Here is a 55,269-nt window from a genome sequence, read left to right as displayed (position 1 = left end):
TCTCTCCGGCCGCCGTGCAGATCTTCAAAGACCGCGGCGTCGAGGTCGACTTCCAGCCCAACCTCGGCAAGGACAAGGACAAGCTCGCCGAGATCATCGGCAATTACGACGGCCTCGCGATCCGCTCCGCGACCAAGGCGACCGCGAAGATCCTCGAGAAGGCGACCAATCTCAAGGTGATCGGCCGCGCCGGCATCGGCGTCGACAACGTCGAGATTCCCGCCGCCACGGCCAAGGGCATCATCGTCATGAACACGCCGTTCGGCAATTCGATCACGACCGCGGAGCACGCCATCACCCTGATGCTGGCGCTGGCGCGCGAGATTCCGCAGGCGGACGCTTCGACCCAGGCCGGCAAATGGGAGAAGAACCGCTTCATGGGCGTCGAGATCACCGGCAAGGTGCTCGGCGTCGTCGGCTGCGGCAACATCGGCTCGATCGTCGCCGACCGCGCGCTCGGCCTGCGCATGAAGGTGATCGCGTTCGATCCGTTCCTGTCGCCGGAGCGCGCCAGGGACATCGGCGTCGAGAAGGTCGAGCTCGACGACCTGCTCAAGCGCGCCGACTTCATCACGCTGCACACCCCGCTGACCGAGAAGACCAAGAACATCATCGACGCAGCCGCGATCGCCAAGATGAAGAAGGGCGTGCGCCTGATCAACTGCGCCCGCGGCGGCCTCGTCGACGAGCAGGCCGTGGTCGACGCCTTGAATTCCAAGCACATCGCAGGCGCCGCCTTCGACGTCTTCGTCGAGGAGCCCGCCACCGCGAACGTGCTGTTCGGTCATCCCAACGTGATCTGCACGCCGCATCTCGGCGCGTCCACCACCGAAGCGCAGGAGAACGTCGCGCTGCAGGTCGCCGAGCAGATGTCGGATTACCTGCTCACCGGCGCGATCTCGAATGCCGTCAACTTCCCCTCGATCACGGCGGAAGAGGCGCCGAAGCTGAAGCCGTTCATCGCGCTCGCCGAAAAGCTCGGCTCGTTCGCGGGACAGCTCACCGAGAGCGGCATCCTCAAGGTGGAGATCACCTATGAAGGCCACGTCGCCGAGATGAAGATCAAGGCGATCACCTCCGCCGTGCTGTCGGGCCTGCTGCGGCCAATGCTGGGCGAGGTCAACGTCGTCTCCGCGCCCGTCGTCGCCAAGGAGCGCGGCATGGTGGTGGACGAGATCGTCCGCGCTGCCCAGAGCGACTATGAAAGCCTGATCACCGTCACCGTCACCACCGAGCGGCAGGAGCGGTCGGTCTCGGGCACGGTCTATGCCGACGGCAAGCCGCGCCTGGTCGACATCAAGGGCATCCGCGTCGACGCTGAATTTGGCAAGTCGATGATCTACGTGACCAACGAGGACAAGCCGGGTTTCATCGGCAAGTTCGCGAGCCTGCTCGGCGATGCCAAGATCAACATCGCGACCTTCCATCTCGGCCGCGTCGCGCCGGGCTCCGATGCCATCGCGCTGATCGAGGTCGACGGCGCGGTGCCGGCCGATCTGCTCGCCAAGGTGCAGGCCCTGCCGCAGGTCAAGCAGGTCAAGGCGCTGACGTTCTGATCCGTCGGCATATTCCGACCCGCGGAACAACGCCGCCCTCTCGCGAGGGCGGCGTTTTTATTTCTCCCGCGACCGCCGGACATTGTGTACCAATGGCGCCGAGAAGACCTGGACCGACGCTCCGGTCAAATCGTTCGAAAAGGGAGAAAACAATGCGTGAAGCCGTCATCGTTTCCTATGCACGCACGGGCCTCGCGAAATCCGGCCGCGGCGGGTTCAACATCACCCCGCCGATGTCGCTCGCGGCCCACGCCATCCAGCACGCGGTCGAGCGCGCCGGCGTCGAGAAGGACTATGTCGAGGATTGCTATCTCGGCAATTGCGCCCATGGCGCCCCGAACATCGGCCGCCAGGCCGCGCTGCTGGCGGGAATGCCGAAATCGACCGGGGGCGTCTCGGTGAACCGGTTCTGCTCGTCCGGTCTCCAGACCATCGCGATGGCCGCCAACTCGATCCGCTCGGACGGTTCCGACTGCATCGTCGCAGGCGGCGTCGAGAGCATCTCGATGCCGGGCGGCGGCACGCCGAAGGAATCGATCGATCCCGAGCTGCTCAAGACGGCGCCGGCGATCTTCATGGCGATGATCGACACCGCCGATATCGTCGCCGAGCGCTACAATCTCAGCCGTGAATATCAGGACGAATATTCGCTGGAGTCGCAGCGCCGCATGGCCGCCGCGCAGCAGGCGGGCAAGTTCAAGGACGAGATCGTCCCGATGAAGACCAAGATGAAAGTGGTCGACAAGGCGACCAAGGCCGAGTCGATTGTCGATTACGTCGTCGACCGCGACGAGTGCAACCGGCCCGAGACCACGCTGGAAGGTCTCGCCAAGCTCGAGCCCGTCAGGGGCCCCGGCAAGTTCGTCACCGCCGGCAACGCCAGCCAATTGTCGGACGGCGCCGCGGCCGTGGTGCTGATGGAAGCCAAGGACGCCGAGAAGCGCGGCCTCAATCCGATGGGCCGCTTCGTCGCCTGGGCGGCGGCGGGCTGCGAGCCGGACGAGATGGGCATCGGCCCGATCTTTGCCGTGCCGAAGCTGTTGAAGCGTCATGGCCTGAAGATCGACGACATCGATCTCTGGGAGCTCAACGAAGCCTTCGCCAGCCAGTGCCTCTATTCGCGCGACAAGCTCGGCATCGATCCCGCCAAGTACAACGTCAATGGCGGCTCGATCGCGATCGGTCATCCCTTCGGCATGACCGGCGCGCGGCTCACCGGCCACATCCTCCAGGAAGGCAAGCGCCGCAAGGCCAAGTGGGGCGTCGTGACGATGTGCATCGGCGGCGGCCAGGGCGGCGCGGGACTGTTCGAGATTTATAGCTGAGACAGACTGCAGGACTGCAAAGGGCACGGCGCCGCAAGCGCCGTGCCCTTTGTTCGAGCAGCAGGTCAGGCGTGCACTCTTTGGGTCACCGGTTTTGTGGGATGAAGCGGCTGAAGGAAGGTAGTCTAAGACAAAGCTTGATGATGAGGGGAAGCGCGAGGACCGGGATAACGCACGCAGCGACATAACCTTCCGCCAGCGACGGCAGACCGAAGCTCGCCGCTGCCCACACGAGCGTGACGTTGCGGTTTCCGCTCACGAGACCGATGGTACCGGCGGTTTGCCACCCCAGTCTCGCGAACGTCATGGCAGCGAGGACGCACAGACCGAAATTGAACACGATCGCCGCGGCGAGCATCACGTCGAAACGCAGGGCGTTGCTGGTCCATTGCGCCCGTATGCCTTGCGAGGTGGCAAGCCCCACGATCATCAGCCCGACAACGGCGATCCCGGTAGCGGCGCTTTGATCGGGCAGAACGGGAATCACATGACGACGAAACCTCATGGCTAAGAAGGCCACCAGGCCTGCAGCGCCGATAATGCTGAAGAGCCGGATCGCCAGCCCGCCCATGTCGAATGCAATTCCAAGTCCGAGCACCGTGGCAAAACTCGGAATCGAGATCGGCGTGAGCAAGGTCAGTGCGATGGAAACGAGCAGTGCGAGACGTGGTCGCAAACCGAGCATTCCGGCGATCGCAGCGGCGCTTCCGACCGGCGGCGCCAGCAGTGAAAGCAGAACGCCGGCCCGCAGCGCAGGATCAAGCGGAGCAAAGGACAGCAGAATCGCAGCAGCGAATGGCAGCACCAGGCCAACCCAGGCAAGCACCACGCCCATCAGGAGCGGACGAATGCTGGCTTCAGAGGGGGCAAGACCCGCCGTAAGAAACGAGCCCAGCGTCAGAAGAAATGCCGAAAAAGGCAAAAGATCGTAGCCGAGACGAGCGAAGGGAGTGATCACCAGCCCTGCGCAAAGCGAGATCACCAGGAGCATGGGTCCTTGTCCGCCAAGCGTGGACAATATCCGGCCAACGTACATATCAGCTCCTCAGGACTTGCGCATCGACGACGATGCGTCTTCAGATTTCAGTCATGTCGGCCGCCATTGCGAACGTCAGAAGAATCCGGCGCTCAAATCCAGGCCGTAGGTTCGTGAGAGCACGAACACAAAGGCGCACGCTGCGCAGAACAAGAGGGCGTGCTTCGCCAATTCGGCACCGATGACCGAGAGGACCGTGCGGGAAATCGTGCGCATGATTGCTGGCATGTTACCTCTTGGTTTTTCAGATCCATGAACCGGCTGCATGTGGCGGCCGTCAGTCGGTGTGCGAAGCGAGGATCAGGGGCGGATCACCTCGCTCGGTCGACGCGCGCTGAATGAGGATCGCGCCGATCACGTGAACGAGGCCGAATCCCAGCAGAACGAGGATCATCAGGCGCGTCTCGCCGCCTGCTCGCTTTCTGTCATGCGATGCCGGAGATCTGGCCCGAATTGGAGACGCAGCACGGTTGTGATTGTTCACGATTGTCCTCATATGCTTTGCTGTCGCTCGTCCCGATCGCCTACGGCGCCGGCGGGTTCGAAATGTAGTGGGTAACGAAATCGTCGGAGGCGAAGTTGGCTTGGCGCTCTCGGGGCGCCTTGCTCATTGCCGCGAAGGCAATCACCAGCGCCAGGAGCGAGCCATAGAAGGCGACCACTCCAAGTCTCCACATCGAAACCAATCGCTGTTCTTGGTCGGACGCGAGAAACCTCTGCGATTGTCTTCCCTGCTGTGCGATGTCGGTCAATGCGACCTCCTGTTTGATGGCTGTTGTGATGCCGGCGTGCGATCAGTCGTCTCCGAAAAGGAGCGGTGCGACGGGCGGCGCCGACTGCGAAGCGGCCCTGAGTGTCGGGTGTGCAAAGGTCGTCAACGCTGCGTCGAATCCGGCGAGGACCACGAACAAGCCAACGACGATCATGATGAGGTGCGCGCGCACGCTGACTTCCGGATGAAATTGCTCCGCGTCGATCAACCAACCGGCATCTCGTCGCGATACGATCTGAACCCACTGTCGTCGTCGCCGGCGTCACTCGGCCGTCACTGCAGCGTTAATATTGTTCGCTAAGGCGGCAATTCGTGTAGGATGTATATCCGTGAGCGCATCTGCTTATTTTCGAGGCGGAATGACCGAAACTGCACCCGCGCCCAGCCCAAATTTTACTCTCGCACTTCTTGGACGTTTTGAACTGATCGGGCCGGACGGCGCCGTCAGCTTGCCGAACAAGAAGCTCGCGGGATTGCTGGCCTATCTGGCCTGCACGGCACCTCAGCCTCAGCACCGCGAAAAACTCTCGACCTTGCTGTGGGGATCGCACTTCGAAGCGCAGGCGAAGCAAAACCTGCGACAGGCGCTGTTCAAGCTACGTCAAGTTCTTGGTCAGAGTGCTCTCAGGAGTGACGGCGAATTCATTTCGTTGAATGCCGTTGTGATCACCTGCGATGTGCCGCAATTCGAGCGGCTTGTCAGAAAGGGCAGCCGTGACGCGCTGACCGCGGCGGCAGATCTCTATCGCGGGCGCCTCGTCGATGACATCGCGGTCAACGCGGAGGGCTGGAGCGAGTGGCTGGCCGGCGAACGCGAGCGGTTATCGGAGCTGGCTGTCGGCGCGATGGTGGCGCTCGGCGAGCATGAACTGTCCGAGCGACGTGCCGGCGATGCTCTGCTCGCCGGCCAGCGTGCCAATGCACTCAACAGCATGCGCGAGGATGCGCACCGCCTGATCATGCGCGCGTTGTCCGCGGCCGGCCGCAACGCCGAGGCACTCAAATATTATCAGGCCGTCGTTGCCTTGCTGAAGCAAGAGCTCGGCACCGTGCCCGATGCGGCCACCACCGCCCTGGCTGCGGAATTGCGCAAGGTCCAGGAGCAGAAGATCGTTCTGCCGGCAGCGGGGGCGACGGCAGACCTTTCGCACCAGGCGGAGCACGTGATCGGCAACGACAGGCCCTCCGTGGCGGTGCTTCCGTTCCGCAATATGGGTGGTGACGCCGAACAGGACTACTTCGCCGATGGCGTCACTGCAGACATCATCACCGCTCTATCGCGCTTTCGTGAGCTGGTGGTGATCGCGGCTGGATCGAGCTTTGCCCTTCGGGACAAGGGAATGACCAGCCGGCAGATTGCGCAGCAACTCGGTGCGCAATACGTCCTGAGCGGTCATATTCGCAAGGCGGGCAACCGCATTCGCGTCTCGGCCGAGCTCACTCATACCGGAAGCGAGGCCCAGGTCTGGTCCAATCGCTACGACCGCCCCCTGGTCGACATCTTCGATCTGCAGGACGACGTCAGCAGCAGTGTTGCCGCGGTCGTCGATCCCGCCGTTCGTAGCGCCGAGATCGAACGCGCACGCCGCAAGCCGCCAACTGATCTTTCGGCCTATGATCTGTATTTGCGCGGCCTTCACCATTTATGGGGCGGCACCCGCGAAGGTATCGTCAAGGCCATCGATCTGCTTCGGCGGTCTCTGAGCCTCGATCAGGAGCGAACGGCGACGCTGGCGGCGCTGGCTTGGGGACTCGTGATGGCTCCGCCGCTCGGCGCCAACATGTCTGCGGATGCAGCGTCCGAGGCGGTCGGTCTGGCGCGCCGCGCCGTCGAGCAGGATAGTGGGGACGCTTTCGCCCACGCTGTCTATGGCTTCACGCTGTTTGGGCCCGCCGGCGACAACGATCAGGGGCGCATTCACGCCAGCGAAGCCGCAAGGCTCAATCCGAGTTCGGCTTTCGCATGGGGTGTACTCGGAATGATCGACAGCATGGGAGGCGATTATGCCAACGCACTCGCATGCCTGCATCGGTCTCTCGTCCTCAGCCCCGAGGACAGCATGCTCCATATGTGGATGACGGGATTGACCGCGTCCTACTTTGCCCTCGGGCAGTACGAGGAGGGCGTTGCCTGGGCGCGCAAGTCGGTTCGGCACAATCCGAGCAACGGCACCGGGCATCGCATGCTCGCGGCAAACCTGGTCGGGGTCGGCCGGCTGGAGGAAGCCCGCGAGGTCACCCGGGTTCGCGATGCGGCACAAAAAACGACGATCCGCGATCTGCGCGCCATGCGCTTTTTCAAGCAGCACGAGGCGCTTGAACGCTACCTTTCGGCCCAGCAGATCGCCGGCGTGGCCGACTGAGCCTCAAGCGCCGAGTGCAACGAGCAGCGTGCGCACGGTCATGAAGACCAGGATGACCGAGCCTATGGTCCACAGCATTGCGCGAATGTCGTGAATTTGCCCGGTGAGATAGGCGAGAAAATGCAGCAGGCGTGAGGCAACGTAGCCGTAGAGCAGGCATTGCGCGAGAAGCAGCGACGGCTTTGTGAGAACATAAAGAAAGCCCGCGACCAGGAAATACGGCAGGCTCTCGAGATCGTTCATCTGGATCCGGCGGATCCGCTCCACATCTTCGTTGGGAAGAAGCTGCGCCGGATCGGGGGCGGGATTCAGTGGTGTCTTCTTGATGTCCTCCGGCGAACGGTAGCCGCCTTGGGCCCTCACCATCCGGACTACGGTGAGCCACGACATCGCCACGGCCTTGAGGATGATCAAGCTGGCGGCAACGACATAGGTGGCGAAGAGGGGATCGTGAAGATTGATTCCGTCCAATTTGGTACCCCGCTCCGGCAGGGCCATACTACATGTCCGAGCGGGTTGCGCCACTACGTAAAGGCAGCCGCCAGTCCAGTCCCAGCCTGATCTTGCCTCTACGCCTTCGCCAGCGCCGTGCCTTTTGCTTTCGGCGCGTGCTTACGTGATGAGTCAACCGTTCTTCTCGATCGCGACAGGTCGAAACACCCACTCGCGCCAGACCACCAGCAACGCCGACATGATCACGGGACCCAAAAACAAGCCCAGAAGGCCGAAGGCAGCCAGGCCCCCGAAGATTCCGACGAACGCGAACAGAAACGGCAGCCGCGCCGAGTCGCCGACCAGGGTCGGCCATACGAAATGATCGCCGGCCAACATGACGATCGCGCCCCAGAAGAAGACGCCCGCGGCTGCGAAGCCGCTGCCTCCGCCAGAAACCAGGACCACCGCCGCGGCGGTGAAAGCCAGCCAGGCGCCGAAGGGAAGCATGGCGAAGGCCGTCGTCAATATCGTGAATACGATGGCGTGCGGCACGCCCGCGACGAAATAGGCCACGCCGATCAATAATCCCTCGCCCGCGGCGACCAGCACCGTGCCGTTCACGGTGCCGCGGATCGCATCGACCATTTGCTCGGCGAGACCCTCTCCCGCCTCACCGAAAAGCCGATCGCAGGTTTCCAGCACGCGGCCCGAGATCGACCGGCCGTTGCGCAGCAGGACGAACAAGGCCACTAGCGAAAAGAACAGAAGAAACAGGCGATGAAGCAGCTGTCCGCCGAACGTTCGAAACAGTTCCGATGCGTTGTCTGCATTGACGCTTTTCAGCCATGCGGTCGCGGCTTTGGGATCGGAAAGATTGCTGCGCCACCACTGCTCGATGCTCTCTGCGGCGATCGGAAGGCGAGCGAGCCAATCGGGCACTTCGATCCCGCTCTCTCCGGCCTGTTTCATCCAGCCCACGAGCAGATCGCCTTGTTGCGCGATCTGATAGACGGCGAGCGACATCGGCGTAAACAGGATGAGGGCGACGACGAGCGTGAAGACCAGTGGGGCCAGGTTGGACCGGCCGGAGCTCACGCGTGCCGCAAACTTGGTGTAGAGCGGCCACAGGCTGGTTGCGAGAATCGCGGCCCAGATCAAGGCGGGGAGAAATCCCGCCGCCGTCCACAACGCCAGTGCGACGAGCGCGAGGGCAAGCACGACCCGTGCGTTCATGCGCGCGCCCGCGCCCGTGGGCAGCGGCTTTCGCTCAGTCGTGTTCGGGCCGCCCTCGCTCCGCACCGCGTCGCTCCGCTTGGGCGGACGCTGCTTCGATGCCACGGATTTCGCTCGTTCGGCCATTTGAAGTCACTGGGTGCGGGAGCTGCAGTGTCGAACTGTCAGCAGGAGAAACGCCGGGTCCAGGCTTCAAGCCGCAACGAGGGCTTCGGTTCCGCTCGGGAAGAAGTCGCAATGAGGTGGCGCCCTTCGTCGGACGCCCCCGTGCACCGCCGGCAGGAAATCGAGGTCGCCGCCTACGCCTGCGCCAGCGCCGGTGCGAACACCACTTCGATCAGCGTGCCGGAATTCGCCGCGCTCTTGATGTTGAACCGGGCGCGGTTGGCTTCGACCAGGGCCTTGGTCAGCGACAGGCTCAGCGCCGAACTGTCTTCGGCATCGCCGGGCGGCGGGGTGCGGAACGGCTCCATCGCGGCGGCGACTTCGCGCTCGCTGAGGCCATGGCCGGTGTCGCGGATGCGAAGGGCGACCTCGCCGCGGTCGGACAACGCGGTCGAGACGATGACCTGGCCGCCGGCGCTGGCAAGCCGGATCGAGTTCGAGATCAGATTGATGGAGATCTGCCGCATCGCGCGCGCATCCACGCTTACCTGCGGCAGCGCATGGCCGAGCGAGGTGCGGATGATGATGCGCTCGCGATTGGCTTGCGGCTGCATCACCACCACGCAGGCCTCGACCAGATCGTTGAGGTTGAGGTTGGCGAAGTTGAGGTCGAGCTTGCCGGTCTCGATCCGCGACAGCTCGAGCAGATCGTCGATGATGGCGATGACGCGCTCGCCGGAGGCGCGGATGTCCTTGATGTACTCGCCGTAGCGCTCGTTGCCGAGCGTGCCGAAGCGCTCCGAGATCATCACCTCCGAGAAGCCGATGATGGCGTTGAGAGGCGTGCGGATCTCGTGGCTGATCCGCGCCAGCATGTCGGCCTTGGCGTTCGCCGTCCCTTCGACGAGGCGTCGCGCCTGCGTCAGCTCGCTCTCGCCCTGCTTGCTGTGCGAGAGGTCGCGGAACACGGCGAAGAAGTTCGGGCCGTCGGGCCGGGTGCGGCCCATGATCATCGCGAGCGGAATGACGCCGCCCTTCTTCTCGCGTCCCAGCACCTCGCGGCCGTGGTCGAGCAGGCTCGCGATGTCCTGGCTCTTGAGGTTTTCCAGATAGTCGATGACGACATGCTGGCTCTCCGGCGCGAACAGCGTCACCAGATTCTGCTGCATCAGCGCCTCGCCGTCATAGCCGAACAGCGCCTCGGCGCTGCGGTTGCAGGCGTGGATGTTGCCTTCGGCGTCGAACATGACGATGCCCTCGGCCGTGGTGTCGAGGATCGCGGCGAGATCTTCCGCGGCCGCCTCGCCGGCGTCGGGCTCGGGCGGGAAGGTCTCGCGGACCATGGTCTCGGCGACGACGGTCTCCGCGATGACGGTCTCCGCGATGACGGCCGCAACGGGCGCTGCCTGCGGCAGCGCGCAGATCAGTGCATGCGCGCTCTCGCCGTCCCAGTCGATCGCGTGCAGATGCGCCTCGGTGGTCGGCAGCGGCGCTTCGCCATTGGCGAGCGTCGCGCTGATCGTGACAGGCGTGCCGGCTTGCGACGTGCTGCTGGCCGCCGACACGCCCGGCTCGACATAGAGCGCGTCCAGCCCGCCGGCATTCTCCAGTGCGCTCAGGCTGGCATAACCCATGCGCGCGAGAAACGCGGGGTTGGCGTAGAGCAGGCGGTCGAGCCGGTAGATCAGGATGCCTGTTGGCAGCAGGTCGAGCAGCGCGCGATCGCGCGGGCTGTGGCCGTGCGCGGGCGGCGCGGGCGCGGACAGCCATTCGGCCGGCGCGTGCGGCGTCTCAGACTTGGGCTCGGGCTCGGGCGTCGGCGCCTCGGGCGTGATCTCGGCATCCGCCGGCTCCGCCGATGCCGCGATGGTTTCCTTGTCGCGTTCGAGGCGCTCGGACAATTGCCGCGCGAGCTCGTTGAACGCGCTGTTCTCGACCGGCGTCAGCGTCGGCGATCGCGTGTCGCCGGGCGCTCGGAACGGCAGGACATTGGGAGGCGTTTCCACTGGCGTTTCCGGATCGGTTGGATGTGAATTCGCGTCGGTTGTGGGTTCGGGCAGTTCAGGCTCAGGCGTGGGCTCAGGTGCGGGCGGCTCGATCGGCGGAGGCGGCGCCTCTAACACTGGCTCGGGTTCAGGCTCCGGCTCGACCACATCGGCCGACAGGCTTTGCGGCGCCGCCGGTTCGGCCAACAGCTCAAAACGCCTGAGCGCATCGAGCCGGTTGAGGCCGTCGAGATCGCGGCAGACGCCAAAGCCCCTGAAGCCCGCGAAATTGCGTTCGCCGTCATAAACCGGAAGTCCGGCAAGCTCGACCGGCAGATGCTCGCCGCCGTCGGCCGGCCAGTTCACGGTGATCCCGGCCCAGGTGTCCTTGCTGGCAAGTGCCTGCGCCACGCGGCTGTCAGGGTCGAGCGCGAAGGCGTCGGCGATCTCGCGCCAGGGGCGGTCGAAGCCGGCGGCCGTGCGCGGACCGATCAGGTGGATGAACTCGTCGGACAGAAGCGCAAAGCGGCCCTCTGCATCCACCTTCCAGAGGAAGCGCAGCGGATGCTGACGCGGTGCGGGCGGCTCTTCATGGCCCGACGGCGGCTCGACCATGCCTGTTACGGTCGGCGCGGCCTGCGGCGACACCATGGCTTCGGCCGAGTTTTCAACCGGAGTTTCTGGCGCGGCTTCGGCCGCTTGCTGGACGGCTTGCTGGATCGTCACGATCTCTGTCGCCGGCGCGTCGACCGGCTCGGCAAAGGCGTCGAACAGCGCGATTTCGGATGGCGCCTCGTGCGGCGGCGCTGCTTGAACATGCTCCGGCACCGCGGCTGGAGCAGCGGCCGGCGCAGCCTCAGGCTGAACGATGTCTTCGCGCGCGACCTCTTCAGCGGCCTCGGCTTTAACGTCATCACTCGCCGGCGCCGCCTGCCGCACGGCAGGCTCGATCAGTGCGACCAGGCCGACATCGGCCCCGGTGCCGACCCGCTGCAGCACCATCTGGCCGATGCCGATCGGCGTCTCGGCGCGGCCCTGGCGAAGCGCATCGCTGCGCGCCTGTTCGAGGCCGGCCTCAGTGAGGTCACGGAAGCCGAGCAGGGTGCGGGCCGTTTCGCTGGCGCCGACGAACAGGCCGTCGGGCGCGAACGCCGCCATCGGCGTCTTGGCGCCGTCGACCAGACGAAGCAGGCGTTCGACCAGCGGCATGGTTCGCAAGCCCGGGTCCATCGCGGTGACGAGCACGGCGCGGCCACCATCGGCGAAGTCGAGCCGGGCACAGGCGCAGGTCATCAGCGTGCCGAGCCGCGCCCCGAAGCCGCGCAGCCGTTCGAGCCGGATGGCGCCGTTCGGAGGCAGCCGGCCGGCCAGCCGGATGATCTGGCGGCGGTGGCTGTCGGCCGGACCGAAGGTCTTCTCCGCCAACGCCGTGGCATTGGCCGCGCCGAACAACCTTGCGCCGACCGGATTGGCCCAGAGCACGCGCGTGCCGTCGATCGACCAGAGCCAGGCTGGCAGCGGCGAGGTCGCGTGCACGGCCAGCCGGGGATCGCCCACGCCTCGCAACTGGAAATCCGAACTCGTCATCCGACCGGCTTCGCGTCTCGCTTGTCAGCAAAGGCTGCCGGGAATGACAGCCTTAAGAAAGGGTTAGTATCGCCCGCAGCCGCGGGCAGGTCCACGTCCGAAGCCTAGGTGGCAAGGCCTAAAGCCGCGATAACCTTAATGTCCCCGACCCCGCAAGGCGGGCCGACACTGCATCCGCAGGATTCGCGTGTGGCGGATCGTCATTCCGCATCAACCCGAACTCGCGCCCCACCCAAGCTGCGTTCCCTCCCCCCTTGTGGGGGAGGGTGAGGGAGAGGGAGAGGGGTAAGCCCAGCAAAAGGTGTGAGCCGTTGCCCTGAGGTTTGAGCGCGACGGAGAGAATCCCCGTGCGGCACCCCCTCCCTGACCCTCCCCACAAGGGGGGAGGGAACGGAAAGCGCGCGGCCAGCGGCCTCAAAACACCTCAACCACCGGTTCCCTAGCCCCGGAACCTCATCCTCCCCGAGATTAAATTTGCGCAACGCACCCCAAAACCCGTTGCGGTGCACAATGTTGACATTTTAGGCAGGCATGGTCTCGGCGCTGGGCGAGCCATCATTCGTTTTGTGTTTCCAGTCTTCGCACCCGTCACCCGGTTGGCCGGCGGGCGCGCCTGAAGGCTCACTCCGTTTTTTCATTAGTGTGAGGGATACCCATGACAGGTGCGACTGATCCGTTTTCTGCCTCGATCATTCCGTTCGAGGTCCCCGAGCAGGTGCGTGCGTTCGCCGAAAAGGGCGTGTCGCAGGCCCGCGAGAACTACGCCAAGTTCAAGGATGCCGCCGAGACCCACAATGGCACCGTCGAGGCCGTGTTCTCGTCCGCCCACAAGGGCGTGAGCGAATACACCGCCAAGCTGATGGAGTTCGCGAAGGCCAACACCAAGGCCCATCTCGACTTCACCCAGGAGCTGTTCAGCGTGAAGGCGCCGCAGGATGCGTTCGCGCTGTGGACCAACCATTCCAAGGCGCAGCTCGAGACCTTCCAGGCCCAGGCCCGGGAGCTCGCCGAGCTGACCCAGCGCGTCGCCACCGCGACCGTCGAGCCGATCAAGGCCTCCGCCGCGAAGCTCTACCCCGCCGCCTGATCCGGCGCGGCCGTCTTAATTAAGAAACCCGGGCCTAGAGCCCGGGTTTTGCTTTGGAAATAACCTAGTTTGCGGGACGTTTTGAGGGTGTTGCGGCCTTGCCAAAAACGCCCGTTGCACCTAGTTTCCGCCCCGTCCAGCCCCCCTCGGTGACCGGCCCTTTCCAGGGCGCCCCTCGGGCGGCTCGCAAGGATGCAGTTGTAGCTCAGTTGGTTAGAGCGCCTGTCTGTGGAACAGGAGGTCGGTGGTTCGAGCCCACCCAACTGTACCAGCGCCGGCAATGACTTAGCCCGACATCGTAGAACGGATTTGTGGCCTTCCACCTTGGGCGGTCGCATTATCCTATTTTCGCGAACTGCGGATAACCGCTTCGGGCGAGCGGAGATCTGTTACTCGGCGATCCCGTTTTGCGTATTCTTCGACGTTAGTGACGCAGATCGGATCAGCAGATATTGGAAGAAAATCCACCAAGACCGGCGGGGGGCTCAAGAAGGGCCATTCAGCATTAGCGCCAACAGGCTTGCCGAACACGACGCAGAAAATTTCATCTCAGTCCTGAGTGATCGGCGAATGCAGGCCGGCAAATCTCCTCTCGGGTACACTAGTTGGCTTTTGACGTTGGATAGCGCGGCGAGGAAGTTGATGCAGGGTTTGGATTGGGAGATAAGAGAAAAAGTAAAACACCTCCCGATCATCTCCGTTGACTTCTTGCTTAAGTACTTAGCGTTTGGTCCGAGCCGAGATCGAGTTCCGCAGGCTGCTCAGCGGATGCCGTACGTGTTCATCGATCCTATCATGGAGATCCCAACCGAGCTTATTGAGGCCGCCTCCGCAACCAGAAAGGAAAGCCTGAACGTTCCCGAGCGAATCATCCAGCGCCGAATCAGGGATGCTATGGATCGGGAAAAAATGAAACTTGGGCCGATTCAGCTTGGTGGCCTCGATGACGCGCCACAGGCCATTGGATCGATGTTCTGACACTGCATTGTGGCCGTGGGTCTCAGTGGTAACGCCTGCTAGCGGCGACTAAAGCGGCAAAGCTGATCGTCGCCACTACCTCACCCCGGCACCCCGCCACCCCGATCACCATCCCCGCCGCCAGCAGCGTCCCCAGCGCCCGACACGGGTTCACCAGCCGCTTGTACTACGCCGCGAAGATGCGGGCGTTGGCGCCGGTCGGCATCGCCGCGAACCAATTACAGTGACAGTGCACGAAACTCTCGACGCGGGGAGTGCCCATCCGCAACGCTCCTCAAAGCCAGTTTTGTCCGTGGTCACCGTAGCTCCCCGGTTCGCAATGCGCTATCGGTAGCGAACCAAAAGGCGTTCATGGACAAGCACCCCAGGCAAAAAACATCGTGAGTTTCTTCGAGCGTCTCAAGACAGCAGCATCCGTTGAGTGGCGGGCTTACACCGAGCATCCCTTCACGAACGGATTGGCGGACGGCTCGCTCCCCGAAGCGGCGTTTCGTCACTACCTCGTTCAGGACTATTTGTTCCTCATCGAGTTTGCTCGCGCCTACGCGCTCGCGGTCTACAAGTCGCCCAAGCTCGCCGACATGCGTGAAGCAGCGGCCGGCCTTTCGGCCATCCTCGATGTCGAGATGAACCTGCATGTGAAGCTCTGTGCCGATTGGGGCCTGTCCCCGACCGACCTTGAACAGGCCCCTCCAGCGGCCGAGATGCTGGCCTATACACGCTATGTGCTCGACGCGGGAATGCGCGGCGACCTGCTGGCTCTCAAGGTGGCGCTTGCCCCCTGCGTGATCGGGTACGCGGAGATCGCGACGCGGCTCGCCTCGCTGCCCCTCGCGGACGCTGCGACGAACGCCTACCGCGTCTGGATCGCGGAGTACGCCGGCGCTCCGTACCAGGAGGTCGCTGCCAGAGCGCGGGCGCACATGGAGCATCTCGCCGATCTCTACGCCACGCCGGCGCGCGAGGCGGAGCTGATTGCGATCTTCAAGGAAGCCACCCGACTTGAGGCGGACTTCTGGGAGATGGCCTGGCGCGAGGGCCAGCGCGTCCAATAGTTCTTTCGGCAGTCGGGGTGGGGCGAGGGCTCAGCACGCCACGACGCAGGATCGGTCGCTTTCGTTCCCCCATTTCAGGAGAAATCGGCGTCGGGCAACGCCGAACCTTTTCACGACCTTGGGTGTTTGTCTTGCGGCAGGGCTGACAACGCTGAGGAGCGAAGACATGAACGGACTTATCTATCTGGTCGGACTCGTGGTCGTGGTTGGTGTGGTGCTCTCGTTCCTGGGCCTGCGCTGATTTGATATTTGGGGAGGTGGTGCGGCGCACCTTCCAGGCGTCCCACACCTCACCTCGCCACCACCCACACCACCACCGGCAACGTCACCGCCGCCAGCAGCGTGCCCAGCGCGACCGCACCCGACACCGGGTTCACCAGCCGCTGATACTGAACCGCGAAGATGTACGCATTCGCGCCCGTCGGCATCGCCGCGAACAGCACGACCACGCCGGCTGCGAGCGGCGGCAGGTCGAGCAGTTTTGCCAGCACGAAGGCGGCCGCCGGCATCGCCAGCAGTTTTAGCGCGCTCATCACGACGACGCTCAGCATCTCGCCCTTGACCTCGAACCGGAAGAGATTGATGCCGAGCGCGATCAGCGCCGCCGGCGATCCCGCCTGCGCCAGCAGCTCGACGGTCCTGTCGACGACCGGATGAAGGCCGAGGCCGGTGAGGCGCCAGACGAGGCCGAAGCCGATCGCGAGCATGATCGGGTTGCGGGCGAGATCCATCAGCACCGGAACGATCAGCGAGGCGGCCGAAGCTTTCTGCTTGCGGTCGACCAGCTCCATCTGCAGCGTGCCGCAGAGCCAGAGCAGCGGCGTGTTCACCGACAGGATCAGCGCCATCGGGCCCGCCGCCTCATTGCCCAGCGCCGAGAGCGTCAGGGGAATACCCAGCATCACGATGTTGCCGTAGACCGAGCCGATCGCGAACACGACGCCGTCCTCGCGGTCCTCGCGCCGTTGCCGCAGCAGCGCTGACAGCGCCAACGCCGCGGTCCAGGTGAGCGCGAGCGCGCCGTAATAGGCGCCCCACATCCGCCACGGGCTGACGCCGGAAAATTCCGACACGACGATGGTGCGGAACAGCAGCGCGGGAATGGCGATGCTGAAGGCGAATTCGGAGATGCCCTTGTGCGCGGTTTCGGAGACGAAGCGAAACAGCACCGCGGCATAGCCGGCCGCGATCAGCGCAAACACCGGCGCGACGATCAGCACTGTAGACATGCGCCGCTACGACCCCATCTCGATGATCCTGCGCGCCATGCGGACATTGGCATAGTCGATCATCTTGCCGTCGAGCGTCACCGCGCCCTGGCCCTGCGCCTCGGCCTGCTCCATGGCTTCGACCACCCGCCGCGCGTGCGCCAGTTCAATGTCGGACGGGACGAACGCCCGCAGCGTCGGTTCGATCTGGTCGGGATGGATCACCTGCTTGCCGTCAAAACCCATCGCAGCCGCCTTGAGCGCGCTGCTTTCCGTCAGTTGGGCATCCCGGAACGCGCCGCACGGTCCGTCGATGGCGCGCAGGCCGAACGCGCGCGCGGCCACCAGCAGGCGCATCATCGGATAGGCGAACAGATCGAGCGGCGCGGAGGCATAGCCGCTCTGGGCGGAGCCCACATGCCGGTAGCCGTCCGGCGAGGCGCCGATTTCCGAGGAGCGGGCGCCGATCGACGCCGCGAAATCGCCGACACCGAGATGAAGGGCGGCGACGCTGTCGTGCGCGGCGGCGAGCGCGTCGACATTGACGAGACCCAGCGCGGTCTCGATCAGCAGTTCGAGCGGCACGGGGGAAGGGCGACCGGGCGCGGCCGCGCGCAGCTGATCGGCAATGGCGGCGATGTCGCTCGCCCGCTCCGCCTTCGGCACGATCATCGAATCCAGCCGGGGCAGCGCGGCGAGCTTGCGGATTTCCTGCGCGATGAAAGGGCTGTCGACGGCGTTGAGCCTGACCGCGACGACCTTGCTGCCCCAATCCAGCGAGGACAGCGCCTGCGCAGCTTCCTCCAGCGCCGCGCCCTTCTCGGACGGCGGCACGGCGTCCTCGAGGTCCATGAACACCGCATCCGCGGCCGAGGCAGCCGCCTTGGCGACGAGACGGGAGCGATGCGCGGGAACGGCCAGATAGACCCGCGTCGGCCGCTGAGCGGACATCGTCATGTCTCCTTTGCGAGACCGAGCTCGCTGAGGATGGATTGGTTGTGCTGCCCGACGTCAGGCACCGGATCCATCCGGGGCGACAGGCCGGGAATGGTGAGGGCCGGCAGGAAGCTCATCACCGGTCCGCTCGGAGATCCCACCGTTTGCACTCTTGAGCGGGCGCGGAGCTGCTCGTGCTCCAGGAACGCCTCGACCGAATTCAGATGCGCATTGGCGATCGAGGCCTCGTCGAGCAGCCGCAGCACCTCGTCACTGGTCATCGCCGCAAAACGCTGCTCGATATGGACCTGCAGATCGTCCCTGTTCTGCATCCGCAGCGGATTGGTGCGGAAGCGGGGATGATCGGCGAATGCGGCATCGCCAAGCACGATGACGCACAGCGACCGCCATTCCCGGTCGTTCTGGATGCCGAAGAAGATCGTGTTGCCGTCGCCGACGCGGAACGGGCCATACGGCGCTATCGTTGCGTGCCTTGCCCCGGTTCGCGGCAGCGGCCGGCCCGTACTCTGCGTGTAGAAGGCGGGATAGCTCATCCAATCCGTGATGGAATCGAACAGCGAGGCCTGGAAGGCGGTGCCCTTGCCGGTCCGCTCGCGGCGATACAGCGCCATCAGCACGCCGTTGAGGATGTACATGCCGGTGGCGATATCGACCACGGAAAGTCCGACCTTGGCGGGCTCCGCCTCGGTGCCGTTGATGGCGAGGACACCGGCCTCGCATTGCACCAGGAGATCGTAGGCCTTCTTGTTGCTGTAGGCGCCGCCCGCGCCATAGCCCGAAACGTCGCAGGCGATGATCCGGGGAAATTTTCGCAGCAGCGAAGCGGCATCGAGGCCCAGCCGCTCCGCCGCACCGGGCGCCAGGTTCTGGATGAAGACGTCGGCCTGCGGCAGCAAGGCCTCGAGCACCTCCTGGCCTTCCGGGCTCTTGATGTCGATGGCGAGGCTTTCCTTCGACCTGTTGGTCCAGACGAACTGGCTCGACATCCCGTTCATCACGTGATCGTAGTCGCGGCAGAAATCGCCATCCCCCGGCCGCTCGATCTTGATGACGCGCGCGCCCCAGTCCGCAAGATGCCGGCTGGCCAGAGGAGCCGCGATCGCCTGCTCGAGCGAGACCACCGTCACGCCCGACAGCGGCAGCTCCGCCTCATGTCGCTCCATGCAATCGTCTCCGCTCCCGCTCACGCTTTTGTCCAGCGCAGGAGACAAGCCGACCACCCCACGCACGTTCTGTGACGATGGCATCATGCCCCTGTTTTGCCCGACGAGTCAAACTTCATTTCGTAAAATCCGCAAATCGAGATCGGCAAAGTTCAATCGGTACATGGACTTGGCTACTGTGCATGGGGTTGTTTTCGCGTTTTTTGTTTTAGGGGGCCCTGTTGCCGAGACCGCACACGTCCCGGCTTTCGCATCTCGCCTCGGTTGCCAACGAACGCCCGTTCACCCACTATCCGCTCCGACTCGACATTTGGGGGGATCGATGCCGGCGTTCCATTTCAAGAAATCTTTCGCTGCTGCGATCATGGGGATGGCCTTGGCCGTCCTGATCCACCCGAGTGAAGGCTTTGCCTACTCCCAGGAGGAGCAGCAGGCCTGCACCCCCGATGCGATGCGGCTGTGCGGCGAGTTCGTTCCGAACGTCGACGCCATCACCGCCTGCATGATCCAGAAGAAATCGCAGCTCTCGCCGCAGTGCCGGGCCTTCTTCCGGCCGGGACCGGAGCCGGGCATGGCGGCCGCGCCCCGCGCCGGCAAGCCGACCAGCATCGCGCCCAAGAGCTCGGCCCGGACGGCGAAGAAGAGCACCAAGCCGGCCAAGAAGAAGAAAGCCAGCGAAGGCTGAGCGCGGGCACCGCGTTCCCTTTTTGAAACTCGACCATGCCCGGGCCACGGCGCGCAGTGCGTTTGAAGTCCCGGGCATTTGCGTGTCCGGCCCTCGTTCGCTGGTTTTGAGTCAAACCGACCCAGGCATCAGCCCCACACCAGCCACCGGACTCCTTTTGTTCGCCTCCGTGTGCGGACGCTTGCGACAATTGCGATCATGTGGGGATGGAAACGAGTCGCGAAACGGATTGCGCGGCGAGGTTGCATCCCATTTTTTCCCGCCGGACTGCTCAATAAATGCACGATTGCCGGCGTGAAGCCGTCGTCGCACGCAGCAGTGTGACTCAAAAGCCAACGCGCTTTGTTATTTCATGGCGCCAGCATAACTTATGATAAATTTTTCTTTCCCGAATCACCGCGGTGATTCATTTTCGCCGCCTGGGGTCAATCTGGAGGCAGAGGTATGAACGTTATTGTTTTTGCATCGCGTAAAGGTGGCTCAGGCAAGAGTACGCTGGCCGCGCATCTCGCCGCGCAGATCAAGGCGACCAAGCCGATCCTGCTCGTCGATGCGGATCCGCAAGGCTCGCTCACGCTGTGGCACAAGCTGCGTGGCACCAACGAGCCGCCGATCAAGTCCGCGGTGAACTCGGTCAGCGGCATCGTCTCCGCTGCCAAGCGCGACGGTTATGAATGGGTGTTGATCGACACGCCGCCGAACCTGTCGGCCGTCGTCGACGACGCCATCCGCAATGCCACCATGGTGGTGATCCCCGCCCGTCCCGGCGTGTTCGACGTCAACGCGGTGCAGGAAACCATCCAGATGTGCCGTGCGGCGCGCAAGCCCTACGCGGTCGTGCTCAACGGTGCGCCGGCGCGCCGCGATGAGTCCGAAAGCCCGATCGTCACCATCGCTCGCGAAGCGCTGGCGAAGTTCCGTGCTCCGGTGTGGGGCGGCCAGATCACCAACCGTTCGGATCTGCTGATGGCGCTGAGCCACGGCGAGGGCGCGCGGGAATATCAGGCCGAGAGTCGTGCGGCTCAGGAAATCGCAAGGCTGTGGGCGGCGATCGAACGTTCGGTGAAGGCTATTCGCGGCACGGCGTCGGCTTCCGGCGCAATGCACAAGCAGGCGGCGTAATTTTTCATAAATCATTCCCCGGACGAAAAACGCGCGGACCTCCGCGCGTTTTGCGTTTTTGGGAAGATGACTTTGCCGCTAGGCCACCATCAGCATGTAGAACACGATCACCGGCGACAAAGTGAGGATCACCGACCAGATGCCGGCGGCCCAGAGAATGTCCTCGGTGGTGAAGCCCTGCTGTCCAGCGTCGTAATGCGACGCCATCTCGTTATGACTATTCACAAACGCCCCCGCGATTTCTTCGCTTATGGGCATGAACGCTACGTGAGATATTTTAAAATTCCGGGTCGCAGTTTCGCGCGCTTTTGAACACAGCTGCTACCACGGATTAACCATCCGGACCTGCGCTTCCATCACGCCAGCCAGACCCGAAACACCAGCACCGGCATCAGGCCGAGCATCACCGCCCAGAACCCGAACGACGACACCACCACAATTCCCCGCAAGAAATCGGCCGACGCGAACATGTCTGCCGCCGTTGGGCGGATGCGCTGCCCCATGATCATTCCCCCATTTGAAAAGACTTTGAATGAAGACGATAGGCGCGATTGCGTAAACGAGCCGTGGATGCGCCATGCGGCAGCCGCGAAGGTCGTTGGGGTGCGGTTAACCACGGCACGCTCTCTCACTCCCTCTCCCCGTTCTTACGGGGAGAGGGAGGGGTGAGGGGCGCTATCAGCTACGCCGCGGCTTGCATCCGTCGCTCGATCTCGCGGTCGAGCTGGACGGCGAGTTCGCTGCCGATCTCGACCATCGGCAGCCGCACTTCGGGGCTGTCGATCAGACCCGTGCGCCACAGCCAGTATTTTGCCGGCGCGGGACTGGGCTCGGTGAACAACAGGCGCGTCAGGTCCGCGACCTCCTGCCAGCGCGCCAGCGCCGCATCATGGTTGCCGCGCTTCAGCTCGGCATGAACAGCCGCAAACGTCGCGGTCTCGAGATGGGCCGACAGCACGATGCCGCCGTCGGCGCCGTCGCTGAGCGCCTCGAAATAATTCGCATCCTCGCCGGTCAGCACGCGAAAGTCCGCAGGCCTGTCGCGCAGCAGCGCGATGGATTGCTCGCGGCTCGCGCCGCAATCCTTCAGGCCGATGATGTTCGGATGCCCGGCAAGCCGCAGCAGCGTCTGGTTGGTGATGTTGACCGAGGTGCGATAGGGAATGTTGTAGAGCGCGAGTGGCCAGGCGGCGTGATCGGCGAGCGCCTCGAAATGCGCCAGCAGGCCGCGCTGCGACGGCCGCACATAATACGGGCTCGCGATCAGATAACCGTCGATCGGCCAGTCCGCGGTCGCGTCGAGACGCTCCTTCAGCCGCGAAGTGTCCGCGCCTGACAGTCCGAGGCAGATCGGAATCTTGCTGTGGCCGGTGGCCAGCTCGTCGCGCACGATGGCGACGAGGCGTTCGAGCTCGGCGCCGCGCAGCGTCATGCCTTCGCCGGAGGTCGCCCCCAGGATGAAGCCGTCGACGGCCTGTCCGCTGTAATGTCGTGTCAGCCGGCGCAGCGACCTCTCGTCGAGGGCGCCGTCGCGAAACGGCGTTATCAGCGGCAGCCAGAGCCCGTGCAATTGTTCCTGTAGTCCGGTCATGTTCCATCTCCTTCTCGGGAAAAATCCTGAGACGGGGCACATGAAAAAACCCCGTCCATGCGGCGGGGTTTTCGAAGTTTCGGCTCGCGATGACGAAGGCTGTTAGCGCGCGCAAAAATCCGAGGTCCCCAGATGGGGGCCTTTTTTCGAGGCGACTGCCTGCGACGAGATTGCGCACGACTTCGTGATCATTCGCAAATGATGCGGGGTAAGCATGGAACTGTCAATACACGTGGAGGGCGAGGCCCGAATCCGCCAAAAAAAAGCCGGGCTCGATCGAGCCCGGCTTAAGGTATTGGCCACGTGAGGCCGACACAATCACCTTCCAAGAGGGATTACTGAACTCCCGCGCCACTGGAGGAGGGGGACAAATGCGCAACGCGAAGGCTCAGCGTGAAGAGATTATGGGCTAGCTTCGCGCCATGCATCAAGCGTCCAAGCCGCATGTCAGACATGCGGAAATCAGGACGGCCAGCGCTGCGCCTTGCTCACCACGAAGTCGCGGAACACTTGCACGCGCGCGACCGTCTTCAGCTCTTCCGGATAAACAAAATACGTATCGAGCTGGATCGAATCCGATTCGCCGAACAGCTGCACGAGGCGGCTCTGCTCTTCGATCAGATAGTCCGGCAACGCGGCGATGCCGAGGCCCTGCTGACAGGCGCGAACGAGGCCGAGAATGTTGTTGACCCTGAAATAGGCTTCGCGCGGACCCGAGCCGTTGCGCCCCGCTTCGACCAGCCAGTTGCGGTTCTGAAGATGCGGCGCGAAGTTGCCGTCGGAGAGCGTGATGATGCGGTGGGAGTCCAACTCCTCCAGCGTGCGCGGCGTGCCGAAGCGCTTGATGTAATCGGGCGAGCAATAGGCGTGGAAGCCCATCGCGAACAGCTTGCGCTGGATGAGATCCGGCTGCGTCGGCTTGCGGGTGCGGATCGCGACGTCGGCCTCGCGCATCGACAGATCGAGCTCCTCGTCGGTGACGATCAGCGAGATCCGGATTTCCGGATAGAGCGCGGTGAATTCGCCGAGCCGGGGGATCAGCCAGTTGATGCCGACGCCGGGCGTGGTGGTGATCTTGAGATCGCCGCTCGGCCGCTCGCGGCTGTCGGTCAGTTTCGCGCGCGCCGCCTGCAGCTGCATGAACACGTCATGGGCGGTGCGGAACAAGAGGTCGCCCTGTTCGGTGAGGATCAGGCCACGGGCGTGGCGGTGGAACAGCGAGACCGAGAGCTCCTGCTCCAGTGCCGAGACCTGGCGTGACACCGCCGATTGCGACAGGCCGAGCTGCTCGCCCGCGTGCGTGAAGCTGCCCGCTTCCGCCGCGGCGTGAAACACCTTCAGCTTGTCCCAGTCCATATCCGTAAATCCGTCGCGTGTTCTTGCCATGATGTCTATTCCGCTGCCGCGCGCTCGCTGGCGCGCAGGGCCAAAAATCGTTCCGCCTCGAGCGCTGCCATACAGCCGAGACCGGCCGCCGTCACCGCTTGACGATAGGTCTCGTCGGCGACGTCGCCGGCGGCGAACAGTCCGGGGACCGAGGTGGCGGTCGAGTTCGGGGCGACCTCGACATAGCCCGACGGTTTCAGCTTGATCTGCCCGGCCACGAGCTCGGTCGCCGGGGCGTGCCCGATGGCGACGAAGACGCCGTCGGTCCGCACATCGGTCAAGGCGCCGGTCTTGACGTTCTTCAGCCGCACATGGGTGACCTTGTTCGGGTTCTCGGTGCCGCAGATCTCGTCGACGGCTGAGTCCCAGATCACCTTGATCTTCGGGTGCTTGAACAGGCGCTCCTGCAGGATGCGTTCGGCGCGGAAGTGATCGCGACGATGCACGATGGTGACCTGCGAGGCATGGTTGGTGAGGTACAGCGCTTCCTCGACCGCGGTATTGCCGCCGCCGACCACCACGACTTGCTTGTTGCGGTAGAAGAAGCCGTCACAGGTGGCACAGGCCGAGACGCCGCCGCCCTGGAATTTCGCTTCGGACGGCAGCCCGAGCCAACGCGCCTGGGCGCCGGTGGCGAGGATGACGGTGTCGGCGAGATAGACGTCACCGCTATCGCAGGTCAGGCGAAAGGGTCGCTGCGAGGTGTCGAGCTTGGTCACCAGATCGGTCTTGATCTGGGTGCCCACATGCAGCGCCTGCTTCTCCATCTGCTCCATCAGCCAGGGGCCTTGGATCACGTCGGCGAAGCCCGGATAGTTCTCGACGTCGGTGGTGATGGTGAGCTGGCCGCCCGCCTGGATGCCCTGGATCAGGATCGGCTCGAGCATCGCACGCGCGGCGTAGATCGCCGCCGTGTAGCCGGCGGGGCCGGAGCCGATGATGACGACCTTTGCATGGACAGCGGCGGACATTTTGACAGATGCCTTTCACGGGGAACTGCAGCGCGGGCGCGGAACGTGCCGGGAGGCCTCGCGGAGGCGCTGAAATATCAGAGGTAATCTAAGCCTTCTGGTGAGCTATGCAAGAATTGCATTCCCTGTCGGCGGATTTTTCCAACAGGGAACAAAAGTCGATTGCGCTGCACGCGCAATAAAATTGCGCCGAGTGCGCGGTCTGGGCTATGAGGATTGCGACAGAGCCACCAATACCGCCGTAAAGGCCAGGAGTTCCAATCACGTGTCGCGGAACCTAGACGAGATCGACCTGAAAATTCTCACCGAGATTCAGGCCGACGGTCGAATCACGAATGTCGAGCTGGCCAAGCGCGTCGGCATTTCGCCACCGCCCTGCCTGCGCCGCGTCCGGGCGCTGGAGGAGGAGGGGTATATCCATGGCTATCGCGGGCTCTTGGACGCGCGCAAGCTCGGCTTCGACGTCACGGTGTTTGCCGCAGTGCACCTCTCCAGCCAGGCCGAGGCCGATTTGCGCGCCTTCGAGGAGTTCGTCCGCGCCGAGCCGCTGGTGCGCGAGTGTTGGATGCTGTCGGGTGAAGTCGATTTCATCCTGAAATGCGTCGCACCCGACATGGCCACCTTCCAAGATTTCGTCACCCATTTGACCGCCGCCCCGCACGTCCGCAATGTGCGGACCTCGCTGGTGCTGCACAATTCGAAATACGAGGCGGCCGTGCCGCTCGACGTGAGGGGAAGAAGGTAGCGTCTCCTCCGTCATTGCGAGCAACACGCAGATATAGAAAAGGCCGCGCAGTGCGCGGCCTTTTTCAAATCACACGCAACGGCAAATCGTTACCGCCACTCCACCTTGGTGATCTCATAAGCCTTGGCGCCGCCTGGTGCGTTGACCTCGACGGTTGAGCCCTTCTTCTTGCCGATCAGCGCGCGCGCGAGCGGCGAGGTGATGGAGATGCGGCCCTTCTTGGCGTCGGCCTCGACCTCGCCGACGATCTGCCACACCGTCTTCTTTTCGGTGTCCTCGTCGACCAGTGTCACGGTGGCGCCGAACTTGATGGTGTCGCCGGACAGCTTCGAGATGTCGATGATGTCGGCGCGCGCGAGCTTGTCCTCGAGCTCGGCGATGCGGCCTTCATTGTGGGACTGCTCTTCCTTCGCGGCGTGGTATTCCGCGTTCTCCGACAGGTCTCCGTGCGAGCGCGCCTCGGCGATATGCTCGATGATCCGCGGACGGTCCTCCGACTGGCGCTTCTTCAGTTCTTCCCCGAGCGCGGCAAAGCCGCCCGCAGTCATCGGTACCTTTTCCATCTCTTCTCTCGTCCTTCGGTCGCGCGCGCCCTGACATGTCAACGCGCACGCAACTTGATTCGTCAGTCTGTCCGGGGGCTCAACGCGCGTGCCGCCGAACGTTCATATGGGCTTGGCGCCGGAACAGAACAACCATATGGCCGGACAGTTCCTCCGGCCATAGTGGCTTCATCGCCAATCACTTAGCGGAAGGTTGGGCCTCCCGCTCGCGATCAGGTTTCCGAAAAGTAGCTCTGCAGGGTCCGAACCTCAAGGTCCCCGCCCAGATAGGCGCGGATGCCCTGCGCGGCCGCCACGGCCCCGGAAAGAGTGGTGTAATACGGCACTTTATGCAAGAGGGCCGCGCGCCGCAACGAACGGCTGTCGGCGAGCGCCTGCGGGCCTTCGGTGGTGTTGAAGACGAGCTGGACGTCGCCATTGGTGATGGCGTCGACGATGTGCGGCCGGCCCTCCAGCACCTTGTTCACCTTCTCGGTCGGGATGCCCTGGTCGGTCAGGAAGCGGGCCGTGCCCGACGTCGCCAGCACCTTGAAGCCGAGCGAATGCAGCTCGCGAACGGCCTCGGCGATGCGCGTCTTGTCGCTCTCGCGAACGGAGACGAACACCGTGCCCTTGCGCGGCACCCGCGTGCCGCCGCCGAGCTGGCTCTTGGCGAACGCCACCGCGAAGGAACGGTCGATGCCCATGACCTCGCCGGTCGAGCGCATCTCCGGACCCAACACGGTGTCGACGCCGGGGAAGCGGGCGAATGGAAACACCGATTCCTTCACTCCGACATGCTTGAGCTCCGCCTTCTTCAGCTTGAAGTCGGCGAGCTTCTCGCCGGCCATGACGCGCGCGGCGATCTTCGCGACCGGCGTGCCGACCACCTTGGCGACGAAGGGCACCGTGCGCGAGGCGCGCGGATTGACTTCGAGCACGTAGATATCGCCGTCTTTGATCGCGTATTGCACATTCATGAGGCCGACGACGTCGAGGCCGAGCGCCAGCTCGCGCGTCTGCCGCTCCAGCTCGTCGATCATCTTGGCATCGAGCGAGTGCGGCGGCAGCGAGCAGGCGCTGTCGCCGGAATGGATGCCGGCTTCCTCGATGTGCTCCATGATGCCGACGATGAAGGTGTCCTTGCCGTCACAGAGGCAATCGACGTCGATCTCGGTCGCATCTGACAGATAGCGGTCGAACAGCAGCGGGTTTTTGCCGAGCACGGTGTTGATCTGGCCGGTCTTGTCGTTCGGGTAGCGCGCCTTGACGTCAGACGGCACCAGTTCCGGCAGCGTGCCGAGCAGGTAATCGTTGAGCTGGTTCTCCTCGCGGATGATTTGCATCGCGCGGCCGCCAAGCACGTAGGACGGGCGCACCACCAGCGGTAGTCCGAGATCCGAGCAGACGAGCCTCGCCTGCTCGACCGAATAGGCGATGCCGTTCTTGGGCTGCTTCAGCCGCAGCTTGTCGAGCACGCGCTTGAAGCGGTCGCGGTCTTCCGCAAGGTCGATGGCGTCGGGCGAGGTGCCGAGGATCGGCACTTCGGCGGCTTCCAGCGCGCGCGCGAGCTTGAGCGGGGTCTGGCCGCCGAACTGCACAATCACGCCGTGCAGCGTGCCGTTGGTGCGTTCCTTCGCGATGATCTCCAGCACGTCCTCGGCGGTGAGCGGCTCGAAATAGAGCCGGTCGGCAGTGTCGTAGTCGGTCGACACCGTCTCCGGGTTGCAGTTGACCATGATGGATTCGTAGCCGGCGTCGTGCAGCGCGAAGCAGGCGTGACAGCAGCAATAGTCGAATTCAATGCCCTGGCCGATGCGGTTCGGGCCGCCGCCGAGGATGATGACCTTCTTCTTGTCGGACGGCGAGCTCTCGTCCGCAGGCGCGCCCGCGAACGGCGCCTCATAGGTCGAGTACATGTAGGCGGTGGGCGAAGCGAACTCGGCCGCGCACGTGTCGATGCGCTTGTAGACCGGACGAACGCCGAGCGCGTGGCGCTTCGCCGTGACCTCCGCCTCCGTCGTCTCCGCGATCACCGCGAGCCGGGCATCGGAGAAGCCCATGGCCTTGAGCGTGCGCATGCCGAAGGCGTTGCCCGGCAGGCCGTTCTTGCGGACCTTCGCTTCCATCTCGACGATGCCGCGCATCTCGCTGAGGAACCACGGATCGATCTTGCAGGAATTGAAGATCTCCTGGTCCGACCAGCCGAGCCGCATCGCCTGCGCGACCTGGAGCAGCCGGTTCGGCGTCGGCGTGCCCAGCGCAGCGCGGATCGCATTCTTGTCGTCGTCGCGGCCGAGACCTTCGATCTCGATCTCGTCGAGGCCGGTGAGGCCGGTCTCGAGCCCGCGCAAGGCCTTCTGAAGGCTTTCCTGGAAGGTGCGGCCGATCGCCATGACTTCGCCGACCGATTTCATCGACGTGGTCAGCGTGGTGGAGGCACCGGGGAACTTCTCGAAGGCGAAACGCGGCACCTTGGTGACGACATAGTCGATCGTCGGCTCGAACGAGGCCGGCGTGGCGCCGCCGGTGATGTCGTTGGCGATTTCGTCGAGCGTGTAGCCGACCGCGAGCTTGGCGGCGACCTTTGCGATTGGAAAGCCAGTGGCTTTCGAAGCCAGGGCGGAAGAGCGCGACACGCGCGGATTCATCTCGATGACGACCATGCGGCCGTCTTCGGGATTGACGCCGAACTGCACGTTGGAGCCGCCGGTCTCGACGCCGATCTCGCGCAGCACCGCCAGCGAGGCGTCGCGCATGATCTGGTATTCCTTGTCGGTCAGCGTCAACGCCGGTGCCACCGTGATGGAATCACCGGTGTGCACGCCCATCGGATCGAGGTTCTCGATCGAGCAGACGATGATGCAATTGTCTTTCTTGTCGCGCACCACCTCCATCTCGTACTCTTTCCAGCCGAGCACGGATTCTTCGATCAGCACTTCGTTGGTGGGAGACGCATCCAGGCCGCGCTCGATGATGTCGAGGAACTCTTCCTTGTTGTAGGCAATGCCGCCGCCGGTGCCGCCCATGGTGAAGGAGGGGCGGATGATCGCGGGCAGGCCGATCTCGGAGAGCGCCATCAGCGCCTGGCCGAGCGCATATTCCTGGTAGCGCTTGCGGCGGTCGCTCTCGCCGAGCGTCCACTGCCGCTCGAGTTCTGCGAGTTCCGCGCCCGATGCCTTTGCGCGATCGGCCTGGTACTTGTCGCGGAAGGACTTCTTCAGGGCGGAGGCGTTGGCGAGCCGCGACTTCGGCGTCTCAAGCCCGATCTTGGTCATGGCCTCGCGGAACAGCTGGCGGTCCTCGGCCTTGTCGATCGCGTCCGCGGTGGCGCCGATCATCTCGACGTCGAACTTGTCGAGCGTGCCTTGCTGGCGCAGCGACAGCGCGCAGTTCAGCGCGGTCTGTCCGCCCATGGTCGGCAGCAGCGCGAAGCCGCCGGGAATGACGTGACGTTCCTTCTCGATGATTTTCGCGACGATCTCGGGCGTGATCGGCTCGATATAGGTCGCATCGGCCAATTCCGGATCGGTCATGATGGTGGCCGGATTGGAATTGACGAGGACGATGCGATAGCCCTCTTCCTTCAGCGTCTTCACCGCCTGGGTGCCCGAATAGTCGAACTCGCAGGCCTGGCCGATCACGATGGGACCGGCGCCGATGATCAGGATGGTGGTGATGTCTGTACGTTTGGGCATCAACTCTCGCCGAAGTGGAATTTGGGCACAAAAAAAGGGCGCGCCTGCTGCGCGTCCCTTTGGCCGAGAGCGCGGTGGTCCCCCTCGCGCGCGGGGTGGGTCTTAGACCAGTTTTCGGGGCGGCGAAACCCCGAAAAACGCCCATCAACCGGCAATTTTGACCGGTTTTGGCCGGGCCTGCCAGCCGCGGGCGAGATGGACCAGAAGAGCCGCCGAAACGCTCAATCCGCCGACCCAGCCCAGATCGGCCGGGCTCCACGCCGCAAGCACGGCGCCGCCCACGGCTCCGCCGATCGCAAAGCCGAGATACATGGCCGAGGCGTTGAGCGAGAGCGCGATCATCGAGGCCTGCGGCTCGATCCGGATGATGCTGGCGACCTGAGCCGGGTAGAACGCCCATCCCGAGATGCCCCAGAGGAAGATCGCGCCCAGCACCGCATAATGCGCCTGTCCCGGCATCAGCTTCAGGACCAGCGAATGCAGGATCAGCGCGCTGACCATGCCGGCAAGCCCGAGACCTGCCGTGGCGAGCGTGCCGAGCCGGTCGGCCAGGACGCCGCCGAGCATGTTACCGATCGCGGCGGCGCCGCCGAACACCAGCAGCGCGAGGCTGATCTGCGAGGCGTCGAATCCAAGGCCACGCAGCGGGACCGCGAAATAGGTGAACACGGTGAAGCCGCCGAGCGCCCATAAAATCGTGATCACAAGCGCCGTCAGGACATTGCGGTGACGCGCCACCGCCAGCCGATCGCTGAGCGAGGCCGTGTTGCGCGGCAGGCCGCGGGGCAGGCCGAGCAGGAGGCCGGCGAGCGCAACGGCGCCGATCAGGGCGACCATGGCAAAGGTCGCGCGCCAGCCGAGCAGGCTGCCGACGAGATTGCCGAGGGGAACGCCGATGACGGTCGCAACCGTGAGGCCCGAGGTGACGAGCGCCACCGCACGGCCGCGTCGCTCCGGCGCGGCGACGGCCACGGATACGGCCAGCGCGGTCGGCATGCACAGCCCGGAGCCCAGCGCCATCAGCATGCGCGAGGCCAGCAACAGGGCGTAATTCGACGCCGCCATCGCCGCGAGGTTTCCGGCAATGAAAGTCGATAGCGCCAGGGCCAGCACCGTGCGGCGGTCGATATTGTTCAGCGTCACCGCCAGGATCGGCGAGCCGACCGCGTAGGTGAGGGCGTAGGCCGTGACCAATTGCCCAGCGGCGGGCACGGAAATCGCCAGGTCGGTTGCGATCGACGGCAAAAGCCCAGCAATGACAAAGCCTTCCGTGCCGATCGCAAAGGCCGCCAGAGCCAACCAGAATACGCTCATCCGAGAATTCCCTATGTTCAATGTTTATTGAACTATCGAGGGGGCCGGGTCAGGAGTCAATTGGTTCAAGAACTATTGAACATCGAGGCCATTTCGCTATGATGCTCAGACCATGAGCCGCACCCCACCTCACCCCACCCGCGAGCAAATCGAACTGCCGATGATTCTGGATTGCCTGAGCGATCCGATCAGATTGGCGATCGTGTACCAGCTCGCGCAGCAGGACCATGTCAGCGGCGAGCTGTGCTGCGGCGATTTCAACGCGCTCAGCGGCAAGTCGAATCTCGCCTATCACTTCGCCAAGCTACGCGAATGCGGCCTGATGCAGACCCGCGTCGCCGGCACCAACCGCTTCGTGCGGCTGCGCCGCGATGATCTGGACGCACGCTTTCCGGGTCTACTCGATGCAGTGATCAGCTCGGCCGCCAAGGAGGCGGACCGGCTGCAGCTGCTGTCGCAGCGCGATGTGGTTGAGGCAGATTGAAGTTGAGAGATTGTGCGCCAATCGCGCGGCTTCGCCCTTCGGCTTCGCCGCGGCAGCCTTCGCCACGATAGGGCTCGCCGAGCCGAAGCTGGCGGAGCCAGCGAAGGCTGGAGACCCGGCCTGGATTTGAACCAGGATAAAGAGCGATGCATCGCCCTCGCGTAGACACTTCCGCCACCGGGCCGCGACGATCATTACTGATCGGGGTGCGACAAGCCACCTCAGGCAGGCGTTATGCTTAACGGATTCACGAAGCTCAACGGACCAACGGCGGCCGCGCGACGAACGTCATGCGCCAGCTATTGTGGCCGATATTGCGGTGAGCGCGCTGGACCGTGAAGCCGGCTGCCTTGAGCTTGGCGGTGATCTCCTCCTCACTGTAGCGCTGCAGCCCGATGCGCGTGCGCAGCTGACGGTAATCCGACAATGCGGTGCTGATCAGCCCGATCAGCGCATCTTTCAAAAAGCCGTGACGAAGGCCGAAGCTGAGTAGCGCTGTGACGTCCCTGAACATGCCCACATTGGGCTGGAGGATGTCGCCCAGCACGAGCTTGCCCGCGGGCTTCAGGATACGGCGGAAGTTGAAGAGCGTGGCGTCGAGCTCGTCCGGCGTCATGTATTGCGCGACCGAGTTCATCACGACGAGATCGATCGACTGCTCCTGCATGTTGTGGACGTCGTCGAGCGACCGGACGCGGATTTTCGTGTTCGGGGCAAACCGCGCGATGAGACGCCCGCGCACGCCGGGCGCGGGCTCGGCGAGGATCAGCTTGCCACAGGCGGCTGCGACCTGGCTCGCCGACAGCGCCTCGCCGCAGGCATAGTCGAGCACGGTCGCCTCGGGCGAAGAAATGTAGCCGATGATGTCCCGCGCGATGATCTGGAAGTGCAAGTCGCGATGCAGCTTGCTGACATAGATCGTGTGCGTCGAGTCGTAGTAATCGATCCAATCGTCCATGGTCGTCGAGGGCCCCGGCCAAACGGTTCCGCTGAAGGAACCGGCGCTGCCCGCCTGCGTTAGGGGTGCGGCGGCGCGCCGTCAATGTCTGCGTCCTAACAGGAAGGTTTCCCGTGAGCAAAGCCCCACAAAAGGTCTCGCCCGACCTCGATACACCCACCGATCTGTCGTCCCAGGCGGTCAACAAGGTTTCGGAGGCGCTCAACGTGCTTCTGGCCGACGCGTTCGCGCTGTATCTGAAGACCAAGAATTTCCACTGGCATATCAGCGGCCGGCATTTCCGCGACTATCATCTGCTGCTTGACGAGCAGTCCGACCAGATCTTCGCCACCACCGACCAGCTCGCCGAGCGCGTCCGCAAGATCGGCGGCGTCACGCTGAAATCGATCGGGCAGATCGCCAAGCTCCAGACCATCAAGGACAACAACGAAGACTATGTCCCGCCGCGCGAGATGCTGCGCGAGCTGATGCAGGACAACAAGCAGGTCGCCGCGGCAATGCGCAAGGCGCACGACGTGTGCGACGACGCCGGTGACGTCGCCAGCGCCAGCATCCTCGAAAACTTTATCGACGAGACCGAGCGCCGCACCTGGTTCCTGTTCGAAGCCACGAGACAGGAGGGCGCGAACGAGGCGTAGGGGCGCACTGTCGTAGGGTGGGCAAAGGCGCGCTCTTCGCGCGCCGTGCCCACCATCTATCCGCAGTTCAAACTGTTTGGTGGGCACGCTTCGCTTTGCCCACCCTACTGCACCGTCTTTGTAGCTACCGCCACAACCGCATCAACGCCCCGTTCTTCCCCGTCACCGGATCGGCCGGCGGCAGCGCGACGTTTGGAATCGTCTTCAGCGCCTTGGCGTGGTTGTCAGGCGTTGCGCGGGTGACCTCCATCTTCGCACCCGGCGGATAGGCGCCGATCACGCAGAAATCCGCGCTGGCCTTGATGCGTTGGTGACCTGTGCCGGCGGGCAGGATCGCGACGTCGCCGGCCTTGATCTCCAGCTCCTGGCCGTGGTCGCCGCCGAAGCGGACGCGCGCGCTGCCACGCGCAACGCCGAGCACCTCGTGCACCGTTGCGTGATAATGCAGATAATCGAAGACGCCATTGCGCCACGTGCCGCCCCAGCCGTTCGCTTCGAACAAGCGTTCGATGGTCTCTTCCGGCTGTCTGGAATCGAGCTTCACCGCGGCCTGGTAGACCAGGAAGGGGAGGATATTGTTCGGCACGAGCCCGTCATCCTCAAACACGATGGCGAGCGGCTCGGCATTGTCGCGGACGACGGACATAAGAGGCTCCTGCGTGAGCGTAGCAGGGATCAACGAAGGGAGCTGAGCGGTGTTCCTTTGACGAAAAAAGCCCAGGACCAGGCCCGGGCTTTTTGTCATGACGTTAGTTGCGAAAGAGCGCGCGCCTTACGCGCTTTTGTTCTGTCGCATCAGGTCCGCAAAACGCTGGAACAGATAGTGCGAGTCGCGCGGACCCGGTGAGGCCTCGGGGTGGTACTGCACCGAGAACACCGGCTTGCCATCGAGCTGGATGCCGCAATTGGAGCCGTCGAACAGCGAGATGTGGGTCTGCGTCGCGCCGGTCGGCAGGGTGCTCTCGTCCACGGCAAAGCCGTGGTTCATCGAAGTGATCTCGACCTTGCCGGTGGTCTCGTCCTTGACGGGATGATTGGCGCCGTGATGGCCCTGATGCATCTTCTTGGTCTTGGCGCCGACGGCGAGGCCGAGCATCTGATGGCCGAGGCAAATTCCGAAAGTCGGCGTGCCCGACTTGATCACGTCCTGGATCACGGGCACGGCATATTTGCCGGTCGCGGCCGGATCGCCGGGACCGTTCGAGAGGAACACACCGTCCGGCTTCATCGCCAGGATGTCCTCGGATGACGTCGTTGCCGGCACCACCGTCACCTTGCAGCCGACGCCGGCGAGCAGGCGCAGAATGTTGCGCTTGATGCCGTAGTCGATGGCGACGACGTTGAACTCAGGCTTGTCTTGGCGGCCAAAGCCCTTGTCCCAGAGCCAGGGCGTCTCGTCCCAGGTGAAGCGCTGGCCGGAGGTGACCATCGGCACCAGGTCCATGCCCTCGAGGCCCGGCCATTCGCGCGCTTCTTCCTTCAGGCCGTGCAGGTCGAACTCGCCGTCTTTGGCGTGCGCGATCACGGCGTTGGGCATGCCCTTGTTGCGGATCAGCGCGGTCAGTGCGCGGGTATCGATGCCGGAGAGGCCGATGATGCCGCGGGCCTTCAGCCACTGGTCGAGGTGCTTGGTGGCGCGGTAGTTCGAGGGATCGGTGATCGCGGTGCGCAGGATCACACCGCGCGCGCCGGGCGTCGCGGCCATGTTCACCGTCTCGATGTCGTCGTCATTGGTGCCGACATTGCCGATATGGGGGAACGTGAAGGTGATGAGCTGGCCGGCATAGGAGGGATCGGTGAGGATCTCCTCATAGCCGGTCATGGCGGTGTTGAAGCAGACCTCGCCGACGGCTTGGCCTTCGGCGCCAAGGCCAAAGCCTTCCAGCACCGTGCCATCGGCAAGCACCAACAGCGCGGTCGGTTTGTGGTCCGGCCAGGCGGGATCGTTATCATGTTGTGTCATGAGCCCGGTTCATAGTCTCCGCGGGCGCCGACGTCAAAGCGGAGATGCGCCGATTCACATGCGTTTTTGCATATTTGACAGGTCGCCTTGGGCCCCTAAGCTCGGCGGCATAATTTCCGGCAAATTCCGGGGCTTGGGAGGCAATAATGGACCAGACGACGCCGATTCTGCTGGTTCCGGGATTAGCCTCCTCGGCCCGGATCTATGCGCCGGTCATCCCGTCGCTGTGGCGGTTCGGCCCGGTGATGGTCGCCAACCATATCCGCGACGACAACATGGCGGCGATCGCCCGGCGGGTGCTGAGCGAGGCGCCGCCGCGCTTCGCGCTCGCCGGCCATTCCATGGGCGGCTACATCGCGCTCGAGATCATGCGCCAGGCGCCCGAGCGGGTAGCAAAGCTGGCGCTGATCAACACTCAGGCGCGGCCCGACACGGAGGAGGCGACCGCGCGCCGGCGCGGCCTGATGGAGCGGGCCAGGCGCGGCGAGCTGCGTGCCGCGCGCGAGGAGATGTTTCCCGAACTGGTGCATCCGTCGCGCCGCGACGATGCCGGTATTCGCCAGCTCGTGCATGAGCAGGGCGAGGACGTCGGCGTCGAAGGCTATCTGCGACAGCAGACCGCGATCATCGCGCGGGTGGATTCACGGCCGACGCTTGCGACGATCAAATGCCCGACATTGGTGCTGACGGGCGATGCGGACAACACGATTCCCAACGCATTCTCGAAGGAGATGGCGGAGGGCATTGCCGGTGCAAGGCTCGTCGTTTTGGAGAATTGCGGACATCTGCCGCAGCCGGAGCAGCCCGCGGCGACGGTGCGCGCGCTGGTCGAATGGCTGGGACCCCCGGTTGTCTCAGGGCCGCGAACGGCCTAGATCAGGCCTCGGATATGCGAAGGGATCACGATCATGCTGCGCGACGACATCAACAATGCGGTCAAGGAGGCCATGAAGGCCAAGGAAGAGCGCAAGCTGTCCACGCTGCGCATGGTCAATTCGACCATCAAGAACGCCGACATCGAGGCGCGCGGCAGCGGCAAGCCGCCGCTGTCGGACGCGGATCTGCTCGGCGTGTTTCAGAAGATGATCAAGCAACGCCAGGAATCGGTCGAGCTCTACGAAAAGGGCGGCCGTGCCGAGCTCGCGGCGCAGGAGCGCGAGGAGATCGCGGTGATCTCGGCGTATCTGCCGAAGCAGATGTCGGACGACGACGTCAAGAAGGCGATCTCGGATGCCATCGCCGAGACCGGCGCCGCCGGCATGAAGGACATGGGCAAGGTGATCGCCGTGCTGAAGACGAAGTACGCCGGCCAGATGGATTTCGGCAAGGCGTCCGGTTTGGTGAAGTCTGCTCTGACGGGCTAGTTCTTGCCCTCTCCCCTTGTGGGAGAGGGTGGATCGGCGCGTAAGCGGCGAGACGGGTGAGGGGTCTCTCTCCGCGTGTACCACTCTCAGGACAAGAATTTGCCGATAGAAACCCCTCATCCGGCGCTTCGCGCCACCTTCTCCCACAAGGGGAGAAGGTGCACCTTTGATGCGGCGCCCGTTCGGTCTACTCTCCCCGATAGACAAATCGGGAGCAACCGATGACAGGCACCATCAAGCCGTTTCGCATCGCCATCAGCGACGACATTCTCACCGACCTCAAATCGCGCCTCGCCCGCACGCGCTGGCCGGAGGCGGAGCTGGTCGACGACTGGAGCCAGGGTGCGCCGCTGAAATGGATCCAGGAGATCTGCGCCTATTGGGGTGATGGCTACGACTGGCGCGCGCGCGAGGCAAAACTCAACCGCTTCGAGCAGTTCACCACCGAGATCGACGGGCTCGACATCCACTTCCTGCATGTGCGCTCGAAGGAGCCGTCGGCGCTGCCGCTGATCATCACCCATGGCTGGCCCGGCTCGATCGTCGAATTCCAGAAGGTGATCGCGCCGCTGGTCGATCCTGTCGCGCATGGCGGCAATCCCGCCGATGCTTTCCATGTCGTCTGTCCGTCGCTGCCGGGCTTTGGGTTCTCCGGCAAACCGAACACCACCGGCTGGGGCGTCGATCGTATCGCCGCGACCTGGGCCAAGCTGATGGATCGGCTCGGCTATATCAGTTATGGCGCGCAGGGCGGCGACTGGGGCTCGGCGGTGACGACCTCGCTTGGCATGCAGGACGGCGAGCATTGCGCCGGCATCCACGTCACGCTCGCCTTCAACGCCGCGCCGAAAGTCGAGGGCGAACCGACGCCGGAAGAGCAGCGCGCGCTCGCCGGCCTCAAGCATTATGTCGACCTCGACTCCGGCTATTCGAAGCAGCAATCGACGCGGCCGCAGACACTCGGCTACGGTCTGACGGATTCGCCGAGCGGACAGGCGGCCTGGATTCTGGAAAAATTCTGGGCCTGGACCGACTGCGACGGTCATCCCGAGAACATCTTCACCAAGGACGAGCTGCTCGACAACGTCATGCTCTACTGGGCGACGGAGACCGCGACCTCGTCGGCGCGGCTCTATTGGGAAAGCTTCGGCAAGCGCCGGACCTCGCCGGTCGTCAAGGTGCCGACGGGCGTGGCTGTCTTCCCCAAGGAGATCATCACGCCAGTGCGGCGCTGGATGGAGCCGAACTTCCGCAACATCACGCATTGGAGCGAGATGAAGAAGGGAGGCCATTTCGCCGCATTCGAGCAGCCAGAGCTGTATGTCGGCGAGGTCAGGAAGTTCTTCCGGACGGTGCGCTGAGACGCATTCTCCGTCAGGCCCGGGCTTGTCCCGGGCATCCACGTCCTTACACTCAGGTCAAACAAGAACGTGGATGGCCGGGACAAGCCCGGCCAAGACGACGCTGCCGGGAAACGACCATGCTCACCGAAGCCAGCACCTACGACGAACTCTACGGCAATTTCCGCTGGGAGATCCCGGCGCGCTTCAATATGGCGGAGGCCTGCTGCGATCGCCACGCCGACGGCACCGGCCGGCTCGCGTTGGTCTATGTCGACGAGAACGGCGCCATCACGCGCACATCCTTTGATGAAGTTGCGGAGATGTCACGCCGCTTCGCCAATGTGCTGAAGGCGGATGGTCTTGCCCGCGGCGACCGCGTCGCGGTGTTCCTGTCGCAGTCGCTGGAGCTGCCGATCGTGCATATGGCCGCGTTCCGATCGGCGATGATATCCATTCCGCTGTTCGCGCTGTTCGGCGAAGACGCGCTGGAATTCCGCCTGTCGAACTCGCAGGCCAAGGCGATCGTCACCGACAAGGCGGGCTGGGAGAAGCTTTCGAAGATTCGCGACCGTCTGCCGGAGCTGAAGAATGTCTACATCGTTGGCGAACGAACGCCGACAGGGGCGACATCGTTCTGGAATTCGGTCAAGGCTGCATCGCCCGACTTTACGCTGGTGGACACGTCTGCGGACGATCCCGCGCTGATCATCTACACCTCGGGCACGACGGGCAATCCGAAGGGCGCGCTGCACGCACACCGCGTCGTGCTCGGACATCTCCCCAATGTCGAGATGTGCCACAACTTCCTGCCGCGCCCCGGCGATCTGATGTGGACGCCGGCAGACTGGGCCTGGATCGGCGGCCTCATCAACGGCCTGTTCGCGTTCTGGTATCACGGCATTCCCCTGGTCGGCCACCGCGCGCGAAAGTTCGAGCCGCAAGCCGCGATGCAGATGATGGCCGATCTCGGCGTGCGCAATGTCTTCCTGCCGCCGACCGCGCTGAAGCTGATGCGGCAGGCCGGCGTGACGCATCCGGGCGTCAGGCTGCGCAGCATCTTTACCGGCGGCGAGTCCCTCGGCGGCGAGCTGCTCGGATGGGTGCGCGAGACTTTCGGCATCGACGCGCATGAGGTGTTTGGCCAGACCGAATGCAATCTCGTGATCGGCTGCAACGCGAATCTGTTTCCGATCCGCCCCGGTTCGATGGGCAAGGCGACGCCGGGTTTCGATGTCCGCATCGTCAACGACAGAGGCGAGGAGCAGCCACGTGGCCAGCGCGGCATCATCGGCGTGCGCCAACCCTGTCCTTGCACGATGCTGGAATACTGGCGCAATCCGGAGGCGACGGCGAAGAAATATGCCGGCGCGTTCCTGCTCACCGGCGATCTCGGCGTGCAGGACGAGGACGGTTACTTCTGGTACGTGAGCCGCGAGGACGACGTCATCACCACGGCCGGCTATCGCGTCGGCCCGTCCGAGATCGAGCACACGCTGATGAAGCATCCGGCGGTGGCGATGGCGGCGGTGGTCGGCATTCCCGATCCGATCCGCACCGAATCGATCAAGGCCTGGATCGTGCTGCGCCCGGGCTTTGCCGCCGGCGACGCACTCGCGCGCGAGATCCAGGAGTTCGTCAAGGTGCAACTCGCCGCCCACGAATACCCGCGCTTCGTGGAGTTCGCGGAGACACTGCCGATGACCGCCACCGGAAAGGTGCTGCGGCGCGAGCTGCGAGCGCTCGGGTAGAGCACATCGTCATCTCACCGCTGCGGCGTCGACAGCGTGGACCGCAGCATTGCGGCGAGGTCTCGCCGCCGGAACGGCTTGGTCAGGATGCGAGCATCGCCGACCCCGTCGGGCGCCTTGACCGGATTTTGGCTGTAGCCGGAGGTGAAGAGCACCTTGAGCCCGGGCCGCAACTGGATTGCTTGCCTGGCAAGCTCCGGCCCGAACATGCCGCCGGGCATCACGACGTCGGTGAACAGCAGGTCGATGTCGCCGGACTGGCGCAACACGTCGAGCGCCGCCGGGCCGCTTGCGGCCGTGATGACGCGGTAGCCGAGCGTCTTCAGCTCGCTTTCGACATAAGTCCGAACCATGTCGTCGTCCTCGACGACGAGAATGGTCTCGCTTCCTTCGCGCGTGACGATCCCTTCGGCGGGTGAGGCGTCCTCGTTTGGCGGTGTCGCCAGGCGGGGAAAGAACAGCCTGACGGTGCTGCCTTGTCTCGGTGCGGACTGCATCTGCACCAGCCCGCCGGACTGCCGAACAAACCCGTAGACCATGCTCAGGCCGAGCCCGGTCCCCTTGCCGACCTCCTTGGTGGTGAAGAACGGCTCGAACGCCCGGCTCGCCACCTCGGCGGTCATGCCGCTGCCGGTGTCGGTTACGGCCACCATGACATAGTCGCCGGGTCGCGGTTCGCCATTGATGTCCAAGTCGGATTCACCGAGCGAGACATTGCGCGCCTCGATCGTCAGCCTGCCGCCCAACTGCATGACATCGCGCGCGTTGAGCACGAGATTGAGCAGCGCAGTCGTTAGCTGGCCGGGATCGATGCTGATCAACCACAGGTCCGGTGCGAGCGCGAAGGTGCATTCGATGTGCTCGCCCAAGGGGCGGCGCAACAAGTGCTCCATCTCCCTAAGCTTCTCGCCGATGTCGATCTCTCGCGGCCTCAGAGGCTGCTTGCGCGCGAAGGCGAGCAGGCTCCGCGTCAGGTCGGAGCCGCGTTCGGCGGCTGTCGCGATGTCGCCGGCGATCCGGTGCAACTCCTTGTTTCCCGCCAGCCTGTCGGCAAGGTGCTCCGAATTGCCGAGAATGACGGTGAGGAGGTTGTTGAAGTCATGCGCTACGCCGCCGGTGAGCTGGCCCATGGCCTCCATTTTCTGGGATTGGCTGAGCTTCTGGTTGAGGTCCGCGATGGCCGCGCGTTGCTGCTCGAGCGACTCGGCGGTGCCGTTGAGCAGGGTCATCAATCCACCCAGCTCGCCGCGCGGATGGGGAGGGGGAATTCGCGCGCTGAGATCGCCGAGCCCGAGTCTCTTCGCCATGTTGGCGAGCCGCCCGACCTGGCGCCCGACGCTCACGGTCGCGAGGATCCATACACCGGCGAGCAGCAGCAGCAAGGCCACCGCGAGGATCGCCATGTCCTCGTAGAGCCGGCGATTCGCCGCCGCGACCAATCCGTCCTTGGACCGTCCGACCAGGATGTAGAGGCCGGCATCACGGATCGAAGGCGCGTGGGCGACGGCCCAGACCTGCGTGCGGCCGTCGCGATCGGTCACTTCCTGAAATGCATTTTGATCGGGAGCCGTCGCGAAGCGGAGCAGGTCGGATCCTGCAAGCGACGCGCCCACGGGCGCGGTCCAGCCGGCTGTCGAGGGGGCGACGAGAACGGTGCCCTTGGCGTCGATGAGCAGGACATCCTTCTCGGCGAGCAGCCGCTTGTGGTGATACTCGGCGAATTTGCGCAGGTTGAACGAGGCGAGCAGCACCAGCTTCAGCGCGCCCGCCTCCGATCGCACCGGATATGCGATCTGGAGCACCGATATTCCGGTCAGCCGGCCGAATACCGGCTCAACCACGACGCTGCGCGAGACCAGGGCCTGCTTGAAATAGGCGCGATCCCTCAGATCGAGGGTGCGGTTGGTCCGCAGCGAGTCGCAGAACAGGCTGCCGTCCGGGTCGATGGTCAGGATTCCCGTGAACTGAGGGTATTCCTCGCGCACGTCCGATAGAAACGCCGAGCATGCCGCCTTGTCGCGGGTGTCGAGGTCGCGCGCGCGGGCCAGACCGTAGTGAAGCTGCGCTGTCCCTTGAATCTTCTCGCTCAGATCACTGGCAATGTCGTCGGCCGAGGCCGCCAGATTGGCCAGGGCGGCGTTGATTTCGCTGCTCCGGTTCTGCACGAAACGCAGCCCGACGAGGCTCGCCGGCACCAGCATGGCCGCGATGACGAGTATCAATAGCCGGGTACGCAAGCTCATCGGTCGGACGGTCCAATCTGGTCATCGCAGGTGCTCGTTCAAGGACCCAATTTGCGGCACCACCCTCCGCTCAGTCCATAGGCAACGGGCCGAAAAAGTCCTCGACGGGGAAAGATTTCGAGGTACGTGCAGCACCGATGAGCTTCTCGAAGGGAGCGCCGCCGACGGCGCGATGGCTTTCCCGGGTCTGCGCCGGCGGCCTCGGGATACCGTCGTCCGGCCGTCAACTCGCGCGTGCGCGCCGGCCGCGAGGGCGCTAAGATCGAGGTCATCCGCGTGCGACGGAGATCGCACCGGCTAAGGAGGAGGGAGCTGATGTCCATTTCGGGCAAGGTCGATCCGGTGGTGCGTCCCGTCGCGGCGACCGACATCGCCGAGGCGCTGGTCGAGGGCCTGCGTGATTTCCAGGCGCTGCCGCTTTACGGCCTCTGCTTCGGTGCGCTCTACGCCGCCGGCGGCATTGCCATCATGCTGTGCTTCACCGCGTTCGGCATGGTCTATCTGGTTTATCCGCTGGCCGCCGGCTTCGCGCTGCTCGGGCCATTCGTGGCGATCGGGCTCTATGAAGTCAGCCGTCGCCGCGAGCGCGGCGAGCCCGTCTCGCCCAGCGCGATTTGGTCGGCCGTGCGCGCGCGCAGCGAGATCGGCTGGATGGCCTTCGTCACGCTGTTCGTGTTCGTGGTCTGGATGTACCAGGTGCGGCTTCTGATCGCGCTGCTGCTCGGCCTGCATGCCTCGTTCTCGAGCCTGCAGGAGTTCATGACGGTGGTGCTGACCACGAACGAGGGCTTGCTGTTCCTCGGCATCGGCAACGCGGTCGGCGCGGTGCTGTCGTTGATCCTGTTTTCGCTGACCGTGGTGTCGTTTCCGCTGCTGCTCGATCGTGAGGTCGATTTCGTCACGGCGATGGTGACGAGCGTGCGCGCGGTCGTCGCCAGCCCGCTGCCGATGATTGGCTGGGCCGCGGTGATCGTGATGGTCCTGATCGTCTCGGCGCTGCCGTATTTTCTGGGGCTGGTGGTGACGCTGCCCGTGCTCGGGCACGCGACCTGGCATCTTTATCGGCTGATCGTGGTGCCGGTGGCGTAACAGCGAGCCGGACGCAACGGCAGCGAGCTATTCGCCCGTTGCCAGCCGGCGCTCGCCTGATGAGGTCAATTCGAGTTCACCGAGGCGCCTGATCGCATAACCGAGGTTGGTCAGCCGCTCGCCGTGCGCTTGCGGAATTTCGCCTTGCGCCTTGCCCTTGCCGATCTCGGCCAACGAGGCAAATTCATCGGCGCTAAGCGCAACGCTGCTGTCTGTCATCAGGCAACCTCGTCGGTCCATACCTTGAAATTGAGCAGCTTATTCGGACCGAAGGTCTGGGTGATCGGGACGTCCGCGGCATCGCGTCCCTGCGCGATCAGCACGCGGCCGATCCGCGGCGTGTTGTTGCGGGGATCGAACATGTGCCAGCTTCCGCCGAGATAAGCCTCGAACCAGCCGGCGAAATCTCCCGCGGCCCAGGGCTTCGGCGTGCCGATGTCGCTAAGATAGCCGGTGCAGTAGCGCGCCGGGATGTTCATGCAGCGGCAGAACGCGATGGCAAGATGAGCATAGTCGCGGCACACACCCTTGCCTTCGTCGTAGACTTCCCGCGCCGTCTTGGTTGCGCGCGCGTGCTCATAGCCGAAGGCGATGTGACGATGAACGAAATCGCAGATGGCCTGGACCCGCGCCCAGCCGGGCGGCGTGTGCTCGAACAATTTCCACGCGATATCCGACAGGCGATCGGTCTCGCAGTAGCGACTGCCGAGCAGATAGACGAGCGTGTCGGTCGGCAGCGCCTCGACGGCGTGCTGAACTGCGTTCGGAAACGCTGGGTCGGGCAGGCCGCTGTCGCTCACGACCCCATCGCCGGCAAGGCGAAAGGTGCCGGCCGGCGCTACGATACGGCTGCACCAATTGCCGAAGAGGTCGCGATAGGGAGTGATCGGCACCGAGGGTCTCGTGGTCACCAGGTCGGGCACGATGACATCGGAGGCGCGGGTGAAGTGCGTGCCTAACACCATGATCATAGGCGTCGGTTGCGGGAATTCGTACAGCATCTCAAACCCGACGCGGAGCTTCATACGTTTTTCCCTTGGCTAAGCTCCCAACATGGCTACGAAGCGGCCGATCACAAGGCTTCGACGGCTTATTCGGTCGCGAACGGCAATTAGCGCTTCAAAAGCGCGGCATGGGCGAGAAAACGATAGCTAATTGCGGCGATTGCGCGCACGGTGCCGACAACGTCGGAAAGAACCTGTCGTCTCTGCGCATATGCAGCGCCACGACTATTCGCGCGACGTGAAGCGCCTCATTCCCTCGCACTGGCGGAGCCGACTCATCGCGACGTCGCAACAGCGGTCGTTGCGTATATTGCCCGCTCCAGCGGTGAGGCGGACGCGGCACGCCCGTGCCGCGGACGCCTGAAGGTTTCACCGCGATTCGATCATGAGATCGAACGCCAACCGAAAGCACCCGATGCAAACTCAACCGATGCAAGCTCTCTCGCCACGGCACGTCAAGACAGAAGAAGCGCTCCGGCTCGGCGTCGAATCGGGCTGGTACGCGATCAAGGTCAGCGGGACCTTTGTCTCGGGCCCGCACGTTTCGGAAGCGGATTGCAGTCGCAAGATCGACGAAATCAATCCGCCGGTGAAGAAGAAGCGGTGACGGCGCAAGGTTCGTCCGCTACGGCGTCTTGATACCCATCGCCCTCAACGCTTCCAGCATCTGCGCCGGCGGCGCCATCTTGATCTGCGGCGCCTTGCCCGTTTCCAGCAGGCTCTTCAGCCCCGACAGGATTGCGGGCCAGCCGGTGCGGCCGCCGGAAAGGATGTCGTCGCTGAGCGGGCGGTCGTGACGTTCGCTCATGGTGAGGCGGACGGCCTCGCCGGCTTGTTCGATCTCATAAGTGACAAGCGTTGTGCCGAGCTTTGCGACGAGGTCGGGCCAGTTGACGTTCCACGTCACCGTCAGCCTGTTCGGCGGATCGTATTCGAACACATCGCCCGAGATGTGTTCTGACCCGTCAGGCGCGCGCACGATGAATTTGCCGCCGAGTCTTGGCTCCATCTCAACCGCAAAGCCGGAAAAGTATTTGCGGCTGAACTCGGCGGAGGTCAGCGCCTCCCACACCTCGTCCGGCGTCGCGGCGATGTAAATCGTGTAGACGGTGAGCGGCTTGAACTGATCGAGGTTCATTTTGCATCGAATCCCTTGTTGAGGGCTGCGCGCGGAATGGCCAGCACTGTGCCGCTTTCCAGCAGGCTCTTGAGACCGGACAGGATCGCGGGCCAGCCGTTGGAAACGGCGCCGAGATATTTGCCGCCTTCGACGAACCCGTCATGCAGCACCGTCAAACGCACGAGCGAGCCGAACGGTTCGATGGTGAACACGACGCGCGAGATCGGTTCGCCGCGCAGCTCTTCGTATTTCTGATGCTTGAAGCTGTAGGACAACCGCCGCGGCGGATCGGCTTCCAGGATTTCGCCGGAATCGGTGGTCTCGCCGTCCAGCAGCAGCGCGAAGGGAGAGCCGATTTTCCAGTCGGACCTGACCTCGGCGCCGAACCAGTATTGCTTGGTGAACTCGCTTGATGTCAGCGCCTCCCACAGCCTCGTTGGCGTGGTCTCGATGTAGGTGACATAGACGAATTGCGGCTTACTCATCACGCTTCTCCAACTGGCGTTTCAACTCGCCGAGTGCGGCGAGCTTGCCGCGCTCGAATTTCTTGATCCAGCGTTCGCCGATCTGATGGATCGGAACTGGATTGAGATAGTGCAGCTTCTCGCGGCCGTGCCTGATGGTCGTAACCAGATTGGCCTGTTCCAGAATCGCAAGGTGCTTGGTCACCGCCTGGCGCGTCATCGCGAGGCCTTCGCAGAGCTCGTTCAGGGTCTGGCCGTTCCTGGTGTGAAGCCTGTCGAGCAGCGACCGTCGTGACGCATCGGCGAGCGCTTTGAAGACCTCATCCATGGCGACGATAATATGCAACCAAACGGTTGCCTGTCAAGACGGTGATGCAGCGCGCGGTGCTCGTGTTCCTGCAGACGCCGGAGATGGAGACGTGGGGGCTGCGGCGCTGGACGGACATTGAGGGCCATGCATTAATGCTCCAAACCGCTCTCAGCGAGTCCTCCCCATGATGTCTCTGCAAGCCTATCTCGCCTTCCTTGCCGCCTGCATCGCGCTCGCGCTGCTGCCGGGGCCGATCGTCACGCTCGTCATCGCCAACGGGCTGCGCCATGGCACGCGTGCGGCGCTGACCAATGTGGCCGGTGCGCAGGCCGGTCTCGCCATCGTCATCGGCATCGTCGCGGTCGGCCTGACCTCGCTGATGGCGACCATGGGCTACTGGTTCGACTGGGTGCGCTTTGCCGGCGCCGCCTATCTGGTCTGGCTCGGGGTCAAGCTGATCTGGGCGCCGGTCGAGGGCGTCAAGGTCGACCAGCCGCCGGCGCCGCCGCGCGGCGGATTCTTCCTGCAAGGTTTCCTGGTGCTGCTGTCGAACCCGAAGGTGCTGGTGTTCTTCGGCGCCTTCATCCCGCAGTTCATGGACATGAACCGCGACCACTTTCCGCAGGTCGCGCTGCTGGGCGCCACCTTCATGGTCACTGCGGTGATGACGGACGCGCTCTACGCCATCGCCGCGGGGCGGGCCCGTAAGTTCTTTTCGGCTCGCCGCACCCGCATGATGTCGCGCATCTCCGGCGGCTTCATGATCGGCGGCGGCATCTGGCTGGCGCTGACCAGGGCGAAATAGCCGCCATCGGGCTAGTCGACCAGCCTCTGCGCCCGCAGCTCCAGCTCGATCTCCGCGAAAATCCCCGCCAGCCGCTCGGCCCATTGTTGCTGGCCGGCCTGGTCCGCGATCAAATCCTGGCGGATCTCGATGCCGGTGTTGACGAGGCCGCGGGCTTCGCCGTGGACGGGAATGGTGTAGTCGGTGAGGTCGTTGACCGCGTAGGGCTCGTTGTCGCCGACGACGAGATCGCTCTCTCTGCGCAGATGCCTGAGCAACAGCTGCGGCAGCACGGTGTCGCGATTGTAGAGCGCGCCGATGTGCCAGGGGCGCGCGACGCCGGCGTAAACGGGAGTGAAGCTGTGCAGCGATACCAGCACCGTCGGCCGCTTGTCGTGCACGCGGCGGTCGATCGCGGCCTCGATACGGTGGTGATAGGGCTCGAAAATCTCGCGCCGGCGCGCTTTGCGCTCCTGCTCCGAAATTCCCTCGTTGCGCGGGATCGCGGTTGCTTCGGAAATCACGGGGATCGAGCTCACGGCGCCGGGCGGGCGGTTGCAGTCGATCACCAGCCGCGAATAGCGCTGGGCGATCAGATGTGCGCCCAGCATCTCTGCCAGCCGGTCGGCGACCCCCGCAATGCCGATGTCCCAGGCGATATGCCGCGTCAGCTCGCCTCCCGCGACGCCGAGATCGCCGAGGGTACGCGGCAGCACCCGCCCGTAGTGGTCCGAGGTGAGCAGAAAAGGCGATCTCCCTTGCGCATTCACCTCGTGCACCGGGGGGACGTCACCCTCGCTGAGGAGTTGATTGGTCGCCTCGATTGTGTCTAAAGCCATCCTGATTGCCTAATGAAACAGCAGTCACCCCGAAGAATCGGGCGGGATTGCTATAGATTGGTCCGCCCGACCTCACCATGATTGCCTGACGATGCCGCTGCTGACGATTCATCACAAGACCGAATATCGCTACACCCGCCCCGTGGCGTTCGGCGAACACAGGATCATGCTGCGTCCGCGCGACGGGCATGATCTGCGCGTGCTCGACTCCAGGCTCGAGATCTCGCCGGAGCCGATGTCGCTGCACTGGATCCACGACGTGTTCGGCAATTCCGTCGCGATCGCGAATTTCGACGAGCGCGCGGACACGTTGGTCTTCGACTGGCACGTCACCGTCGAGCACAATCCGGTCGAGGAGTTCGCGCTGACGCCGGACGACTCGGCCTATTTCTATCCGTTCGCGTATGACGACGAGGAATTTCCCGACCTCGTCCACTACATCACGCCGCAATACACCGATCCCGACGGCGAGATCGCGGAATGGGCGCGCGGCTTTCTCGACGAGGACGCGCCGACGCCGACCTTCAAGATCCTGAGCGGCATGACCCACGGCATCCGCGAGCGGTTCAAGTATCGCAAGCGCCACGAGCTGGGCACGCAGCATCCGCTCGACACCTTGCAGTCCGGTAGCGGGACCTGCCGCGACTACGCGCTGTTCATGATCGAGGCGCTGCGCCATCTCGGCATCGCCGCACGATTCGTCTCCGGCTACATCTTCCTGCCGGAGGATATCGAGCAGCGCCATGTCGGCGGTGGTTCGACGCATGCCTGGGTGCAGGTCTACCTGCCGAGCGCGGGCTGGATCGAGTTCGATCCGACCAACGGCATCGTCGGCACCCGCGACCTCATCCGCGTCGCGGTCGCACGCGATCCGCGCCAGGCGATCCCGCTGCACGGCGTCTATATCGGCCCCGCGGGCGCGTTCGACGCCATGGACGTCTCCATCAGGGTGGTGTCGGACGAGCAACGCAGCGGCGAGGAGCTGGAGGCGGAGGTTTCGTAGCCGCTCACCGTCGTCTTCCTGGCGAAAGCCAGGACCCATTACCCCGACTGTCAGTGTGGTGCGACGTTGTAGCTGTCGAGTTGCCCGTTCCCGTGTTCGGTGGCTATGGGTCCTGGCGTTCGCCAGGACGACAGTGGAATGTGTGGCGCTGTCGCTCCGCATCATTCGCAGCTATAGAGCCCCCATGACCTCCGATCGTCTTTTCGTCTACGGCACGCTGATGCGCGGCTTCGACCATCCGATGGCGCGGCTGCTTGCGGGCCACGCTGATTTTCTGGGTGAAGCGACCTGCCGCGGCCGGCTCGTTCTGGTGAAGCATTATCCGGGGCTGCTGCTCTCCGATGGGCCGTCCGACCGCGTCCACGGCGAACTCTTTCACCTGCGCGTGCCGGACGAGCTGTTGCGCGAGCTCGACATGTACGAGGCCTGTGGCGAGGGCTTTCCGGAGCCGACCGAATATCTGCGCAGACTGGTCGACGTGACAGGCGCGGACGGGGTGACGGCACCGGCCTGGACTTACATCTACAACTGGCCCGTCACCGATCTGCCGCGCATCGAATCCGGCCGCTTCCTCGATCACTAGGCCGACAGCACTTCCTTCACCGCGCGGACGTCGACCTCGCGCTCGACATAGCTCCACTCCTCGGTCCGCCTGAGCATCGCGACCAGCTCCTCGAACAGCGAGGCGTGGGCGGGCGCGAATTCGAACCAGGTCAGGAAATCGAAGGGCCCGCCGAGGTCGCGGCAATGATAGAGCTGGCGCGCGATCGCGGGCAGGAAGCGCAGGCTGCTCGCGATGTGATGCGATTTGTCCTCGAATATCCTGCGGCGCTCTTCCTGGGTCAGCTCCCACCAGGCCTGCGACTTGCGGATCGGGATCAGCGCCGCGCTGGTTGCTTCCAGCCGGCCGAGGCCGGCCTGCACGGCCGTGAGCTGCTGCTTCTCGGCGCGCTCGGTGTAGCGCAAGCTGCTCGCGGCGCCGACCAGCCGCCAGGCATTGCGCGAGGGCACCAGCGGCAGCGCGATGGCCTCGCTGTCGGTGACCGACAGCGCCGGCATGAAAGCGAGGGGCTCGCCCGTCACGGGCGAAATCGAGGTGATGCGCCAACCCCCACTCTGGCCGCCTCGGAAGGTCCTGAACATCACCCATGGAAGCGTGGAACCGGGGCGGGTTCAAGGCCTCTGTCACTCCGGGCTCACGCTCCGCACGCCCGGGAATGACGGAAGGGCTGTGAACAGCGCGTATAAGCCTGACAAACCTGACTTCTGGACGGGTCGTCCCTATATCCCTGATCCCTTCGCCCGACTCACACGGTTTCGCGTTACACAGAGCCCATGCGCTTCACGCCCCAATTCCTCGACGAGCTGCGTGCCCGGCTTTCGGTCTCCGAAGTCGTGGGCAAGCGCGTCAAGCTGAAGAAGGCGGGGCGGGAATGGAAGGGGCTGTCGCCGTTCCAGCAGGAAAAGACGCCGTCCTTCTACGTCAACGACCAGAAGGGCTTTTACCACGACTTCTCCTCGGGCAAGCACGGCGACATCATCAGCTTCATGATGGAGACCGACGGCCTGCCGTTCGCGGAGGCCGTGGAGCGGCTCGCCAATATGGCGGGCCTGCCGCTACCGGCGGTGACGCCGGATGCGGCGCGTCAGGAGCAGCGCCGCCGCTCGCTGCATGACGTGATGGATCTCGCCGCGAAGTTCTTCGCCGAGACGCTGGCCTCGCGCGTCGGCGCTAAGGCGCGCGGCTATCTCGCCGATCGCGCCATCTCGCCGGCGACGCAATTGCAGTTTCGGCTGGGCTATGCGCCGCCCGATCGCTTTGCGCTGAAAGAGCATCTCGGCAAGCTCGGCGTCTCCGTCGATGACATGGTCGAGACCGGCATGCTGGTGGCCGGCAACGACATCCCGGTGCCCTATGATCGCTTCCGCGACCGCGTGATGTTTCCGATCACGGATTTGCGCGGCCGCGTCATCGCCTTCGGTGGGCGCGCGCTGGAGAAGGACGTTCCGGCCAAGTACCTGAACTCGCCGGAGACGCCGCTCTTCCACAAGGGCGACAATCTCTACAACCACCAGACCGCGCGCAAAGCCACCCACGACGGCAGCGCTCTGGTCGTGGTCGAAGGCTATGTCGACGTCATCGCCATGGTCACCGCGGGTTTTGCCGGCAGCGTGGCGCCGCTCGGCACCGCGCTCACCGAAAACCAGCTCGCGCTGCTCTGGAAGATGGCGGACGAGCCGATCCTCTGCTTCGACGGCGACCGCGCCGGCCAGAAGGCGGCTTATCGTGCCGCGGACCTTGCCTTGCCGTTCCTCGCGCCCGGCAAGAGTCTTCGCTTTGCGCTGCTGCCGGAGGGGCAGGACCCCGACGATCTCGTGCGCTCCGGCGGTCGCGGCGCGATCGAGGAGGTGATCGCGGCGGCGCGTCCGCTCGCCGAGATGATCTGGTCGCGCGAGCTCGAAGGCGGCAATTTCGCCACGCCCGAGCGCCGCGCCGCGCTGGAAGCGCGCATCAAGGAGCTTTCTAACGGCATCCGCGACGAGGTGGTGCGGCGCTATTATCGGCAGGATCTTGCCGAGCGGCTTCAGCGCGCCTTTGCCCCCGAAGGCGGGCGCGGCGGCTTTGGCGGCGGCCGTGGCAATTTCCGCCCCGGCTCGGCCGGCCGCCAGTTCCAGCCCCGTGGTGGGGGAGGCGCGAATCGATTCGGCGGTCAGGGATTTGGTGGAGGCCGCCGCGGCCCGCCCGGTCCGATCCAGCTGCCCTCCGGACCCTACCAGGCGGCGAGCGCGCAGCTCGCGGCAAGTCCGATCATGCGCGGCCAGCGCAGCGCCATCTCCCGCCGCGAGGCCCTGATCCTCCAAATCCTGATCAACCACCCCTGGCTGCTGCACGATCACCTTGAGGAAGTCGCGGCCCTGGAGCTCGCCCATCCCGAGGTCCACAAGCTCCGGGCCGGCATCATCGCCGCCTTCGCCAACGACCATCACCATTCACCGGACCCCGGGGAGCTCGCCGAGAAGATGCGCAGCGACCTCGAAAAAGGCGGATTTTCTCAAGCGCTTCAAAGGGTTGAGGGAGGCATCACGACCGCGGCGGTGTGGGGCGCCCGCGAAGGCGCCGCACGGGACGACGTTCTCTCCACCTGGCATCAGCTGGTCGCCTTGCATCGGCAGTACCATTCACTACTTAGAGAGCTGAAAGACGCCGAGCTGGCCTTGGGGGAGGATCCCAGCGAGGCCAACATGGCGTGGCTGCGCGACGTCAAGGCTCGGATAGGCGAAGTCGACGGCACCGAGGCCCTGATCGAGGGTTTTGGCGAGCTGTCGGGCCGGTTCCAGAAGAGCGTGTGATGAAAGAATCATGCGGACGGCCGGGACCGGAACCGCTAAAAGACTCGCCAAATCCGAGGTTTGGCGGCAAAAACAGGGTTAATCGAGGCTTAACGGTCTTGTAGCACTTTGGCCACCAGGCGGCCGCAGGCAGAACAGACGCGTCAGGAATGAATCCGCGCAATTGCTGTTGGCACTACACCTGCATCCGCTGCGACAAAGAGGCTCTACGAAGCGTTAGGCAAATCCGGCGAGTGAAAGGTCGGGGGTGGCGACAAGAGGTCCGCGCCGCCCTTTCCGTGTCGAGATCTGACGAAGCGAGAGCATCGAGCAACAGGTTCAAGTGATTTCACGCGGGCGCGGCGAACGTCTGTGTGAAACGCGTTTAGGAGCAATGGATGGCCACCAAGGCAAAGACGCTGCAGGCGAAGGACAAGGAAAAAGACGACAAGGCAGCGGACGCGCCGGAGAAGGACTCCCAGGACGCGCCCTCGCCGTTGCTCGATCTGTCCGACGCGGCCGTGAAGAAGATGATCAAGCAGGCCAAGAAGCGCGGCTTCGTGACCTTCGATCAGCTCAACGAAGTTTTGCCGTCCGACCAGACCTCTCCCGAGCAGATCGAGGACATCATGTCCATGCTCTCGGACATGGGCATCAACGTCACCGAAGCCGACGATAGCGAAGGCGAGGAGGACAAGGACGAGAGCGGCGAGGATGAGACCGACAACGAGCTCGTCGAAGTCACCCAGAAGGCCGTCACCGAAGTCAAGAAGAGCGAGCCGGGCGAGCGCACCGACGATCCCGTGCGCATGTATCTGCGCGAGATGGGCACCGTCGAGCTGCTGTCGCGCGAAGGCGAAATCGCGATTGCCAAGCGCATCGAGGCCGGCCGCGAGGCGATGATCGCAGGGCTCTGCGAAAGCCCGCTGACCTTCCAGGCCATCATCATCTGGCGCGACGAGCTCAACGAAGGAAAAATCTTCCTTCGTGACATCATCGATCTCGAAGCCACCTATGCCGGGCCCGATGCCAAGGCCGGCATGAACAATGCGATGATCGCCGGTCCGAACGGCGAGACCGGTGAAGCGCCGGCCGAAGGCGGCCAGGCCACCGGCGCCGCGCCCGCGCATGTCGCCCCGCCGGCCGCACCGCCGGCGCCGACCCCGTTCCGCGCCGCGCCTGCGCCCGGCAATGCCGGCGACGCCGCGAAGGATCCGGCGGAGTCCGCCGCCGAAGCCGACATGGACGAGGACGACGAGTTCGAGAACCAGATGTCGCTTGCGGCGATCGAGGCCGAGCTCAAGCCGAAGGTCGTCGAGATCTTCGACAAGATCGCCGACAGCTACAAGAAGCTGCGCAAGCTGCAAGAGCAGGACATCCAGAACCAGCTCGAGAGCACCTCGCACGGCCCCTCGCTCTCGCCGCACCAGGAGCGCAAATATCGCAAGCTCAAGGACGAGATCATCGTCGAGGTGAAGTCGCTGCGCCTCAACCAGGCGCGTATCGACTCACTGGTCGAGCAGCTCTACGACATCAACAAGCGCCTCGTCTCGCATGAGGGCCGCCTGATGCGCCTTGCCGACAGCCACGGCGTCGCGCGCGAGGACTTCCTGCGCAACTACACCGGCTCGGAGCTCGATCCGCGCTGGCTCAACCGTGTCTCGAAGCTGTCGGCCAAGGGCTGGAAGAACTTCGTCCACCACGAGAAGGACCGCATCAAGGACCTCCGCCACGAGGTGCATCAGTTAGCTGCGCTGACCGGCCTGGAGATCATCGAGTTCCGCAAGATCGTGCACTCGGTGCAGAAGGGCGAGCGCGAAGCCCGCCAGGCCAAGAAGGAGATGGTGGAAGCCAACCTCCGTCTCGTGATCTCGATCGCCAAGAAATACACCAACCGCGGCCTGCAGTTCCTCGACCTGATCCAGGAAGGCAACATCGGCCTGATGAAGGCTGTCGACAAGTTCGAGTACCGCCGCGGCTACAAGTTCTCGACCTACGCGACGTGGTGGATCCGGCAGGCGATCACCCGCTCGATCGCCGACCAGGCGCGCACCATCCGCATCCCCGTGCACATGATCGAGACGATCAACAAGATCGTGCGCACCTCGCGGCAGATGCTCAACGAGATCGGCCGCGAGCCGACCCCGGAAGAGCTCGCCGAAAAGCTCGGCATGCCGCTGGAGAAAGTGCGAAAAGTCCTCAAGATCGCCAAGGAGCCGTTGTCGCTGGAGACGCCCGTCGGCGACGAAGAGGATTCACACCTCGGCGATTTCATCGAGGACAAGAACGCGATCCTGCCGATCGACGCCGCGATCCAGTCCAACCTGCGCGAGACCACCACGCGCGTGCTGGCCTCGCTCACCCCGCGCGAAGAGCGCGTGCTGCGCATGCGCTTCGGCATCGGCATGAACACCGACCACACGCTGGAAGAAGTCGGCCAGCAGTTTTCGGTGACGAGAGAGCGTATTCGTCAGATCGAGGCGAAGGCCCTGCGGAAGTTGAAGCATCCGAGCAGGTCGCGGAAGCTGCGGAGCTTTTTGGATAATTGAGCGCAAACATCGATTCAAAGCAAAACGGCGGGCCAAGGCCCGCCGTTTTTGTTTTAGCTTCCGCTCTAGCCCCGTCATTGCGAGCGGAGCGAAGCAATCCATCGCGCAGCATGTGGAGACGTGGATTGCTTCGCTTCGCTCGCAATGACGCGGATGGGGCTGAGGCCTACTTCTTCTTCGCGCCGACCCGCTCGAGGTTCTTGATTTCCAGCGCCGGGCGGCCGGATTTTTCGGCGATCTCGCGGTCCTGCTCCATGATGTAGGCACGGGCCGGCTCGTCGCCGTCGAGGCCGCCGAGCAATTCGGCGGGGACGCGCCGGTTGGAGCGTTGGGAGCCGTCTTCATAGAAGACGTTGAAAAAGGCGAATTCGCCCTTGGGATTGGTTCCGGGTTTTTTGGCCATGGCCGGCTTTTCGTCGATCAGGGGGCCATAGTCAAATGACTTTGGCAGGTTTCCGGGGGCTGGCCGCGGGCCCTGCAGCGGCAGAACCGGCTGCGCGATCGATCGACGAACCCGTTTGCGAGGCGCCTGGATGTCGGGTGGAAGCGTCCAACGCTTCGTAAAACCCGATGCGCTCGTTCGAGGAGACCCTTGTCTCACCCTTTGCTCAGCCTTGCCTCAACAAACGGCGGGCCGCGAAGCCCGCCGTTTATTTTGGTCTTCAGCGTCGCCCGGGGCTGGCCGGGCGACAACCTAGAATAGAAGGTTATAACCGGCGCCATGCCGTGGCAAGGCAAATCGTTGGCGCTGCGATGTCTCAGCGAACGCATCAGATATGCAGTGTTCGAGATCGCGTTTCGATCAGCGTCAGAGCAATTGCTTGGAAGACCAAATCACTTTGTTCATGTTTCCCGTTGCGCGATGCAGCGACCGGTGTGCGCCTTGTTGGAAAATGCGTTTGCCTGCACGGATTCCCGCGTGCGTGCAGAAATTGCGCTGACTAACATATGTTAATCTGTTTTCGCCTTCGCATGTTCCATCATGTTGCGCGTGCCGCATGCACCAATCTCACGGCGCCACGAGCTCCACGCGCCGGTTGAGCGCACGGCCGGCGTCCGTCGCATTGGAACCCACCGGCGCCAGCAAGCCGACGCCCGCGGTGCGCAATCGCGTCGGCGCGATGCGAAAACTCTTCA

General features: G+C 64.1%; 53 protein-coding genes and 1 tRNA gene (2 of these 54 running past the window's edge). 23 read left to right on the top strand and 31 right to left on the bottom strand.

Going from position 1 to position 55,269, the window contains the following annotated elements:
• Window positions 1-1,556: the 3' portion of a phosphoglycerate dehydrogenase gene (gene serA, locus AC0L3J_RS11490; RefSeq protein WP_247358003.1), read on the top strand. It extends 34 nt beyond the left edge of the window; only the last 1,556 of its 1,590 coding nucleotides appear in the window; its start codon lies beyond the left edge, outside the window; its stop codon occupies window positions 1,554-1,556.
• Window positions 1,557-1,708: 152 nt separating this feature from the next.
• The gene (locus tag AC0L3J_RS11485; RefSeq protein WP_473347047.1) at window positions 1,709-2,881 is read left to right on the top strand and encodes a thiolase family protein; all 1,173 of its coding nucleotides are present in this window, start codon (window positions 1,709-1,711) and stop codon (window positions 2,879-2,881) included.
• Between the two features lie 85 nt (window positions 2,882-2,966).
• On the opposite strand, the gene AC0L3J_RS11480 is transcribed toward AC0L3J_RS11485, so the two are convergent.
• The 4 genes from AC0L3J_RS11480 to AC0L3J_RS11465 all read right to left on the bottom strand — a co-directional run bounded on the left by AC0L3J_RS11480 (window position 2,967) and on the right by AC0L3J_RS11465 (window position 4,897).
• Window positions 2,967-3,872, bottom strand: a complete 906-nt coding sequence (locus tag AC0L3J_RS11480) for a hypothetical protein (RefSeq protein ID WP_473347045.1) — start codon at window positions 3,870-3,872, stop codon at window positions 2,967-2,969.
• Between the two features lie 120 nt (window positions 3,873-3,992).
• Window positions 3,993-4,145: a hypothetical protein gene (locus AC0L3J_RS11475; protein WP_473347043.1), complete on the bottom strand. Its 153-nt coding sequence runs from the start codon at window positions 4,143-4,145 to the stop codon at window positions 3,993-3,995.
• A gap of 296 nt (window positions 4,146-4,441) precedes the next feature.
• Complete coding sequence (locus tag AC0L3J_RS11470; RefSeq protein WP_473347042.1) at window positions 4,442-4,669, bottom strand: hypothetical protein; 228 nt, start codon at window positions 4,667-4,669, stop codon at window positions 4,442-4,444.
• Between the two features lie 42 nt (window positions 4,670-4,711).
• Window positions 4,712-4,897, bottom strand: a complete 186-nt coding sequence (locus tag AC0L3J_RS11465; RefSeq protein ID WP_456767801.1) for a hypothetical protein — start codon at window positions 4,895-4,897, stop codon at window positions 4,712-4,714.
• Window positions 4,898-4,979: 82 nt separating this feature from the next.
• Between AC0L3J_RS11465 and AC0L3J_RS11460 the strand changes: the two genes are divergently transcribed.
• The gene (locus AC0L3J_RS11460; protein WP_473347041.1) at window positions 4,980-7,052 is read left to right on the top strand and encodes a BTAD domain-containing putative transcriptional regulator; all 2,073 of its coding nucleotides are present in this window, start codon (window positions 4,980-4,982) and stop codon (window positions 7,050-7,052) included.
• A gap of 3 nt (window positions 7,053-7,055) precedes the next feature.
• On the opposite strand, the gene AC0L3J_RS11455 is transcribed toward AC0L3J_RS11460, so the two are convergent.
• The 3 genes from AC0L3J_RS11455 to AC0L3J_RS11445 form a co-directional block, all read right to left on the bottom strand.
• On the bottom strand, window positions 7,056-7,550 hold the full coding sequence (locus AC0L3J_RS11455) for an MAPEG family protein (RefSeq protein WP_473347039.1): 495 nt from the start codon (window positions 7,548-7,550) through the stop codon (window positions 7,056-7,058).
• Window positions 7,551-7,676: 126 nt separating this feature from the next.
• Complete coding sequence (locus AC0L3J_RS11450) at window positions 7,677-8,825, bottom strand: AI-2E family transporter (RefSeq protein ID WP_473347037.1); 1,149 nt, start codon at window positions 8,823-8,825, stop codon at window positions 7,677-7,679.
• Between the two features lie 194 nt (window positions 8,826-9,019).
• The gene (locus AC0L3J_RS11445) at window positions 9,020-12,397 is read right to left on the bottom strand and encodes a sensor histidine kinase (protein WP_473347035.1); all 3,378 of its coding nucleotides are present in this window, start codon (window positions 12,395-12,397) and stop codon (window positions 9,020-9,022) included.
• Window positions 12,398-13,052: 655 nt separating this feature from the next.
• On the opposite strand from AC0L3J_RS11445, the gene AC0L3J_RS11440 reads away from it, so the two are divergent.
• From AC0L3J_RS11440 to tenA, 4 genes are all read left to right on the top strand, one after another.
• On the top strand, window positions 13,053-13,484 hold the full coding sequence (locus tag AC0L3J_RS11440) for a phasin (protein WP_473347033.1): 432 nt from the start codon (window positions 13,053-13,055) through the stop codon (window positions 13,482-13,484).
• Between the two features lie 194 nt (window positions 13,485-13,678).
• Window positions 13,679-13,755, top strand: a tRNA-His gene (locus tag AC0L3J_RS11435).
• A 371-nt stretch (window positions 13,756-14,126) separates the two neighbouring features.
• Window positions 14,127-14,462, top strand: a complete 336-nt coding sequence (locus AC0L3J_RS11430) for a hypothetical protein (protein WP_473347032.1) — start codon at window positions 14,127-14,129, stop codon at window positions 14,460-14,462.
• A gap of 380 nt (window positions 14,463-14,842) precedes the next feature.
• The gene (gene tenA / locus AC0L3J_RS11425; RefSeq protein WP_473347031.1) at window positions 14,843-15,517 is read left to right on the top strand and encodes a thiaminase II; all 675 of its coding nucleotides are present in this window, start codon (window positions 14,843-14,845) and stop codon (window positions 15,515-15,517) included.
• 290 nt (window positions 15,518-15,807) lie between these two features.
• Here tenA and AC0L3J_RS11420 read toward each other — a convergent pair whose 3' ends face one another.
• Genes AC0L3J_RS11420 through AC0L3J_RS11410 form a run of 3 tightly spaced genes read right to left on the bottom strand, consistent with a single transcriptional unit; the run spans window position 15,808 to window position 18,845 of the window.
• Complete coding sequence (locus AC0L3J_RS11420; protein WP_473347029.1) at window positions 15,808-16,746, bottom strand: AEC family transporter; 939 nt, start codon at window positions 16,744-16,746, stop codon at window positions 15,808-15,810.
• A 6-nt stretch (window positions 16,747-16,752) separates the two neighbouring features.
• The gene (locus AC0L3J_RS11415; protein WP_473347027.1) at window positions 16,753-17,682 is read right to left on the bottom strand and encodes an HpcH/HpaI aldolase/citrate lyase family protein; all 930 of its coding nucleotides are present in this window, start codon (window positions 17,680-17,682) and stop codon (window positions 16,753-16,755) included.
• Window positions 17,679-18,845 (bottom strand): CaiB/BaiF CoA transferase family protein, encoded by a 1,167-nt coding sequence (locus AC0L3J_RS11410; RefSeq protein ID WP_473347026.1) that lies wholly within the window; start codon window positions 18,843-18,845, stop codon window positions 17,679-17,681. Before AC0L3J_RS11410 ends, AC0L3J_RS11415 begins: the two co-directional genes overlap by 4 nt.
• A gap of 322 nt (window positions 18,846-19,167) precedes the next feature.
• Here AC0L3J_RS11410 and AC0L3J_RS11405 point away from each other — a divergent pair, with 322 nt between their 5' ends.
• Together AC0L3J_RS11405 and AC0L3J_RS11400 are read left to right on the top strand one after the other, a co-directional pair.
• Complete coding sequence (locus AC0L3J_RS11405; protein WP_473347024.1) at window positions 19,168-19,530, top strand: hypothetical protein; 363 nt, start codon at window positions 19,168-19,170, stop codon at window positions 19,528-19,530.
• A 444-nt stretch (window positions 19,531-19,974) separates the two neighbouring features.
• A complete protein-coding gene (locus tag AC0L3J_RS11400) occupies window positions 19,975-20,652 on the top strand; it encodes a ParA family protein (protein WP_007596685.1) in 678 nt (225 codons plus the stop codon).
• 78 nt (window positions 20,653-20,730) lie between these two features.
• Here AC0L3J_RS11400 and AC0L3J_RS11395 read toward each other — a convergent pair whose 3' ends face one another.
• The 5 genes from AC0L3J_RS11395 to trxB all read right to left on the bottom strand — a co-directional run bounded on the left by AC0L3J_RS11395 (window position 20,731) and on the right by trxB (window position 24,600).
• A complete protein-coding gene (locus tag AC0L3J_RS11395) occupies window positions 20,731-20,910 on the bottom strand; it encodes a hypothetical protein (RefSeq protein ID WP_007596684.1) in 180 nt (59 codons plus the stop codon).
• Between the two features lie 98 nt (window positions 20,911-21,008).
• A complete protein-coding gene (locus AC0L3J_RS11390) occupies window positions 21,009-21,284 on the bottom strand; it encodes a hypothetical protein (RefSeq protein WP_456767814.1) in 276 nt (91 codons plus the stop codon).
• A gap of 50 nt (window positions 21,285-21,334) precedes the next feature.
• The gene (locus AC0L3J_RS11385; RefSeq protein ID WP_473347023.1) at window positions 21,335-22,243 is read right to left on the bottom strand and encodes a 4-hydroxy-tetrahydrodipicolinate synthase family protein; all 909 of its coding nucleotides are present in this window, start codon (window positions 22,241-22,243) and stop codon (window positions 21,335-21,337) included.
• A gap of 462 nt (window positions 22,244-22,705) precedes the next feature.
• The gene (locus AC0L3J_RS11380; protein WP_007614700.1) at window positions 22,706-23,629 is read right to left on the bottom strand and encodes a LysR family transcriptional regulator; all 924 of its coding nucleotides are present in this window, start codon (window positions 23,627-23,629) and stop codon (window positions 22,706-22,708) included.
• A gap of 5 nt (window positions 23,630-23,634) precedes the next feature.
• A complete protein-coding gene (gene trxB / locus AC0L3J_RS11375) occupies window positions 23,635-24,600 on the bottom strand; it encodes a thioredoxin-disulfide reductase (protein ID WP_473347022.1) in 966 nt (321 codons plus the stop codon).
• Between the two features lie 265 nt (window positions 24,601-24,865).
• On the opposite strand from trxB, the gene AC0L3J_RS11370 reads away from it, so the two are divergent.
• On the top strand, window positions 24,866-25,345 hold the full coding sequence (locus tag AC0L3J_RS11370) for an Lrp/AsnC family transcriptional regulator (protein ID WP_007596676.1): 480 nt from the start codon (window positions 24,866-24,868) through the stop codon (window positions 25,343-25,345).
• Between the two features lie 89 nt (window positions 25,346-25,434).
• Here the strand turns inward: AC0L3J_RS11370 and greA are convergent, their stop codons facing one another.
• The 3 genes from greA to AC0L3J_RS11355 all read right to left on the bottom strand — a co-directional run bounded on the left by greA (window position 25,435) and on the right by AC0L3J_RS11355 (window position 30,899).
• On the bottom strand, window positions 25,435-25,908 hold the full coding sequence (gene greA, locus AC0L3J_RS11365; RefSeq protein ID WP_007596674.1) for a transcription elongation factor GreA: 474 nt from the start codon (window positions 25,906-25,908) through the stop codon (window positions 25,435-25,437).
• A 212-nt stretch (window positions 25,909-26,120) separates the two neighbouring features.
• Complete coding sequence (gene carB / locus AC0L3J_RS11360) at window positions 26,121-29,585, bottom strand: carbamoyl-phosphate synthase large subunit (RefSeq protein WP_473347020.1); 3,465 nt, start codon at window positions 29,583-29,585, stop codon at window positions 26,121-26,123.
• A 144-nt stretch (window positions 29,586-29,729) separates the two neighbouring features.
• Window positions 29,730-30,899: an MFS transporter gene (locus AC0L3J_RS11355; RefSeq protein WP_473347019.1), complete on the bottom strand. Its 1,170-nt coding sequence runs from the start codon at window positions 30,897-30,899 to the stop codon at window positions 29,730-29,732.
• 112 nt (window positions 30,900-31,011) lie between these two features.
• Here AC0L3J_RS11355 and AC0L3J_RS11350 point away from each other — a divergent pair, with 112 nt between their 5' ends.
• Window positions 31,012-31,383 (top strand): ArsR/SmtB family transcription factor, encoded by a 372-nt coding sequence (locus AC0L3J_RS11350; protein ID WP_473347017.1) that lies wholly within the window; start codon window positions 31,012-31,014, stop codon window positions 31,381-31,383.
• Window positions 31,384-31,639: 256 nt separating this feature from the next.
• Here the strand turns inward: AC0L3J_RS11350 and AC0L3J_RS11345 are convergent, their stop codons facing one another.
• Entirely contained in the window at window positions 31,640-32,341 is a 702-nt protein-coding gene (locus AC0L3J_RS11345; RefSeq protein ID WP_473347016.1) for a class I SAM-dependent methyltransferase, read from the bottom strand.
• A 113-nt stretch (window positions 32,342-32,454) separates the two neighbouring features.
• Here AC0L3J_RS11345 and AC0L3J_RS11340 point away from each other — a divergent pair, with 113 nt between their 5' ends.
• Window positions 32,455-32,979, top strand: coding sequence for a Dps family protein (locus tag AC0L3J_RS11340; RefSeq protein WP_473347015.1), 525 nt, complete (start codon window positions 32,455-32,457; stop codon window positions 32,977-32,979).
• Window positions 32,980-33,103: 124 nt separating this feature from the next.
• On the opposite strand, the gene AC0L3J_RS11335 is transcribed toward AC0L3J_RS11340, so the two are convergent.
• Together AC0L3J_RS11335 and carA are read right to left on the bottom strand one after the other, a co-directional pair.
• Window positions 33,104-33,625, bottom strand: a complete 522-nt coding sequence (locus AC0L3J_RS11335; protein ID WP_473347014.1) for a hypothetical protein — start codon at window positions 33,623-33,625, stop codon at window positions 33,104-33,106.
• Window positions 33,626-33,751: 126 nt separating this feature from the next.
• Window positions 33,752-34,942 (bottom strand): glutamine-hydrolyzing carbamoyl-phosphate synthase small subunit, encoded by a 1,191-nt coding sequence (gene carA / locus AC0L3J_RS11330; RefSeq protein ID WP_473347012.1) that lies wholly within the window; start codon window positions 34,940-34,942, stop codon window positions 33,752-33,754.
• Window positions 34,943-35,088: 146 nt separating this feature from the next.
• Here carA and AC0L3J_RS11325 point away from each other — a divergent pair, with 146 nt between their 5' ends.
• The 4 genes from AC0L3J_RS11325 (at window position 35,089) to AC0L3J_RS11310 (ending at window position 39,397) form a co-directional block, all read left to right on the top strand.
• Window positions 35,089-35,817: an alpha/beta fold hydrolase gene (locus AC0L3J_RS11325; RefSeq protein ID WP_473347010.1), complete on the top strand. Its 729-nt coding sequence runs from the start codon at window positions 35,089-35,091 to the stop codon at window positions 35,815-35,817.
• Window positions 35,818-35,850: 33 nt separating this feature from the next.
• Window positions 35,851-36,306 carry a GatB/YqeY domain-containing protein gene (locus tag AC0L3J_RS11320; RefSeq protein WP_473347008.1) on the top strand — a complete coding sequence of 152 codons (456 nt, stop codon included), beginning with the start codon at window positions 35,851-35,853 and terminating at the stop codon, window positions 36,304-36,306.
• Between the two features lie 221 nt (window positions 36,307-36,527).
• Window positions 36,528-37,667 (top strand): epoxide hydrolase family protein, encoded by a 1,140-nt coding sequence (locus tag AC0L3J_RS11315; protein WP_473347006.1) that lies wholly within the window; start codon window positions 36,528-36,530, stop codon window positions 37,665-37,667.
• Between the two features lie 119 nt (window positions 37,668-37,786).
• Entirely contained in the window at window positions 37,787-39,397 is a 1,611-nt protein-coding gene (locus tag AC0L3J_RS11310; protein ID WP_473347005.1) for an acyl-CoA synthetase, read from the top strand.
• A gap of 14 nt (window positions 39,398-39,411) precedes the next feature.
• Here the strand turns inward: AC0L3J_RS11310 and AC0L3J_RS11305 are convergent, their stop codons facing one another.
• The gene (locus tag AC0L3J_RS11305) at window positions 39,412-41,640 is read right to left on the bottom strand and encodes an ATP-binding protein (protein ID WP_473347004.1); all 2,229 of its coding nucleotides are present in this window, start codon (window positions 41,638-41,640) and stop codon (window positions 39,412-39,414) included.
• Window positions 41,641-41,955: 315 nt separating this feature from the next.
• Between AC0L3J_RS11305 and AC0L3J_RS11300 the strand changes: the two genes are divergently transcribed.
• Window positions 41,956-42,729, top strand: a complete 774-nt coding sequence (locus tag AC0L3J_RS11300; RefSeq protein ID WP_473347003.1) for a DUF2189 domain-containing protein — start codon at window positions 41,956-41,958, stop codon at window positions 42,727-42,729.
• Window positions 42,730-42,756: 27 nt separating this feature from the next.
• On the opposite strand, the gene AC0L3J_RS11295 is transcribed toward AC0L3J_RS11300, so the two are convergent.
• Entirely contained in the window at window positions 42,757-42,948 is a 192-nt protein-coding gene (locus AC0L3J_RS11295) for a hypothetical protein (protein WP_018453604.1), read from the bottom strand.
• On the bottom strand, window positions 42,948-43,754 hold the full coding sequence (locus AC0L3J_RS11290) for a transglutaminase-like domain-containing protein (RefSeq protein ID WP_473347001.1): 807 nt from the start codon (window positions 43,752-43,754) through the stop codon (window positions 42,948-42,950). Before AC0L3J_RS11290 ends, AC0L3J_RS11295 begins: the two co-directional genes overlap by 1 nt.
• Before the next feature lie 409 nt (window positions 43,755-44,163).
• Between AC0L3J_RS11290 and AC0L3J_RS11285 the strand changes: the two genes are divergently transcribed.
• Window positions 44,164-44,340, top strand: coding sequence for a hypothetical protein (locus AC0L3J_RS11285; protein ID WP_197031093.1), 177 nt, complete (start codon window positions 44,164-44,166; stop codon window positions 44,338-44,340).
• 18 nt (window positions 44,341-44,358) lie between these two features.
• Here the strand turns inward: AC0L3J_RS11285 and AC0L3J_RS11280 are convergent, their stop codons facing one another.
• From AC0L3J_RS11280 to AC0L3J_RS11270, 3 genes are read right to left on the bottom strand one after another with little or no spacing between them, the layout of a single operon-like run.
• Window positions 44,359-44,871, bottom strand: a complete 513-nt coding sequence (locus AC0L3J_RS11280) for an SRPBCC family protein (RefSeq protein WP_473347000.1) — start codon at window positions 44,869-44,871, stop codon at window positions 44,359-44,361.
• On the bottom strand, window positions 44,868-45,338 hold the full coding sequence (locus tag AC0L3J_RS11275; protein WP_473346998.1) for an SRPBCC family protein: 471 nt from the start codon (window positions 45,336-45,338) through the stop codon (window positions 44,868-44,870). The genes AC0L3J_RS11280 and AC0L3J_RS11275 overlap by 4 nt, the downstream gene beginning before the upstream one ends.
• Complete coding sequence (locus tag AC0L3J_RS11270) at window positions 45,331-45,645, bottom strand: ArsR/SmtB family transcription factor (protein ID WP_027565303.1); 315 nt, start codon at window positions 45,643-45,645, stop codon at window positions 45,331-45,333. The genes AC0L3J_RS11275 and AC0L3J_RS11270 overlap by 8 nt, the downstream gene beginning before the upstream one ends.
• A 166-nt stretch (window positions 45,646-45,811) precedes the next feature.
• On the opposite strand from AC0L3J_RS11270, the gene AC0L3J_RS11265 reads away from it, so the two are divergent.
• Window positions 45,812-46,432, top strand: coding sequence for a LysE family translocator (locus AC0L3J_RS11265; RefSeq protein ID WP_473346997.1), 621 nt, complete (start codon window positions 45,812-45,814; stop codon window positions 46,430-46,432).
• 11 nt (window positions 46,433-46,443) lie between these two features.
• Here AC0L3J_RS11265 and AC0L3J_RS11260 read toward each other — a convergent pair whose 3' ends face one another.
• On the bottom strand, window positions 46,444-47,250 hold the full coding sequence (locus AC0L3J_RS11260; RefSeq protein ID WP_473346996.1) for an N-formylglutamate amidohydrolase: 807 nt from the start codon (window positions 47,248-47,250) through the stop codon (window positions 46,444-46,446).
• Between the two features lie 91 nt (window positions 47,251-47,341).
• Between AC0L3J_RS11260 and AC0L3J_RS11255 the strand changes: the two genes are divergently transcribed.
• Both AC0L3J_RS11255 and AC0L3J_RS11250 read left to right on the top strand, forming a co-directional pair.
• On the top strand, window positions 47,342-48,253 hold the full coding sequence (locus tag AC0L3J_RS11255) for a transglutaminase family protein (RefSeq protein ID WP_473346995.1): 912 nt from the start codon (window positions 47,342-47,344) through the stop codon (window positions 48,251-48,253).
• A gap of 184 nt (window positions 48,254-48,437) precedes the next feature.
• Window positions 48,438-48,836, top strand: a complete 399-nt coding sequence (locus AC0L3J_RS11250; protein WP_473346994.1) for a gamma-glutamylcyclotransferase family protein — start codon at window positions 48,438-48,440, stop codon at window positions 48,834-48,836.
• Here AC0L3J_RS11250 and AC0L3J_RS11245 read toward each other — a convergent pair.
• Window positions 48,833-49,396 carry a chlorite dismutase family protein gene (locus AC0L3J_RS11245; protein ID WP_473346992.1) on the bottom strand — a complete coding sequence of 188 codons (564 nt, stop codon included), beginning with the start codon at window positions 49,394-49,396 and terminating at the stop codon, window positions 48,833-48,835. The two genes, AC0L3J_RS11250 and AC0L3J_RS11245, sit on opposite strands and share 4 nt — an antisense overlap.
• 192 nt (window positions 49,397-49,588) lie before the next feature.
• Here AC0L3J_RS11245 and dnaG point away from each other — a divergent pair, with 192 nt between their 5' ends.
• Complete coding sequence (dnaG, locus tag AC0L3J_RS11240) at window positions 49,589-51,604, top strand: DNA primase (protein WP_473346991.1); 2,016 nt, start codon at window positions 49,589-49,591, stop codon at window positions 51,602-51,604.
• 377 nt (window positions 51,605-51,981) lie between these two features.
• Window positions 51,982-54,132, top strand: coding sequence for an RNA polymerase sigma factor RpoD (gene rpoD, locus AC0L3J_RS11235; protein ID WP_027520282.1), 2,151 nt, complete (start codon window positions 51,982-51,984; stop codon window positions 54,130-54,132).
• A gap of 166 nt (window positions 54,133-54,298) precedes the next feature.
• On the opposite strand, the gene AC0L3J_RS11230 is transcribed toward rpoD, so the two are convergent.
• On the bottom strand, window positions 54,299-54,535 hold the full coding sequence (locus tag AC0L3J_RS11230) for a hypothetical protein (protein WP_007614643.1): 237 nt from the start codon (window positions 54,533-54,535) through the stop codon (window positions 54,299-54,301).
• 606 nt (window positions 54,536-55,141) lie between these two features.
• Window positions 55,142-55,269, bottom strand: the 3' end of a protein-coding gene (locus AC0L3J_RS11225; RefSeq protein WP_473347310.1) for an OmpA family protein. It continues 811 nt past the right edge of the window; the window shows 128 of its 939 coding nt (coding positions 812-939); the start codon falls outside the window, past its right edge; its stop codon occupies window positions 55,142-55,144.

This window comes from Bradyrhizobium sp. Kon37 (assembly GCF_055807535.1).
Note: the sequence above shows the minus strand (reverse complement) of the source record. Positions and strands in the feature narration are given on the sequence as shown.

What these genes read in the sequence shown, in the direction of transcription:
- AC0L3J_RS11350 (WP_473347017.1), top strand. Translation starts at nt 31,012, where the DNA reads ATGAGCCGCACCCCACCTCACCCCACCCGCGAGCAAATCGAACTGCCG.
- AC0L3J_RS11485 (WP_473347047.1), top strand. Translation starts at nt 1,709, where the DNA reads ATGCGTGAAGCCGTCATCGTTTCCTATGCACGCACGGGCCTCGCGAAA.
- AC0L3J_RS11260 (WP_473346996.1), bottom strand. Translation starts at nt 47,250, where the DNA reads ATGGCTTTAGACACAATCGAGGCGACCAATCAACTCCTCAGCGAGGGT.
- AC0L3J_RS11280 (WP_473347000.1), bottom strand. Translation starts at nt 44,871, where the DNA reads ATGAACCTCGATCAGTTCAAGCCGCTCACCGTCTACACGATTTACATC.
- AC0L3J_RS11315 (WP_473347006.1), top strand. Translation starts at nt 36,528, where the DNA reads ATGACAGGCACCATCAAGCCGTTTCGCATCGCCATCAGCGACGACATT.
- AC0L3J_RS11300 (WP_473347003.1), top strand. Translation starts at nt 41,956, where the DNA reads ATGTCCATTTCGGGCAAGGTCGATCCGGTGGTGCGTCCCGTCGCGGCG.
- AC0L3J_RS11265 (WP_473346997.1), top strand. Translation starts at nt 45,812, where the DNA reads ATGATGTCTCTGCAAGCCTATCTCGCCTTCCTTGCCGCCTGCATCGCG.
- AC0L3J_RS11305 (WP_473347004.1), bottom strand. Translation starts at nt 41,640, where the DNA reads ATGAGCTTGCGTACCCGGCTATTGATACTCGTCATCGCGGCCATGCTG.
- AC0L3J_RS11335 (WP_473347014.1), bottom strand. Translation starts at nt 33,625, where the DNA reads ATGTCCGTCGTCCGCGACAATGCCGAGCCGCTCGCCATCGTGTTTGAG.
- rpoD (WP_027520282.1), top strand. Translation starts at nt 51,982, where the DNA reads ATGGCCACCAAGGCAAAGACGCTGCAGGCGAAGGACAAGGAAAAAGAC.
- AC0L3J_RS11445 (WP_473347035.1), bottom strand. Translation starts at nt 12,397, where the DNA reads ATGACGAGTTCGGATTTCCAGTTGCGAGGCGTGGGCGATCCCCGGCTG.
- AC0L3J_RS11415 (WP_473347027.1), bottom strand. Translation starts at nt 17,682, where the DNA reads ATGACGATGTCCGCTCAGCGGCCGACGCGGGTCTATCTGGCCGTTCCC.
- AC0L3J_RS11285 (WP_197031093.1), top strand. Translation starts at nt 44,164, where the DNA reads ATGCAAGCTCTCTCGCCACGGCACGTCAAGACAGAAGAAGCGCTCCGG.
- AC0L3J_RS11310 (WP_473347005.1), top strand. Translation starts at nt 37,787, where the DNA reads ATGCTCACCGAAGCCAGCACCTACGACGAACTCTACGGCAATTTCCGC.
- AC0L3J_RS11410 (WP_473347026.1), bottom strand. Translation starts at nt 18,845, where the DNA reads ATGGAGCGACATGAGGCGGAGCTGCCGCTGTCGGGCGTGACGGTGGTC.
- carB (WP_473347020.1), bottom strand. Translation starts at nt 29,585, where the DNA reads ATGCCCAAACGTACAGACATCACCACCATCCTGATCATCGGCGCCGGT.
- AC0L3J_RS11385 (WP_473347023.1), bottom strand. Translation starts at nt 22,243, where the DNA reads ATGACCGGACTACAGGAACAATTGCACGGGCTCTGGCTGCCGCTGATA.
- AC0L3J_RS11250 (WP_473346994.1), top strand. Translation starts at nt 48,438, where the DNA reads ATGACCTCCGATCGTCTTTTCGTCTACGGCACGCTGATGCGCGGCTTC.
- AC0L3J_RS11295 (WP_018453604.1), bottom strand. Translation starts at nt 42,948, where the DNA reads ATGACAGACAGCAGCGTTGCGCTTAGCGCCGATGAATTTGCCTCGTTG.
- AC0L3J_RS11320 (WP_473347008.1), top strand. Translation starts at nt 35,851, where the DNA reads ATGCTGCGCGACGACATCAACAATGCGGTCAAGGAGGCCATGAAGGCC.
- AC0L3J_RS11380 (WP_007614700.1), bottom strand. Translation starts at nt 23,629, where the DNA reads ATGGCAAGAACACGCGACGGATTTACGGATATGGACTGGGACAAGCTG.
- trxB (WP_473347022.1), bottom strand. Translation starts at nt 24,600, where the DNA reads ATGTCCGCCGCTGTCCATGCAAAGGTCGTCATCATCGGCTCCGGCCCC.
- AC0L3J_RS11355 (WP_473347019.1), bottom strand. Translation starts at nt 30,899, where the DNA reads ATGAGCGTATTCTGGTTGGCTCTGGCGGCCTTTGCGATCGGCACGGAA.
- AC0L3J_RS11345 (WP_473347016.1), bottom strand. Translation starts at nt 32,341, where the DNA reads ATGGACGATTGGATCGATTACTACGACTCGACGCACACGATCTATGTC.
- AC0L3J_RS11325 (WP_473347010.1), top strand. Translation starts at nt 35,089, where the DNA reads ATGGACCAGACGACGCCGATTCTGCTGGTTCCGGGATTAGCCTCCTCG.
- AC0L3J_RS11475 (WP_473347043.1), bottom strand. Translation starts at nt 4,145, where the DNA reads ATGCCAGCAATCATGCGCACGATTTCCCGCACGGTCCTCTCGGTCATC.
- AC0L3J_RS11480 (WP_473347045.1), bottom strand. Translation starts at nt 3,872, where the DNA reads ATGCTCCTGGTGATCTCGCTTTGCGCAGGGCTGGTGATCACTCCCTTC.
- AC0L3J_RS11395 (WP_007596684.1), bottom strand. Translation starts at nt 20,910, where the DNA reads ATGCCCATAAGCGAAGAAATCGCGGGGGCGTTTGTGAATAGTCATAAC.
- AC0L3J_RS11440 (WP_473347033.1), top strand. Translation starts at nt 13,053, where the DNA reads ATGACAGGTGCGACTGATCCGTTTTCTGCCTCGATCATTCCGTTCGAG.
- AC0L3J_RS11255 (WP_473346995.1), top strand. Translation starts at nt 47,342, where the DNA reads ATGCCGCTGCTGACGATTCATCACAAGACCGAATATCGCTACACCCGC.
- AC0L3J_RS11455 (WP_473347039.1), bottom strand. Translation starts at nt 7,550, where the DNA reads ATGGCCCTGCCGGAGCGGGGTACCAAATTGGACGGAATCAATCTTCAC.
- AC0L3J_RS11245 (WP_473346992.1), bottom strand. Translation starts at nt 49,396, where the DNA reads ATGTTCAGGACCTTCCGAGGCGGCCAGAGTGGGGGTTGGCGCATCACC.
- AC0L3J_RS11430 (WP_473347032.1), top strand. Translation starts at nt 14,127, where the DNA reads ATGCAGGGTTTGGATTGGGAGATAAGAGAAAAAGTAAAACACCTCCCG.
- AC0L3J_RS11270 (WP_027565303.1), bottom strand. Translation starts at nt 45,645, where the DNA reads ATGGATGAGGTCTTCAAAGCGCTCGCCGATGCGTCACGACGGTCGCTG.
- AC0L3J_RS11400 (WP_007596685.1), top strand. Translation starts at nt 19,975, where the DNA reads ATGAACGTTATTGTTTTTGCATCGCGTAAAGGTGGCTCAGGCAAGAGT.
- AC0L3J_RS11420 (WP_473347029.1), bottom strand. Translation starts at nt 16,746, where the DNA reads ATGTCTACAGTGCTGATCGTCGCGCCGGTGTTTGCGCTGATCGCGGCC.
- carA (WP_473347012.1), bottom strand. Translation starts at nt 34,942, where the DNA reads ATGACACAACATGATAACGATCCCGCCTGGCCGGACCACAAACCGACC.
- greA (WP_007596674.1), bottom strand. Translation starts at nt 25,908, where the DNA reads ATGGAAAAGGTACCGATGACTGCGGGCGGCTTTGCCGCGCTCGGGGAA.
- AC0L3J_RS11275 (WP_473346998.1), bottom strand. Translation starts at nt 45,338, where the DNA reads ATGAGTAAGCCGCAATTCGTCTATGTCACCTACATCGAGACCACGCCA.
- AC0L3J_RS11230 (WP_007614643.1), bottom strand. Translation starts at nt 54,535, where the DNA reads ATGGCCAAAAAACCCGGAACCAATCCCAAGGGCGAATTCGCCTTTTTC.
- AC0L3J_RS11290 (WP_473347001.1), bottom strand. Translation starts at nt 43,754, where the DNA reads ATGAAGCTCCGCGTCGGGTTTGAGATGCTGTACGAATTCCCGCAACCG.
- dnaG (WP_473346991.1), top strand. Translation starts at nt 49,589, where the DNA reads ATGCGCTTCACGCCCCAATTCCTCGACGAGCTGCGTGCCCGGCTTTCG.
- AC0L3J_RS11405 (WP_473347024.1), top strand. Translation starts at nt 19,168, where the DNA reads ATGCCGGCGTTCCATTTCAAGAAATCTTTCGCTGCTGCGATCATGGGG.